The organism is Bradyrhizobium sp. C9 (assembly GCF_002532045.1).
Lineage (GTDB): Bacteria > Pseudomonadota > Alphaproteobacteria > Rhizobiales > Xanthobacteraceae > Bradyrhizobium.
In genome coordinates this window covers 1-54,567 of sequence record NZ_NWTG01000034.1, presented here as the reverse complement: position 1 = coordinate 54,567, position 54,567 = coordinate 1, and the positions used below count along the sequence as shown (strand labels likewise).

The following is a 54,567-nucleotide window of genomic DNA, read 5'->3' as shown; positions in this document are numbered from 1 at the left end:
CTATCCCCGTCATCCTGAGGCGCTCGCGGAACGCGAGCCTCGAAGGATGGACGGCCCCCGCTCGCGGGGCCGTCACCTTGTGCGCTAATCCTTACGCCGCCGCCTTGTGCCGCGCGATCTCGGCCTTGTAGAGCTCGAACTCTTCCGCGACCGCCTTCGCAACCGACGGCCGCGTGCGCAGGCGCTCGTAATAGGCCTTCAGCGCCGGCCATTTCGAAAGCTCGATCGGAGGCGTCGCCATGGTCCAGTTGATGACCGTGACGAGATAGGCGTCGGCGACGCTGAAATGATCGAGCAGGTACTCGCGGCCCTTCAGGTGATCCTCGACATAGTCGAGCCGCGACACGTATTTCTCCAACGCGTAGGTCTTGGCATCCGGCGGCGCCTTCTTGTCGAGCAGCGGCAGGAACAGTCCCTTGTGCAACTCGGTGCCGATGAAGCACAGCCATTGATGCAGCTTCGAACGCTCGGCGTTCGACGCGGTGCCGAGGCCGGCGCGCGGGAACTGGTCGGCGACATACTGCAGGATCGCGGCGTTCTCGGTAAGCACGACGCCGTCGTCGGTGCGCAGCGTCGGCACCAGGCCGAGCGGGTTGACCTTGTTGAAGTCGGTGCCGTCGTTGCGCACCTGTTTGGTCTTCGGATCGACCTCGAGGTAGTTGGCCGGCTGGCCCGCTTCGTAGAGCGCGACGCGGGTCGCCATCGAGCAGGCGAGCGGCGAGAAATAAAGGTCCATAGGTGCCTCCTTGGGGCGGTCTGGCGCGGATGTTCCGGCCGTTATTGATTTTTGTACTGTCTTGGATAATATTGAGGGCGTCAAGGAATTAAATGCGAAATGGTACAAAAAAGTAGGAAGCCGCCATCTGCTGCCAAAATCGAGGCGCCGGTCGCGCCGAAGCGGCGCGGGCGGCCGCGCGCCTATGAGCCTGACGTCGCGCTCGGCAAGGCGCTCGATCTGTTCCGCCGCGACGGCTTTGCCGCGACCTCGCTCGACGATCTCAGTGCTGCGACCGGCATGAACCGGCCGAGCCTCTATGGCGCGTTCGGCGACAAGCGCGAGCTCTACATCAAGAGCTACCAGCGCTATCGCGACGACGCGCGCGCGGCGATGGTCGACATCTTCCGTGCCGATGCGCCGCTGCGCGAGCGGCTGGAGCGCATCTATCGCATTGCGCTCGACATCTATCTCTCCGGCGAGTCCGGCCCGCGCGGCTGCTTCACGGTGATGACCGCGGCGTCGGAGGCGGTGTCGGATCCTGGTATCCGCAGCATGGTGGTGGAGGGACTGACCGAGCTCGACAAGGCGTTCGGCATCTGCTTCCGCGATGCCAAGGAGCGCGGCGAGTTGCCGGAGGGCGCCGATCCTGCAGCGCTGGCGCATCTTGCCTCAGCGACCATCCACACCATCGCGATCCGTGCCCGCGCCCGCGTGCCGCGCCGGGAACTCGAGGCGATCGTGAAGGGCGCCGTCGACGTGCTGTGCGCGGCCAAATAGAAGCGGCGAAATTTCTTCCGCAGCAAATGTCGGGCGCTGTTTTTCCCGCCCGTCTTCCGTAAGGTCTCTCAACCTACGGAAGCGGAATAGCATGGGAAAAGTCAGGACTTCAGCATTCTCGGTCTCGATCGATGGATTTGGCGCGGCACCGCGTCAGAGCCTCGAAAATCCATTCGGCGAAGGCGGCATGGTGTTGCCCGGCTGGTTCCTCCAGACGCGGACGTTCCGCCAGACCTTCGGCCAGGACGGCGGCAGCACCGGGCTCGACGACGAGGTCGCACGCAAGTCGATGGAGAATATCGGCGCCTGGATTCTGGGCCGTAACATGTTCGGCCCGATCCGCGGGCCGTGGCCGGATCATGCCTGGAAGGGCTGGTGGGGCGCCAATCCGCCGTATCACACGCCGACCTACGTGCTGACCCATCACGCACGGCCTGACATCGAAATGGAAGGCGGCACCACGTTTCATTTCGTGACCGACGGCATTCACGCTGCGCTCGAGCGGGCGCGCGCCGTTGCGGGGGACAAGGACATTCGGGTCGGCGGCGGCGTGTCGCTGGTGCGCCAATTCCTTCAGACACGCCTGCTCGACGAGGTGCAACTGGCGCTGTCGCCGGTGCTGCTCGGCGCCGGCGAAAATCTGTTCGCCGGCATTGATCTGCCCGCGCTCGGATATGCTGTCGTCTCGCATGTCGCGAGCCCGAATGCCACGCACGTCACTTTCGCGCGCAAATCGTAGATCGTTCACACCCGCGTCAGCGGCCAAAATCGGCCGTTGACGCGAGCGCCGTTCGGTCGTATTTAACCCGCAGGTTATTTAACCGATGAGCTAAGTAAATGCCGCTCGATCCCCTCAGTTCGACCTTCGCCGCGCTGGCCGATCCGACCCGGCGCGCGATCCTGGCGCGGCTCGCGCTCGGGGAGACCTCGGTGATGGAGCTGGCAAAGCCGTTCGACATGAGCCTGCCGGCGATTTCCAAGCATCTGAAGGTGCTGGAGCATGCCGGGTTGATCTCGCGCGGGCGCGAGGCGCAGTGGCGGCCGTGCCGCATCGCGCCCTCTTCGTTCAAGCAGGTCGACGGCTGGCTCGGGAATTTCCGCCGCTTCTGGGACGAGAGCTTCAACCGCCTCGACGGCCTGCTCGAGGAGATGAAGGCGGAGGAGGCCGCGAAGGCCCCGCCGCACACCACCCGTAAAGTCAGAGTAAAGAAGGAGAAGCAACGTGGACGCACGCGTGGATAAGACGCTGAGGATCACGACCCCGTCGGATTTCGAGTTCGCCATGACGCGCCAGTTCGACGCGCCGCGGCGCTTCGTGTTCGACGCAATGACGAAGCCGGAATATCTGGTGCGCTGGCTCGGCTGCGAGCAACTCGCGATGCCGGTCTGTGAAGTGGATCTCCGGGTCGGCGGCGCCTATCGGTTCGTGTTCCGCTCGTCCGAGGGTATCGAGCATGAATTGACCGGCACCTATCGCGAGGTGGTGCGCCCGGAGCGGCTGGCGTTCGGCGAAACCTTCTCGATGCCCGGCTTCACCAGCGACGAATATCTCGTCATCTCGACCTTCATCGAGGCCGGTGGCACCACGACGCTGACGACCACCATCCGCCATCCCACCAAGGAGGCGCGTGACGGCCATCTCAATTCCGGCATCGACAAGGGCGTCGAGCCCGCCTACGACCGGCTCGCGGAGGTGGTTGCCGAGATGGGCTGAAGCTGCGGCCGCTCCACTTGTCGTCCCGGCGAAAGCCGGGACCCATAACCACAGGACATCGTTGCTGTGCAGGGGGCCTCTCCGCGTGCTCCAATGAGGGGCCGCGGAGTATGGGTCCCGGCCTTCGCCGGGACGACACTCTGTGTGGTGTGACGGCTCAGCCTAATACCCTCGCTTGCGATCGACGAGATTTTCGAGCGCACCGCCTTGCTCAAAGCGCGCGATCTGCTGCGCGACGTATTTTGAGATCTCGTCGGCGTCGGTGTCGGCGGCGTTGTGCGGCGTCAGCACCACCTTCGGATGGCTCCAGAACGGGCTGTCTTGCGGCAGCGGCTCGGTCTCGAAGACGTCGAGCGAGGCGGCGCCCAGCGTGCCGTCGTCGAGCGCACGCAAAATGTCCGCTTCGTTCTGCAAGCCGCCGCGCCCGGCATTGATGATGACGGGCGCGCCGAGCGGGCTGTTGCGGTTCAGCTTTGCGAACGCGTCGCGGTTCAGCACGTGGCGGGTATCCGGCGTCAGCGGCAGCAGGCAGACCAGGATGTTGGCCTCGCGCAGGAACGCGTCCAGCCCCTCAGTGCCGTGATAGCAGGCGACGCCGTCGATCCGCTTCTCGCTGCGGCTCCAGCCGACGACGCGGAAGCCGAGCGCGCGGAGCGCGTGCGCCGAGGCCGCGCCGAGCGTGCCGAGCCCCATCACCCCGACGGTGATCGCGCTTGCCGCCCATTGATAGTCCGGCGCCCAGCGCCTCAATCGCTGCGACTCCCGCAGATAGAGCTCCTGGCGGTGATGCATCAGCACATGCAGCACGACATATTCGGTCATGCGATCGGTGAGATCGCCGACCGCGACCCGCACCAGCGGCACGTCGGGCAGCGAACGGTCGGCCATCAGCGCGTCGACGCCGGCGCCGAGGTTGAAGATGACGCGCAGGTTCTTGAACGCCGCGAGCTCGCCCGGCTTCGGCTTCCACACCGCGGCATAGTGCACCTCGGCGGGATCGAGCGCGCCGTCCGGCAGCAGCACCACGCGGCGGTCCGGGCAGACCGTGTCGAACCGCGCTTTCCAGCGCGCCGACGACCAGTTTTCCGAGCCGCCATTGATCAGCAGCGCCAGTGCGCCCTTACCCATCCGGATACCTCCAATTTCAGTGTGACCGATGTCACAGAGCGGGCCTGGCCCGCTCCCTAGTCTCCTGCCATCAACCGGGGAGAACTTCCATGCGCAAGCTGATCCTGATCGCGGCTTTCATCGCTGCCACCGCCACCACCGCTCACGCCGGCCAGAGCCGTGGCCTGGTGCTCGCAAACGCCGACGCACCCGCTCAGGCGCAACCGGCCGTTGCGCCCGCTCCGGCCGAAGCCCAGCCGGCCCCGTCGCAGGCCCAGCCGGCCAATGCCGCGCGGCCGCAGGCGTCGCGTCCGGTGAAGCGGAGCCAGGCCAGCCGCCGGGAGAGCGACGAGGCCAAGGCGCGCCGGATCGCCGCTCGTTACGGCGTCTATTGGTAGTCGCACCATGAACGTCGAGGCGATGGCATGACACGCCGTCGCCGCGTCCCAAGACATTGTCGGTCGCGGCGTGCCATGAACGCGTCGGCTCAATCCATCGCCTGCATCCGGAACCTAAATTTCTTTCGCGCCGCCTGTCGGCAGCGGGCATAATCGTTCGTTCTTGCAATGAACGGAGATGCCTTTTCGATGCTGTACGCCATCCTCTGCTATCATGACGAAGACATGGTCGGTTCCTGGAGTAAGGAGCACGACGCCTCGGTCATGCAGAAATTGTCGGCCGTGCAGGACAAGCTCGCCAAGCAGGGCCGGCTCGGCCCGGTGGCGCGGCTGCTGCCGACCACCGCGGCGACCACGCTGCGCAAGGAAAACCCGCCGCTGGTGCTCGACGGCCCGTTCGCCGAAACCAAGGAGCAGCTGCTCGGCTTCTACCTGGTCGAGGGCAAGAATCTCGACGAGGTGCTCGACATCGCGCGCGACCTCGGCGAGGCCAATCCCGGCGGCACCTATGAGATCCGCCCGGTCGGCTACTTCAATCAGGGGGGTACGAAGGCGTGAGCATGACCGATACCGCCTGGATCGATGCCGCGCTGACGTCGGCGCGTCCCCAGGCGGTTGGCGCGCTGCTGCGCTACTTCCGCAATCTCGATACCGCCGAGGAAGCCTTTCAGAACGCCTGCCTGCGGGCGCTGAAGAGCTGGCCGCAGAACGGCCCGCCGCGCGATCCCGCGGCGTGGCTGATCATGGTCGGCCGCAATGTCGCAATCGACGACATCCGACGTGGCAAGAAGCAGGAGGCGTTGCCCGACGACGACCAGGCGATCTCCGACCTCGGCGATGCCGAGGAAGAGCTCGCCGAGCGGCTCGACGGATCGCATTACCGCGACGACATCCTGCGGCTGCTGTTCATCTGCTGCCACAAGGACCTGCCGGCGACGCAGCAGATCGCGCTCGCGCTGCGCATCGTCTCCGGCCTGTCGGTGAAGCAGATCGCGCGCGCCTTCCTGGTCTCGGAAGCCGCGATGGAGCAGCGCATCACGCGGGCCAAGACGCGCGTCGCCGATGCCAATGTGCCGTTCGAGACGCCGGGCGCAGTCGAGCGCAGCGAGCGGCTCGTCTCGGTCGCGGCGATGATCTATCTGATCTTCAACGAGGGCTATTCGGCGAGCGGTGACACCGCTCAAATCCGCTCGCCGCTGTGCGAGGAGGCGATCAGGCTCGCCCGCCTGCTGCTGCGGCTGTTCCAGAGCGAGCCGGAGATCATGGGGCTGACTGCGCTGTTGCTGCTGCAGCATGCCCGCGCGGCCGCGCGGTTCGACGCCGATGGCGCGGTGATCCTGCTCGACGACCAGGACCGCAGCCTGTGGAACCAGAAGCTGATCGCAGAGGGCCTCGCGCTGATCGACAAGGCGATGCGCCATCGCCGCAGCGGGCCTTATCAGGTGCAGGCTGCGATCGCGGCACTCCACGCTCGCGCGGAAAAGCCCGAGGATACCGACTGGACCCAGATCGACCTGCTCTATGGCGCGCTCGAGATCATGCAGCCGTCGCCGGTGATCACGCTGAACCGCGCCGTTGCGGTCTCCAAGGTGAAGGGGCCGGCGGCCGCGCTCGAGATGATCGAGCCCTTGGCGCCGCGGCTTTCCAACTACTTCCATTATTTCGGCGTGCGCGGCGCCTTCCTGATGCAGCTCGGCCGCAACGAGGAGGCCCGCGTCACCTTCGACCGCGCCATCGCGCTCGCCAACACCACCGCCGAAGCCGCCCATATCCGCATGCATATCGACCGCCTGATGCGCGACAGCCAGCCGCGCAATGTGAAGGCGAAGTAGCGGCCAGGGCTTGCCTCGTTCAAAGGGCTTGCCTCGTTCAAGTTCAAGTCGAGAGACCTCCCGTGTGAACCCCTCTCCCTAACCCTCCCCCGCAAGGGGGGAGGGAACCCTTCCGCCGGTGCGTCCCTCACGTGAGAGCCCGAACATCGCCAGCCATTAGCGTGCGGTGAGCGCGCTGGTCGGACTCCCTCCCCCCTTGTGGGGGAGGGCTGGGGAGAGGGGTAAGCCCCGGGCGAGGCGATCAAGGTGCGCATCGCTCCCGCAACTCTTGTTGCGCTCCTCAAAAAAATCTTCACCCCCGGTGTCGACCTTGCGTCCTGCCGTTCGTCATGAAGGCAGAGCATCACCAAGCGTTACGGAGCCTGCCATGCAGACGATCGTCGACACCGAAATCTCGAAGCCCGCCCGCATCACCGGCCGCGTCGTCAGTGGCGTGGTCGTCCTTTTCCTGCTGTTCGATGGCGCCATCAAGCTGCTGCCATTGCCTGTCGTCACCGAGACCATGGACAAGATGGGCTTTGGTGCGAGCGATACGCTGGCGCGCAGCCTCGGCATCATCACCATCGTCTGCACGCTGCTGTACTCGGTGCCGCCGACCTCGATCCTCGGCGCCATCCTGCTCACCGGCTATCTCGGCGGCGCGATCGCGTCCCATGTGCGGATCGGCAGCCCGCTGTTCAGCCACACCCTGTTCGGGCTCTATCTCGGCCTGATGGTGTGGGGCGGGCTCTATCTGCGCGACGGCAATCTGCGCGCGCTGCTTCCGTTCCGCCGCTGAGCCATCATCTTAATTGATCTACCTGGAGACCATCATGTTCGAGACCATTGCCATCATCGCCGTCATCCTCGCGGTCGCCATTGCCGTCATCCTCGTCCTCGCGGCGACCAAGCCGAGCACATTCCGCGTCACGCGTGCGACCAGCATCAACGCGCCGGCCGAACGGATCTTTCCGCTGATCGACGACTTCCGGCAGTGGACGGTCTGGTCGCCCTACGAGAACCGGGATCCGGCCATGAAGCGCAGCTATGACGGCGCCGGGCGCGGGCAGGGGGCGGTCTACGCCTGGGACGGCAACAAGAATGTCGGCACCGGCCGCATGGAAATCCTGCAATCGTCCGCGCCGTCGAAGGTCGTCATCAAGCTCGACTTCCTCAAGCCGTTCGAAGGCCACAACACCGCCGAATTCACAATGCTGCCGCAGGGAGATGCGACCAGCGTCACATGGACCATGTATGGTCCAGCCGCCTTCATGTCGAAAGTGATGCAGGTGTTCATGAACCTGGATCACATGATCGGCAAGGATTTCGAGGTCGGTCTCGCCAATCTGAAGAAGCTGACTGAAAAATAGCGAAGCGTTTTCGAGCGAAGTGATTTTCGGTTCGCGCGAAGAAAACGCCTCAAAACGAGGATCCAACCCAGGGAGCATGTGATGCAGGTCAACCCCTATCTCTCCTACGACGGCAATTGCGGCGCCGCGCTGAACTTCTACCAGAAGGTTCTCGGTGCGCGGATCGAGGAAAGCTATCCCTACGGTGAGGGCAATCCGGAGATGCAGACGCCGCCCGGCTGGAAGGACAAGATCATGCACGCCAGGGTCTCGATCGACGGTGAGGTCATCATGGCCTCCGACGCCCCGCCCGGCCACTTCCAGAAGCCGCAGGGCTTTCACGTCTCGCTGCAGGTCGAGGATCCCGCGGAGGCTGAACGCCGCTTCAAGGCGCTGTCCGAAGGCGGCACCGTCACCATGCCGTTCGGCAAGACCTTCTTCTCCAACGGCTTCGGCATGTGCGTCGATCAGTTCGGCATCCCCTGGATGGTGAACTGCCCGCAAGGGATGTAACACCCGGGGCAACCCGATGGGCCGTCATCCTGAGGTGGCCGCTTCTTCAGCGGCTCTCGAAGGATCGACGGCCCGGCTGTTTCCCCGTACGGGCTGAGCCATCCGGGCCGTACATCCTTCGAGGCTCGCAAGGGCTCGCACCTCCAGCGACACAGGCGAAGCCTTTGCGCGGGGATGACGGGATCGATAGCTTGGGTCGTCGGGGCCGCGATGGTCGCAGCCTACCTGCACCGCGGATAGATCGCGGACAGCTCGCGGCCGCGCAGCAGCAGCAGGCGTGAGGTCAGGCCGCCGCGGCGCACGATCCAGCCGCGCACCGGCGCCGGATAGGCCTCCAGCACCGCCTCGGATGCTTCCGGCTCAGCATAGGTCCGGCCGCGCCGGTCGATCGAGCGCGCGGCGTGGAAGCCGAGCACGGCGCGCCGCGTCACGCAGATGCGGTCGCCCGGCACCATCGAGAGCACCAGCGTGCAGGCCGACAGGCATGGCCCGTCGATCACCACGCGCTCGCCTGACTCGCGCACCTTGTCGAACAGTTCGATGAATGGGCCGACCTGCCCGCCGGGGCTGGCGAGGATCCGGACGTCGGCTTTTGCGCAGCCGATCGTTGCGCAGAGGGCTGCCGCCGCGGCAAACATTTTCATCAGCGCAATCCCTGCCGACGATGCGGTCGAGGTCCCGCCGCATCCGATGCCGCAAGGCTCGCGCCGGAATGGGGCATCGTCAAGACCGATGCCCCGTCTCGATGACAGGCGGGCTCAGGCTGCCCGGTTCTTCAGCGCGCCCACGATCGCCGTGAGCACCGCGCCGGCAACGCCGCCGCCGGCGACCTGTCCGATGATGCTGCCGATGTCAGGCGTTGCGCCGGAATTGGCGAGCAGCGGAATCAGCATGCCCAGAAGCTGTCCGCCCGCGCCACCGCCGATCGCGCCTGCGATGGTGTTTCCGAGCGTGCCGAGGTCGATGTTCTTGGCCGCTCCGGCGGCGACATTGCCGCCGACGGCTCCGCTGATGATTTGAATGATCAGATTGATGAGGACTCCCGACATGACGCGATTTCTCCCCGGTATCTGGTTCAGCACGGCTGAGACGCCGGCGGCGCCCCACCGAGGCAAAGGTTAGGCCTCCGGCGCGCATGGGTCATGCTGCACACGCGAAGATTGTCGATCTGGGTGAACGATATGCACCGCCTTCTTGGGTGTTGTGCGGTCGTTCCGAGGCCTCAGCCCGCGCCGGAGACGCCGGCCTCGGCAAAGGTCGCCATGCCGCCATGACAGGCGAGCGCTGCGCGCAGCAGCAGGATCGCAATCCCTGCGCCGGAGGCTTCGCCGAGCCGCATCTCGAGATCGAGCAGGGGTGCAAGCTGCAGTTCGCGCAGCAGCTGGCGATGGCCGAGCTCGGCCGAGACATGCCCGGCGCGGCAATGCGCAAGGCCGTTGGGCGCAAGCCGCGCCAGCGGCAGCACCGCCGATGTCGCGACGAAGCCGTCGAGCAGCACCGGGATCGATCGTGCCCGTGCTGCCAGCACGGCGCCCGCGATCGCCGCGAGCTCGCGGCCGCCGAGCGCGACCGCGACCGCGAGCGGATCGTCGAGCAGGCTGCGATGCAGCTTCAGTGCCGTATCGATCACGGTGCGCTTGCGCAGCAGGCCGGCATCGTCGACGCCGGTGCCGCGGCCGGCCCAGCGCGCACCGCGTCCGCCCATCAGCGCCGCGCACAGCGTCGCGGCCACCGTGGTGTTGGCGATGCCCATCTCGCCGACCACGAGCAGATCGCATCGCTCCGGCACCGTGCGCCAGCCGGTGTCAAAGGCGACCAGGAAATCGGCGCCATCCATCGCCGGGGCCATCGTGAAATCGCGGGTCGGACGCGCGAGTTCGAGCGGCTCGACGCGTAATTCGGCCCCGGCAAGCCTGGCGATCTGGTTGATCGCGGCGCCCCCCGCGGCGAAATTCGCCACCATCTGCGCGGTGACTTCAGAGGGAAAGGCGGAGACGCCGCGCTCGGCGATGCCGTGATTGCCGGCGAACACGGCGATCGTGACCTGGTCGAGCCGGGGCATCTCGCGGCCTTGCCAGCGCGCCAGCCAGATCGCGACCTCTTCCAGCCGGCCGAGGCTGCCCGGCGGCTTGGTCAGGTTCTGCTGGCGCAGCGTGGCCGCCGCAGCGCTCGCCGCGTCGCCCTCGGGCAGCTCGCGACAAAAGCTGCGGATGTCGTCTAGAGTACTGAACTGCATGCGATTCCCTCGTCGAGCGGGCCGCAAACTAAAGCATGATCCGGAAAAGTGTGAAGCGGTTTTCCGACAAGATCATGCTCAAACGAAAAGCTAAAGCGCGATGAGATTCAGCCCGATCTCATCGCGCTTTAGTTCAATTTTCAGGCCTTCACCATGAATCAATGGCTCGACGATCTCAGGACCGCCACCGCCTTTCTGACCCGCCTGCCGATGCCGCATCCGGACGGCGCGCGGCCGGAGGGGTTTGCCCGGGCGCAGCGGCTGTTCCCGCTGGTCGGCGCGGGCATCGGGGCGGCGATCGGCCTGTTCTGCCTGCTGCTGCGATCGATCGGCGTGCCGGATCTCGCCGCGGCGGCGCTGGCGCTCGGCGGCGGGGCGCTGTTGACCGGCGCGCTGCATGAGGACGGGCTCGCTGATGTTGCCGACGGCTTCGGTGGCGGCCGCGATGTCGCGGCGAAGCTCGAGATCATGCGCGACAGCCGGCTCGGCACCTACGGCGCGCTGGCGCTGCTGGTGAGCTTTGCCACCAGGCTTGCGGCGCTTGCGGCGCTTCCCGACGGCATGATGGTGCAGAGCCTGATCGCGGCGCATGCGCTCGGCCGCGGCGTGTTGCCGTGGATCGCGATCAGCCTGCCTTACGCGCGCAAGGATGGGCTCGCCGCCAATGCCGGCCGGCCCGACGGCACGATCGCGGCGGTCGCAGCCGGCATCGCGCTGCTGATCGCAATCCTCGTCTTGCCGTTCGGCAGCGCGCTGCTGGCGGCGATCGCAGCAGGCTCCAGCGCGTTGATCATGGCTCTACTGGCAAGGCGGCAAATCGGCGGCCAGACCGGTGATGTGCTCGGCGGCGCCGAGCAGGTTGCGGAGACCGCGATCCTGGTGTTGCTTGCGGCGCGGCTCGGCTAGAGCATTTCGAGCGAAGCGGAGACCGGTTCGCGTGAAGCTGATGCGCCCCCATGTAACAGCGGGCGCGAAATTCGGCTATCGGCCAGAGCTGGAAGCCGCGCCGATCGAGGCGTCGTTGCGGGACGAGGCATCGATGAGCGTTGCATCGACCATCACCAGTCGTCGTAGAGCCACTCCCTGGGCATTGGCGGCCGCGCTCTTGCATACGGGGGCTGGGACGGCCGCTCGGGCTTGCGCACGCTTGGCGCCGGCGCCGGTGGCGTCGGAAGCGGTAACGGCTTCGGCTCGGAGACCTTCGCCAGCGTCCGTTTGATTTCTTCCTGGCTCGCCCTGAGGTCCTCGATGGCTTTGGAACTCGTGCGGGCCGTCTGTTGCTGGTCCGCCTTGAGCTGCTCGATACTTCGCTCCACGTTTTCGAGGTTGCGGGCGATCGTTTGCAGCAGCTCAGCCTGGTCGGGAAGCGCTGTATTGGCTGTCGGCGCGGTGACCTGCGGCGGTGCGGTCTGAACCGGGGGCGTCGCTTGGGGCGGCTCTCGGGGCGGAGCGGCGTCTGCCGCTGCGACCTGAACGGTGGGTGGAGCGGGCCGCGCCGCAACCGGCGGATGATCCGGGGGCAATGATGGAGTTGAAACGAGCTGAGGCACCCAACGGGCGACGACCTGCTTGGCGCCTCGACCATACGACGACTGCAAAGCCAGTGCAGCGACAACGATGCATGCTGCCAGCGACAAGGCGGCGAGAGCACGGAAGCCCGGCATTTGGCGCGGCGATCGCGAGCGAGGTCCGGAAGCGGCGGGGCCGGGCTCGGAAACGGCAGGGCTCGGTCCGACCGAAGGCGGGGCAGGTTGCGCCGGAGCCGGGGACGCCGCTTCGCGCTCCATTCTTGCAAGCTGTTCGCTCAAACGCGCGAGATCTTCGTTGGCGCGCGTGATCTGCTTGTGGGTTTCTGCGAGTCTTTCGTCGGCGCGCGTGGTGGGGCTATCGTTCGATTCGACTGGGTTCGGGGTGGGGGTGGAGTTCACTGCCGCTTCCCTTTCCATCCAATGTCACCCAAGAGCGCCGACTGGGTTATCCGTTAGGGTCGATCAGCCTCAGCACTCCCGCCAGTCTTGTCCAAAAAATGGCCGGATGATAGCGGGCTTGAGGTCTCGTGATAATGAGGGGGACCAGCTCGTGCAGTGCGCGTTGACGCATTTCCGCCTTGCCCGATAAATCAGGCATCAACTGTCTATGAGTACATGCCCGGATCAGAATGGAAGGGCTCCTGCCGCGATGGGCCGCGAAACGCATCTCTGGCTGATCCGCCACGCGCCGGTCGACGGTGCGCGCGGCGTGATCCATGCGCCGGATGCGCCCGCGGACCTCAGCGACGCCACGGCCTTCACGGCGCTGGAGGCGCGGCTGCCGGCTGATGCCTTCGTGGTGTGCAGTCCGGCCCTACGCACAAGCGAGACCGCAGCCAAACTCGGCCTCACGGCGACAGCGGATGATGCCTTTCGCGAGCAGGATTTCGGCGACTGGACCGGCCGGCGCCACAGCGAGATCGAGGCCGAGCTCGGCGCAGTGGCCTATCGCGCGTTCTGGAATGCACCGGGGACCAACCGGCCGCCGGGCGGCGAGAGTTTTGCCGATCAGATCGCACGGGCGCGGGCAGGATTGGCGCGCCTGCCGGCCGGCGATGTCGTGCTGGTCGTGCATTCCGGCACCATCCGCGCGATCCTCGCAATCGCGCTCGAGCTGGCGCCGGAGCTTGCGCTGCGCTTCGTCATCGATCCGCTGTCGTTGACGCGCATCGACCGGCTGGCTGGCGGTTGGCGCGTCGTTGCAGTGAATGGGCGGTAGGCCAACTGCGCCGCTGCCTGTCCCGTCACCCCCCCCGCGCAAAGGCTTCGCCTTTGTCATTGGAGGTGCGAGCGGAGCGAGCCTCGAAGGATGCACGGCCCCAGCCGGGGCCGTCGACCCTTCGAGGGCCGCTGAAGAAGCGGCCACCTCAGGGTGACGGTGATGGAGTGAGGTTGCTTCTACAAAAATGCCCTAGCCATTCTGCCGCTGGCCGCGCAGGGTCGGCAGGCCGATGCCGGCGGCGTCGAAGCCGCCGTCGACGGCGAGGATCTGGCCGGTGATGTAGCTGGCGCGATCCGAGCACAGGAAGAAGATCGCTTCCGCCAGCTCCTCTTCCAGGCCGTAGCGGTTGAGCGGGATCGCGTCGTGATAGTCGGCGCGGATCTCCGGCGTGTGCACGGCTTTGGCCATCGCGGTCTCGACCGGCCCGGGTGCGACGCCGTTGACGCGGATGCCGAGCGAGGCGAGTTCGACCGCGAGCTGCTTGGTGAGGTGCGCGAGCCCGGCCTTGCTGGTGCCGTAGGCCGAGCGCAAGGTCGATGCGCGCACCGCCGAGATCGAGGTGATGTTGACGATCGCGCCGCCGCCATGCTCGCGCATCACAGGCGCTGCCGCCTTGGTACACAGGAACGGGCCGGTGAGGTTGACCGCCATGATCCGGTTCCAGTCGGCGTCCGAGGTCTCCAGCACCGGCGTGAACACGGCGATGCCGGCGTTGTTGACCAGCGCGTCGAGCCGGCCGAAGCGGCTCATGATCGCAGCGATCGCGGCTGCCACACCATCGGCGTCCGATACGTCGCAGGTCAGCGCCAACGTTGTGTCGGGCTGCTTCAATGCCGCGACCGCGGCGCGCAGCAATTCGCCCTCGATGTCGAGCAGCGCGACGCGCCAGCCTTCAGCGAGAAAGCGTTTCGCTGCGGCAAGCCCGATGCCGCGCGCGGCGCCGGTCACGAGAGCGACTTTGGGGGAAGCGGAATTCATTGGATGGTCCATCGGTTCGGGCAGCAAGCCCCGACCGTCTGCGACCTTTACTCCGACGTGTCAACCCGACGGGGATTCTTCGTCATTCGGGCGCGTCTCGAAGGATGTACGGCCCCCAGCCCGGGCCGTCCATCCTTCGAGGATCGCACCGCTGCCTACGCCGCGAGCTCGGCGGAGGCGCGCTGCATGTTTGTCGACATGTCCTGCGTGACGATGCTCTGCTCCTCGACCGCGGCGGCGGTGGAGGTGATGTATTCGTTGACGCCGGCGATCGCCGCCTTGATCTCGGACAGCGAGGTCACCACTTCGGCGGCGATCGAATTCAGCGCATCGATCTCCGAAGAGATCGTATCGGTCGCCTGCTTGGCCTGGTTGGCGAGGCTCTTCACCTCCGAGGCGACCACTGCGAAGCCGCGGCCGGCTTCGCCCGCACGCGCCGATTCGATCGTGGCGTTGAGCGCGAGCAAGTTGATCTGCCCGGTGATGCTCGAGATCATCTCGACGATGCCGCTCATCGCCTGAGCTGCGGCGTTGAGCTTCTGTGCCTGACCGTCGGCAGCGTCGACGCGGCCCGTCGCGACCGCGGCGTTCTGCTTCGACTTGGTCATGGTCTCCGAAATCTCGCGGATCGAGGCGCTCATCTCCTCGCTGCCGGCGGCAACCGCCTCGATCAGGCCGCGCGCGCTGTCGGCCTTCTTGCGGCCGATCGCCTGCGCGGTGATGTCGGTGGCGTACTTCACCACCTTGTAGGGCTTGCCGTTGAGATCGATGATCGGATTGTAGGAAGCCTGGATCCAGATCTCGCGGCCGCCCTTGGCGATGCGCTTGTATTCGGCGGCCTGGAACTCACCGCGGTTCAGCGCTCCCCAGAACTCGCGGTAGCCCGCCGAGCTCGCCTCGACCGGCTCGACGAACATGCTGTGATGCTTGCCCTGAATCTCGGCGAGCAGATAGCCCATCGCGGCGAGGAAGTTCGGGTTCGCGGTGCGGATCGTGCCGTCCATGTTGAACTCGATCACGGCCTGCGACTTGCCGATGGCGTCGATCTGGCCGTCATTGTCGGCGGCCTTCAGCTTCTGCTGTGTGACGTCGGTCGCGAACTTGACGACCTTGAACGGTTTGCCGCGATCGTCGAGGATCGGGTTGTAGCTGGCCAGGATCCAGATCTCCCTGGCGCCCTTGGCGAGCCGCTTGAACTCGCCGGTCTCGAGCTCGCCGCGGTTCAGCCGTGCCCAGAAATCGCGATAGGCCGGGCTGTCGCGGTCGGCCGGCGGCATGAACATGCTGTGGTGCTTGCCCTGAATCTCGGCGAGCGAGTAACCCATCGCGCCGAGGAAGTTCTCGTTGGCATTGACGATAGTGCCGTCCATGTTGAACTCGATCACCGCCTGCGCGCGGCCGATCGCTGCGATCTTGCCGGCGTCTTCCATGCTGTGGATCTTCTGCGCGGTGATGTCGGTGGCGAACTTGATGACGCCGACCGGCTTGCCGTTCTTGTCCAGGATCGGGTTGTAGGAGGCCTGGATCCAGACCTCGCGGCCGCCCTTGGCGATGCGCTTGTACTGTGCGGCCTGGAATTCGCCACGGTTCAGGTTCGCCCAGAACGCGCGATAGTCGTGGCTGTCACGATACGCCGGCTCGACGAACATGCTGTGGTGCTTGCCCCTGATCTCGTCGAGCGAGTAGCCCATCGCGTTCAGGAAGTTCTCGTTGGCGGTGACGATGGTGCCATCGAGCTTGAACTCGATCGTCGCCTGCGACCTGCCGATCGCTGCGGCTTGCGCCAGCGCACTGTCGATGTTTGCCTTGTTGCTGAAACTGAACATCAGGGCTCCGTGAAGTTTCAAATGAAACGGGATGGGAAATAGGATCGACGCAACTCACGGAAAGGTTGCAGCGAGCCGTTTAGCATCGGTAAAGCCTGCGGGCTGGCACGGACTGCATAATGCAGCGCGGCGCGCACGCATCTATCTCAGATTGCGAAGTAATTTTCCGATCTGCACGCTATCATCCATAGTCGTGATGCGATGTTCACCGTAATCTTACGGGCGAAAATTGCCCGACAACTTTGGTCTGATGCGGATGATCGCAACGCGCCTACTTCATCGGCGCTGATAGACCTATTACGATCGTTGATATTGCTGACTGTTTCACGGATCGATTCAGCACCGCGATTCGCGTCCTCGACGAATGCGCGGCGCGTCGATGCCCGCTCTCAGCGTCGCGCGACGGGCAAAATAATTCCGCACGAGATGTCTGCTGAGCGGTCTCCGGTTCGTCGTCCGGATACTGGTCCATGATGGAGTTCTAATGTCGCTCACACTGCATTACCACCCGCTGTCGTCGTTCTGCTGGAAGGCGCTGGTCGGGCTTTACGAGAACGGCGCGCCGTTCACGCCGAACATGGTCAATCTCGGCGATCCCGCCGAGCGTGCGGCGCTGCTTGCACTGTGGCCGATCGGCCGCTTCCCCGTGCTTCGCGATGAGAAGCGCGGCGAGACGGTGCCTGAATCGAGCATCGTCATCGAATATCTCGACCGGCACTATCCCGGCACCGTCAAGTTGATTCCCGACGACCCGGAGCTTGCGTTGCAGACCCGGCTGCGTGATCGCTTCCTCGATCTCTACGTCCATCTGCCGTTGCAGAAGATCGTCGGCGACCGGCTGCGTCCAGCGGGCAGCAAGGATCCGCGGGGCGTCGCCGAGGCGCGGGCGCAGCTCCGCACCTCCTATGCAATCCTGGATCAGCAACTGATCCTGGATCAGCAACTCGCGCATGGCGGCTGGATGATGGGCGATCAGGTGTCGCTGGCCGACTGCGCCGCCGCGCCGGCGCTGTTCTATGGCAACAAGGTCGAGCCGATCGGCGAGGGCCACCCGCACCTCGGGGCCTATCTCGAGCGGTTGAAGGCACGGCCGTCCTTCGCGCGGGTTCTCAAGGAAGCCGAGCCTTATTTCGGCATGTTCCCCAAGGAAAACTGAAGAGAACACCTGAACGGGGAACCTGAGGTCCGGCCAGGACCCGAAAATAAATCGCGGCGCGGTGTCGCTTTCGCGCCGCTCCGTTCGTCTTCTCCCTGAAGCCCGGGTTCTGGAGCGCCGGTCGCGCCCCGGGGCTCGGGCGAGATCTGTGTGGAGACGACATGGCTGCAGCTGGCAACAGGGCGGAGATCATCCGCGGGCTCTTCGCCGCCTATCTCGCCAATGACCGCGCGAGCGTCGAGGCTGCGTTCGCGGAGGATTTCCGCTTCTCGACGCCCTATGGCGAGAACATCGACAAGCCGCGCTATTTCGCCGAGTGCTGGCGCGACCCTGGCTGGATCGGCCGCCACGAGATCGAGCGCATCATGGTCGACGGCGTTGAGGCCTTCGTCACCTATCGGTGCGTCGCCCGCGACGGCAAGAGCTTCCGCAACACCGAGTTCTTCGTGTTCGACGGCGACAAGGTGTCGCGCATCGATGTCTATTTCGGTCCGTCGCATCAGGATGGCGAACTCGTCAGGCTGGATCGATAAGGCAAGCTCGGTGATACCGCTCGCGCGATCGTCGCAGGCGAGCACGAATTCTGCGAAGGAAACCCGGAAAATGTCCATTGCGAGTGAAAGCAGCGGCCTGTCGCGGGCACGGCTCGGACGCATGCGCGAGGTGCTGGCGCGCCATGTCGATGGCGGCGACGTTCCAGGCCTCGTGGCGCTGGTCAGCCGTCGCGGTGAGATCCATGCCGATGTGATTGGCCGCATGGCGGTGGACGGGCCGCCGATGCAGCGCGACACCATCTTCCGCATCGCCTCGATGACCAAGCCGGTGACGGCGGTCGCCGCGATGATCCTGGTCGAGGAATGCCGGCTGAGGCTCGATGATCCCCTCGATCGCTGGCTGCCCGAGCTTGCCGATCGCCGCGTGTTGCGCCGCATCGAATCCGAGATCACCGACACGGTGCGGGCCAAGCGCGCGATCACGCTGCGCGATCTTCTCACCTTTCGTCTCGGGCTCGGCATGATCCCGGTGTTTCCGGCGCGCCATCAGATCCAGATGGCGATCGCGGATGCCGGCTTCGCGCCCGGGCCGGTGTTTCCGTCGTTTCCGCCGGACGAATTGCTGCGTCGCTACGGCACGCTGCCGCTGGCCTACCAACCCGGCGAAAGCTGGCTCTACGACACCGGGAGCCAGATCCTCGGCGTCCTGATCGCGCGTGTTGCCGGAACCTCGTTCGCCGGCTTCCTGCAGGAGCGGATCTTTGGACCGCTCAGCATGAACGATACGGCCTTCCACGTGCCGCAACACAAGCTGTCGCGGTTTGCGACTTGCTATGCGCGCGATCATGCGACCGGCACGTTGAAAGTGTTCGACGCACCTGCGACCGGCAAATACGCGGCGCCGCCGGTGTTCGAGAACGGCAGCGCCGGGTTGGTGTCGACCGCAGACGATTTCAACGCCTTCGCGCAGATGCTGCTCAATGGCGGGCGGCTCGGCACCGAGCGCATCCTGTCGCGTCCCTCGGTAGAGCTGATGACCTCGGACCAGCTCACGCCAGAACAAAGGGTGGGCTCCGAGCTGTTGCTCGGTGCGTCGCGCGGCTGGGGTTTCGGGCTGTCGGTCGTCACGACGCGCGACGATCTCTGTGATGTGCCGGGTCGTTACGGCTGGGTAGGCGGCTATGGCACCTCATGGTATTCCGACCCGCGCGAGGCGATGACCGGAATCCTGCTGACCCAGCGCGTGATGGATTCGCCGCAGCCGCCCGCGATGTTCGCCGATTTCTGGACGCTCGCCTATCAGGCGATCGATGACTAGCGCAGAGCCTGCGTCAATGACGTCGAAGATAATTTCAATGGTCGTGTCGGGAGCGCAAACCGTCCGTCGTCTTTCAACCGAGCGCCGGTGCTGAGATCGGCAGAGAGACAACGGAGCACGACGATGAAGTTCATGGTGATCGTGAAGGCGAACAGGGATACCGAGGCCGGCGTGATGCCGAGCACCGAGATGCTTGCCGCAATGGGCAAGTTCAACGAGGAGATGGTCAAGGCCGGCGTGATGCAGGCCGGGGAGGGGCTGCATCCGACCAGCAAGGGCGCGCGGGTCAGATATGCCGGCGGGCAGGGCACCGTGTCGCGCGGACCGTTCGGGCTGAGCAGCGATCTGGTTTGCGGCTTCTGGCTGATCGAGACCAAGTCGCTCGATGAGGCGATCGACTGGATGAAGCGCGCGCCGTTCGACAGCGGCTCCGAGATCGAGATCCGCCAGGTGTTTGCCGCCGAGGATTTCGGCGAGGCACTGACACCGGAGCTGCGCGGGCAGGAAGAGCGCTTGCGCGCGCAGGCAGGCAAGAAGTGACACCCGACGTCATCCCGCGATATCGCGCAGGCGGTGCGACCCGACTACACGACCTCCGTCGCAAGTCCTGGATTCCGGGTCTGTGTCTGGTGGCACATCGGGGAATGACAAGGGTGAAAATTGCGAGTGCTTCAACAGATAGGGAAATCCGACCAATGCGTTTCATGATGCTGATGATCCCGCTCGGCTACGAGTCCGCGCCGGCCAAGCTCGAGCTCGACCCCGAACGAGTCGCCGCGATGATGCGATACAATCAGGCGCTGAAGGACGCCGGCGTGCTGATCACGCTGGAAGGCCTGCATCCGCCGGCATCAGGCGCGCGCGTCAAGTTCGACACCGGCGAACCCATGGTGGTTGACGGCCCCTTCACCGAGGCCAAGGAAGTGATCGGCGGCTTCTGGATGATCGAGGTCGCCTCGCGCGCCGAAGCGATCGCATGGGCCAAGAAGTGCCCCGCCAGTGCCAACGAGATGATCGAGATCCGCCAGGTGCAGGAGATGGCGGATTTCTCCGAGGAAGTGCAGCAAGCGGCTTCGACCTTCGAGCATCCGCAGGGCGGCTGGGGCAAGGCGCTGCGCTGAATCTCAAACGAGATGCGATGCCGCGGCAAAGCGGCATCGTGTGACCGACCGATCGTCAAACCACCACAACGGAGAAGCACGATGAGCAATGACACCTTCCTCGCGGTCTATCTCGGCGGCGGCAAGACCGGCTCGCGCATGGCTGCCTGGAACGCGCTGCCGGAAGCCGAACGGCGCGCCAAGGAGCAGCAGGGCATGGCCGCCTGGGGCGCCTGGGTCGAGAAGCATCACGACGTGATCGTCGAGATGGGCGGACCGCTCGGCAAGACCAAGCATGTCGGGGCCGGCGGCACTGCCGACATCGCCAATCTGATGACCGGCTTCACCGTGGTGCGCGCGCCCTCGCATGAGGCGGCGGCGAAGCTGTTCGAGAACCACCCGCATTTCGCGATCTTCCCCGGCGAGGCCGTTGAGATCATGCCGGTGCTGCCGATCCCGGGACGCTAGGGCCTAGGTCGATAGGGGAGCGAAGTTCTCGAGGCACCGAACGGCAGGTTCGGTGCAACCTCTCCCGCTTGCGGGGGAGGTCGGCGCGCAGCGCCAGGTGGGGCTCGTTCCACGATGTGACTCGCGGAAAGAGCCCCCACCCCAGCCCTCCCCCGCAAGCGGGAGAGGGGGCGCACTTTCCCCGGAGGGCGCCCTCGATATCGCGACGGCACGCAGGCGGCAGCGGTCCGTTAATCTTGATGAACCCGTGATGGCCCCGCTAGTGACCTTTACCGCCGGCTCATGTAAAAGCCGTTCACATGAGCTGGCGCAAGGACCAAGGCCGCGCCGAGCGCGGCTATCATCACGGCAATCTCAAAGAGGCGTTGCTGCAGGCTGCCCTCGATTTGATCTCGAAGAAGGGGCCGGCCGGCTTCACCTTCGCCGATGCCGCGCGGATGGCCGGCGTCAGCCCCGCCGCGCCCTACCGGCACTTCCGCGACCGTGACGAGCTGATTGCCAGCATCGCGCAGCGCGGCTTCGAGCAGTTCGAGTCGCTTTTGACGCAGGCCTGGGACGACGGCCGCCCCGACACCGTCTCGGCGTTCGAGCGGGTCGGCAAGGCCTATCTCGCCTTCGCGCGCGAGGAGCCCGCGTTCTATTCCGCGATGTTCGAATCCGGCCTGCCGGTCGATTCCAATCCGACCTTGATGGCGGCAAGCGAACGCGCGTTCGCGATCATCCGCGCCGCCGCCGAGCGGCTCGCGGCACTGGCGCCACCAGGCACACCGCGCCCGCCGGCGATGATGATGGCGCTGCATATCTGGTCGATGTCGCATGGCGTCGCCTCGCTGTTCGGCCGCGGCGATGCCGCGCGGCGCAAGCTGCCGATGTCGCCGGAGGATCTGCTCGAGGCCGAAGTGCTGATCTATCTGCGTGGCCTTGGCTTCCTCACCGATCGCAAGCCGGGAGCCGCGGCAGCCGACGAAAAGCCTGCCGGTCCGTGGGGCAAGCCGAAATAAGGTTCAACGGCTGGCCCAAAAATAATCCGAGGGGTGCGTCATCCGCGCTGCTTGACTTTCCCGAGGGCTCGGCTATCTATGTAAATGTTATTTACATTCACAACGGCGTGATTGCCGTCATGGAGAAGGAAATGGCCTACACCGCTGATGTCAATCGCTGGCGCGGCCCCGTCGAAGAGCCCTACCGACCGCACTTCTACGCGACGCCCTGGCATCCCCTGAAGATCGCCGGGATCATCCTCGGCTTCATGATCTGGTGGCCGATCGGCCTCGCCCTTCTCTTTTTCACACTCGGGAGCAGAAAAATGGCCTGTTGGAGTCACTACGATCAGGATCGTTGGGCGAACAAGATGGAGCGCATGCAGGACAAGATGGAGCGGATGAAGAGCCGCATGGAGCGCCGCGGCTTCCCGTTCGGCGGCTTCGGCCCGCCCTCCAGCGGCAACCGCGCCTTCGACGAATACCGTCAGGACACGCTGCGCCGGCTCGAGGAGGAGCAGGTCGAGTTCAAGAACTTCCTCGATCGCCTGCGCCACGCCAAGGACAAGGAAGAGTTCGACGCCTTCATGGCGCAGCACAAGACGCGTCCGACCCCGCCGAACGATCAGCCGCCGCAGAGCTGATCCCGCGAGGCAAGCACTGAGCCTTCAGGCGATGTGCCCCCATAGCACCTGATGGCCCCGAGCCGCCCGTTTGCGACAAGCAAGCGGGCGGTTTGCATTTTGGTGGGGCCATGCCCACTCTATCGTCCTGACGCGGGGCGACGAGGTGATCATGGCGGTGCAGACGACGGCTGACGACCTCTGGATTGCGATCCGGCGCGAGGTGGAAGCTGCCGTTGTCGCCGATCGCTTTCTCGAGGCGTCGGCCGCCTTCATCCTCGATCAGGGCGATCTCGGCGGCGCGCTCGCTTTCCTGATCGGCCGGGCTATCTGCCGCTCGGAAGCGGATCGCGCGCAGTTCATGCGGACCGCCCGCGAGGCGTTCGCGGCCGAGCCCGCGCTGGTCGAGGCCGCGGCCATCGATCTCACAGCCATCGTGCGCCGCGACCCGGCGATCACGGGCTTGCTGATACCGCTGTTGAACTTCAAGGGCTACGTCGCGCTGCAGGCTTGGCGCGTGACGAACTGGCTGTGGCGCCACGATCGCCCCGACCTTGCGCTGTTGATGCACAGTGCCGCGGCGGACCAGTTGCAGATCAGCATTCACCCGTCGGCCCGGATCGGAACGGCTGTTTTCCTCGATCACGGCACCGGCATCATCATCGGCGCGCTGGCTTCGGTCGGTGACGAGGTCACGATCCTGCAGAACGTCACCATCGCGCGACATCAGGACGATCCGCGCCATGCCCCGACGATCGGCCGCGGCGTGCTGCTCAGCGCCGGCGCAACGCTGATCGGGCGTCTCTCTGTCGGCGATTTCGCCAAGGTCGGCGCCGGCGCGCTGGTGACGTCGGATGTGCCGGCAGGCTGCACTGCGGTCGGCGTGCCCGCGCGGCTGACAAATTGCGCGGAAGCCAGTGCGCCGGGAGCATGATCCCGGAAAAGTGTCGCTACACCGGGACGAGTATGTCGGCGAGTTGCGTAAAGCTGTCGGCGTGGAGGTCGATCCAGGTCTCCGGCGCGACGTCGACCTTCGCCGCAGGTCCGAACTCGAGCGGACGGGCGACGAACGCGGTGCGCATGCCGAACGCGCGGGCCGCCTTCAGGTCGTATTTGTGGCAGGCGACCATCAGGATCTTGTCGGCGGGATAGCCGAGGTAGTCGACGGCGAGCTGATACACCGCGGGTGACGGCTTATAGCTGCGTGCAAGCTCCGCGGTCAGCACGGCGTCGAATGGCAGCCTGGCGTGCTTGACCACCGCCACCACGGCGGCCATGCCGGCATTCGACAATGTCGAGGTTACGAACCGGCTGCGCAGGCGCGCCAGGCCTTCGACGCTGTCAGGCCATGCGTCGAGCTTGCTCCACACCGTATTCAATTCGTCGCGTTCGTCGCTGGAGAAGGCCTCCGAGAGGCCGTGGCGATCGAGCAGCACATCCAGCGCTTCGCGATAGATGCGGTCGACCCGAATCCACCCGCGCTTGCCGGCGATCACGTCGTCGAGCGCGGCACGATAAAGATCGCGCCACTCACTCGAGAGCCTGGCCCAGTCGAGCGCCAGCCCCTTCGCAGCGTTGACGGCTTGTCCCGCGCGCAGGATCGGCTGATAGAAATCGACGCATGTCCCCTGGACGTCGAACGCGATGGCGCGGATCTCATCGCGCCATGTCGCTGCGCCTGCCGGCTGCATCCCCGTCATCGCGGCCATGATCGATAGTCCTCCTGCGGTCATGAAGTGTCGTCTGTTCAGATCGGGTAGCACGGTTTGTTCCCCGGTTGCGGTATCGGAAGGGGCGCACGGAATCTCTCGTTAGGTGAGCACCCCGCTCAGGCTCCCTCTCCCCTTGTGGGAGAGGGTGGGGTGAGGGGCGGCCCCGGACGGGATGCGAGAGATAGGTGATCGTTGGTCAGCGTGTGGGGCGGGCGTCGCTAATCCTCTTGGTCAGCGGAGCGAGCGGCACCCCTCTCCCCAACCCTCCCCCACAAGGGGGGAGGGAGCCCCGCCGGTGTGCTCGCCTCACTGCATGATGAGAGAGCGACCCCAGCTAAACATTCGATCCATGGATCGCGTCGATCACTGCGTCGGTCACTTCCTTGGTCGTCGCCTTGCCGCCGACGTCGGGCGTCAGCACGCCGGCTGCGCACACCTTCTCGACCGCGGCCATCAGGCGCGCCGCGGCGTCCTTTTCGCCGAGATGCTCCAGCATCTGCGCCCCGGTCCAGAAGGTCGCGACCGGGTTGGCGATGCCCTTGCCGGTGATGTCGAACGCCGAGCCGTGGATCGGCTCGAACATCGAGGGGAAGCGGCGCTGCGGGTCGATATTGCCGGTCGGCGCGACGCCGAGGCTGCCAGCCAGCGCGCCGGCGAGATCCGACAGGATGTCGGCGTGCAGGTTGGTCGCCACGATGGTGTCGAGGCTCTTCGGATGCAGCGTCATCCGCACCGTCATGGCGTCGACCAGCATCTTGTCCCAGGTCACGTCGGGAAATTCCTTCGCCACTTCGGCGGCGATCTCGTCCCACATCACCATGCCGTGGCGCTGCGCGTTCGACTTGGTCACCACGGTGAGGAATTTGCGCGGCCGCGACTGCGCGAGCTGGAACGCGTAGCGCATGATCCGGGTCACGCCGACGCGCGTAAAGACAGCGACTTCGGTGCCGACCTCTTCCGGCAGGCCGCGGTGCGCACGTCCGCCCATCCCGGCATATTCGCCTTCGGAGTTCTCGCGCACGATCACCCAGTCGAGATCGCCGACGCCGACATTGCGCAGCGGCGAGGCGACGCCGGGCAGGATTTTTGTCGGCCGCACATTGGCGTATTGGTCGAAGCCTTGGCAGATCGGCAGGCGAAGGCCCCACAGCGTGATGTGGTCGGGCACATCAGGCGCGCCGACCGCGCCGAAATAGATCGCGTCGAAATTCTTCAGGTCCTTGAGCCCGTCGGCCGGCATCATCACGCCGTGCTTCTTGTAATAGTCCGAGCCCCAGTCGAAGGTCTTGACGTTGAAGCTGATGTCGCCGCTGCGCTTCGCCAACGCCTCCAGCACGCGGACACCCGCGGAGATCACTTCGGGGCCGATGCCGTCGGCGGGGATGGCGGCGATGGAATGGGTACGCATGGGTTCTCTCCGGATGGATGGTTAGCGGGTTCGCATGGGATTGGGTTGCGGTTCGGCCGGCACGGGCGCGCCTTGCGCGCGCGACAGCAGCAGTGTGAGCACGGCCGACAGCACCAGCAGGCCGGCGACGAAGTAGAGACCGCCGTCGAAACTGCCGGTGCGCTCCTTGATCCAGCCGATCATCGCCGGGCCGACGAAGCCGCCGAGATTGCCGATCGAGTTGATGGTGGCGATCCCGGCCGCGGCGGCCGAGCCTGACAGGAACATGGTCGGCATGCTCCACAGCGGCGGCTTCGACGAGGAGATGCCGATATTGACCAGGGTCAGCGCCGCGATCACGGCCGCGAGGCCGGTCCACAATCCGGCAAGTGCAAGTCCTGCGGCCGCGATCAGGCAGGCGATCACGACGTGCCAGGTGCGTTCGCCGGTGCGGTCGGAATGCCGCGCCCACAACACCATGGCGATGACAGCGACGGTCGCCGGCACCGCGTTGAGGAAGCCGACTTGCAGCGACGACAGGCCGAACGCCTTGATGATTTGCGGCGCCCACACGCCAAGTGTGTAGAGCCCGGCCGAGGTGCCGAAATAGACCAGCGCCAGCGCCAGCACGCGCGGGTCGGCAAGGCCGCGCCAGATGCTGTGGCTCGCGGTTGAGGCCTTGCCGTCGTTCTCGGCCTTCATGGTCTTGACCAGCCAGGCGCGCTCGTCGTCGGCGAGCCATCTGGCCTGCTCCGGCCGGTCGGTCAGGAAGCCGAGCACGACGAAGCCGAGCAGCACGGCGGGTATGGCTTCCAGCACGAACAGCCATTGCCAGCCCTTGAAGCCGAGCAGGCCGTCCATTTCCAAGAGTGCGCCCGACACCGGCGAGCCGAGCACGGTCGACAGCGGCGCTGCGGCCATGAACAGCGCGGTGACGGCGGCGCGCTGCCGCGCCGGGAACCAGTAGGACAGATAGAGGATGATGCCGGGGAAGAAGCCGGCCTCCGCGGCGCCGAGCAGGAAGCGCAGCACATAGAAGCTGGTCGCGCCCTGCACCAGCGCCATCGCTGCCGAGACCAGGCCCCAGGTGATCATGACGCGCGCGATCCAGATCCGCGCGCCGATCTTGTGCAGTATGATGTTGGAGGGCACTTCGAACAGGAAGTAGCCCCAGAAGAAGACACCGGCGCCGAAGCCGTAGACCGTCGGCGACAGGCCGATGTCCTTGTTCATGGTCAGCGAGGCGAAGCCGATATTGACGCGGTCGATGAAGGCCACGAAGTACAGCAGCATGATGAACGGCACGATGCGCAGTGAGATCTTGCGCAACACGCGCGTGCCAAGCTCGCTTTCCATGGGCTTCCTCAGGGTTCGTCTTGTTTATTGGGACGGCGCATTTCGCCGCGCCATTGGGAAGCTAGAGGCTTGCGCCCTTCCGATTCAATCCGCGCCGGTTTATACAAAAAAATGATATAATCGAGCGCGGGCCGTTACTCGTCATTGCTTCGCTTCGCTCGCAATGACGGCGAGCGGATGTGGAAGGAACCTAGCTTGGAACTGCACCAGCTTCGCTGCTTCGTCGCCGCTGCCGAGGAACTGCATTTCGGCCGCGCCGCGCAGCGCCTGCAGATGATGCCGTCGGCGCTCGGCCGCCACATCAAGCTGCTGGAGGAGGATCTCGGGGTGCGGCTGTTCGCGCGCACCACGCGCGCGGTGTCGCTGACCGAGGACGGCGCGGTGTTGCTGCGCGAGGGGCGGGCGCTGCTCGGCCGCGCCGAGGCGATCGAGAACGGTTTTCGCCGCCGGCTGCGCAAGCCGCAGGCGCGGCGCTTCCGGATCGGCGCGATCGACAGCGCCGCGGCCGGCCTGCTGCCGCCGCTGCTGCGCGACCTCCGCGCCGCCCATCCCGACGTTGCCGTACAGCTGCTCGAGGAGAAGACGATCCGGCTGCTGCCGAAGCTGTTGTCGGGCGCGCTCGATCTCGCCTTCGTGCGCCCGCCGGAGCGGCCCGACCGGCGCATCGAGTTCGTTCCGCTGCTGCAGGAGACCGCCGTGGTGGCGTTGTCGCACAAGCATGCGCTGGCGCGGCGCAAGCAGATCGTGCTGCCCGACATCGCCGATCAGCCCTTGATCGTGCCGGAGCGGCGCTCGCGGCCGCACAGCCACGATCTCACGACCAAGCTGTTCGACGAGGCCGGGCTGACGCCGCGCATCCAGGAGATCGCCGACGAGAAGCAGACCATCGTCAACATGGTCGCAGCGCGGCTCGGCGTCGCCATCGTGCCGCGCTGGACCGCGCGGATGGCGATCCCGGGCGTGCGCTTTGTGCCGCTGCGCCTAAAACGCGGCAGCAGCACCGGCCGCCTGCCGCTCGCCGCCGCCTGGCTGAAAGGCTCCCGCGATCCGGTCCGCGACCAGGTGATCGCCGTGCTCGAGGCGAGATTGAAGAGTTACGCAAGAGTGGCGTGACGGCGCCTGGTCGCCCTGGTCCGCTTCGCTGCACCAACGACCATCCTTTTGCGCAGGTGCGGCAGATGACGCGATGGGCTAAAAGGCGTGTCCGTCCTGCAGAGGACTTGCAAAGCAAGTGTCATATTGGCCTGCTAGCGCTTCCGTTGCGGCCTGCCCGCGCGCCCCCGCGCCGGATGTCGCCCGACGCTTCGCCGGCATTCTTTGACCGGAGGGATCATGCTCCGCATCGTCACGTGTCTGACGCTCTTGATTTCCCTTCAAGCGGCCGCGGCGCAAGACAGGGCGCCGGGCGTTTCTTCGCAGCCCTATTTGGGCGGCGCCACTTCGCCGCCGACCGATCTGCCGTCCGGGATCGGCAGTTATTGCATTTACGAAAACCTCATCTTCTCGATTGGCTCGCCCATGTGCGTTGGCAAGACGAGCTACGTATGTGCTCCCGCGACCAACGATGCGGAGCTCGGTCAGCGGGGGTATTGGTCAGCAAGACCAGCCGACCCGAAACTGACCGCGCCGGTGTGCCAGTAGACTGGCTACGGTCTCTCGCGTGAATTGAGAACCATCCGCGTCGTCGTCCCGGCGCAGGTCGGGACGACGACGGAAATTGAGACGCGCGAATGTGCCTCGCAACTTGCACCGCACATGCGGTGTCGTCCTGGCGAAAGCCAGGACCCATTACCCCGAATGCGTATTGCCGTGCGACGCCGGTGCCGCGGTCCCGTTCTTCATCGAATGCGGTGGTTATGGGTCCTGGCTTTCGCCGAGACGACGAACTTGAGACAGATCGCGCCGCGATTGCTCTTCGCCTAGCTCACATACACAAGACTATAAACATACGATTTCGCCCCCTTGCGGCTGACCCAGTCGCCTTCGGGCGGGTGATCGCCCTGGGCGGCCGGCGGCACGTTCCAGGGGCGGCCGGTAGATCCTGGTCCTGACGCTGGTAGCCGACGGTTCCATCGGGGCGCGCTTTGCGGACAAAGCTGTAGACGAGCGCGTCACTTTGGCGGCGTAGCTCGAATCTTTCCCGGTTTTGCGGAGCGGCCATGAGTTCCTCGTTGGTAGACTCGCGTTATGTTATAATATAACAGATGGTCCATGGCGCATACGCACTCCCACGACCACCACCATCACGGCCACGCCCATCCCCACGGGCACAGCCACGGCCCGCACGCCCATCCGGCCCAGGCCGCGCACTGGTCGATCCTGCGCATGCCCGTGCCCGCCCGGCTGGCCGCGGCGCTCGCGGTCTCCGCCTGCCTGTGGGGCGTCGTCTGGCTGGCGATGAGGTGACCATGGGCGCGCTTGTCAGCTTCCGCGACGTCACGCTCGGCTATGACCGGCACCCGGCGGTGCATCATCTCAATGGCGCGGTCGAGGCGGGCACGCTGCTGGCCGTGATCGGGCCGAACGGCGCCGGCAAATCGACGCTGCTGCGCGGCATCGCTGGCGTGCTGAAGCCGCTGTCGGGCGTGATCGATCTCGACGGGCTCGACCACCGCGACATCGCCTATCTGCCGCAATCCGCCGACATCGACCGTACGTTTCCGATCTCGGTGTTCGATTTTGTCGGCACCGGGCTGTGGCGCTCGACCGGCTTCTTCGGCGGCATCGGCCGGGCCGCGCGCGACAGGATTTTGGCGGCGCTCGCCGCCGTCGGCCTCAACGGCTTCGAGAACCGCCCGATCGGCACGCTGTCCGGCGGCCAGACCCAGCGCATGCTGTTCGCGCGCGTGCTGTTGCAGGACGCCCGCCTGATCGTGCTCGATGAACCCTTCAACGCCATCGATGCCAAGACCACCGCCGATCTCCTTACGCTGGTGAAACGCTGGAATGGCGAGGGGCGCACGGTGCTGGCGGCGCTGCACGACCTCGACATGGTGCGCAACAATTTCCCGGAAACGCTGCTCTTGGCGCGCGGGCCGGTGGAATGGGGACCGACCGCGGAGACGCTGACGGCGGACAATCTGACGGTCGCGATGCGGATGTGCGAAGCCTTCGACGATAGTGCCGCGGCCTGCGCCGCCGATCCGCGCTCACGGGCCGCCTGACGCCGATGCTGACTGACGCGCTGGTCACGCCCTTCACCGAATTCGAGTTCATGCGCCGCGCGCTCGCGGCCGTGATCGCGCTGTCGCTCGGCGGTGCGCCGATCGGCGTCTTCCTGATGCTGCGGCGGATGAGCCTGGTCGGCGACGCCATGGCGCATGCGATCCTGCCGGGCGCTGCGATCGGTTTCCTGCTGTCCGGGCTCAATCTGTTTGCGATGACGACCGGCGGCCTGATCGCGGGCTTTGCGGTGGCGCTGCTCGCCGGCCTCGTCGCCCGCACCACCGAGCTGAAGGAGGACGCTTCGCTTGCGACGTTCTATCTGGTCTCGCTCGCGCTCGGCGTCACCATCGTCTCCATCAAGGGCACCAATATCGACCTGCTGCATGTGCTGTTCGGCAACATCCTCGCGATGGACGACCAGACCCTGCTTGTGATCGCGTTCAACGCCACCATCACGCTGCTGGTGCTCGCGGTGATCTATCGGCCGCTGGTGATCGAATGCGTCGATCCGGTGTTCCTGCGCACGGTGAGCCGGGCCGGTGCACCGGCGCATCTAGCCTTCCTCGCGCTGGTCGTGGTCAACCTCGTCAATGGCTTCCACGCGCTCGGCACGCTGCTCGGCGTCGGGCTGATGATCCTGCCCGCCGGCATCGCACGGTTCTGGTCGCGCGACATCACCACCATGATCTGCATCGCGGTCGCGAGCGCGATTGTGTCGGGCTATGCCGGGCTGGTGCTGTCGTACCAGACCCGGATTCCCTCAGGCCCCGCGATCATCCTGGTCGCGGCGGGGCTCTATATCGTGTCGCTGCTGTTCGGCAATGTCAGCGGCCTGGTCCGGCAGCTGTTTCCCGGCCGCCATCTCGAGGCGTGAGGACGATGCGGCGGTTGTTCGGCTTGATTGGTCTGGTGCTGCTGCTGGCGAGCGGCGCGGCGCGCGCCGAGGAGCGCATCAAGGTCGTCGCGAGCTTCTCGATCGTCGCCGACATGGTACGCAATGTCGGCGGCAACAGCGTCGACGTGGCGGCGTTGGTCGGGCCCGACGGCGACGCGCATGTTTATGCGCCGACGCCGGCGGACGCCAAGAAGGTCGCGGACGCCAGGCTGCTGGTCATCAACGGCCTCGGCTTCGAGGGCTGGCTGCCGCGGCTGCTGCAAGCCTCCGGCAGCAAGGCGCCGGTCGCGGTGGCAACCAAGGGGATCATGCCGCGGAAGATGGGCGGCCATGACGATCCGCATGCCTGGCAATCCGTCGCCAATGCGAAGATCTATGTCGTCAACATTCGCGACGGGCTGATCGCCGCGGCGCCTGACCAGGCAGCCGCCTTCAAGGCCAATGCCGATGCCTACCTGGCCAAGCTCGAGGCGCTCGACCGCGAGGTGCATGAGGCGGTGACGAAAATACCGGACGCGCGGCGCAAGGTGATCTCGACCCATGACGCCTTCGGCTATTTCGCCGACGCCTACGGAATTACGTTTTTCTCGCCACTCAGCGTCTCCACCGATTCCGAGCCCAGCGCACGCGATATCGCCGCCATCATCGCCCAGATCAAGGTTGCGAAAATTCCGGCAGTTTTTCTGGAAAATATCAGCGATCCGCGGCTGATCGAGCGGATCGCGGCCGAGACCGGTGCCAGGGTCGGCGGGACCCTGTATTCGGACAGTTTGACGGGCGAAAAGGGCCAAGCACCCACTTACATTGATATGGTCAGGCACAATATAAAGGCCCTGACCAGCGCGCTCGCCAACTAGGGCAGGGGCCTCCCTGCCGGGATTGAGCGCGGACCAGCATGATGCGGAAAAGTGGGGTCCGGTTTTCCGATAAGATCATGCTCAAACCAAGAGTTCCTCGGAGTTGTTATGGCTGAAGCTTCGCAAAAAATTCCAGTGACCGTGCTGACGGGCTATCTCGGCGCCGGCAAGACCACGCTGTTGAACCGCATCCTGTCGGAAAACCACGGCAAGAAATACGCCGTCATCGTCAACGAATTTGGCGAGATCGGCATCGACAACGACCTCATCATCGGCGCCGATGAGGAAGTGTTCGAGATGAACAATGGCTGCGTCTGCTGCACGGTGCGCGGCGACCTCGTCCGCATCATGGACGGGTTGATGAAGCGCAAGGGCAAGTTCGACGCCATCATCGTCGAGACCACCGGCCTTGCCGATCCGGCGCCGGTCGCGCAGACCTTCTTCGTCGATGAGGACGTGCAGAAGAACGCCCGGCTCGATGCGGTCGTGACCGTCGCCGACGCCAAGTGGCTGAGCGACCGCCTCAAGGACGCGCCGGAAGCCAAGAACCAGATTGCGTTCGCCGACGTCATCGTGCTGAACAAGACCGACCTCGTCTCCAAGCCCGAGCTTGCCGAGGTCGAGGCCCGCATCCGCGGCATCAATCCGTACGCAAAGCTGCATCGCACCGAGCGTTGCCAGGTCGGGATATCAGACGTACTGGAGCGCGGCGCCTTCGACCTCGACCGCATCCTGGAGATCGAGCCGGATTTCCTCGAGGCCGGCGACGATCATGATCATGATCACCACCATCACGACCATGATCATCACCACCATCATAATCATGGCCACGGCCATGGCGGGCTGAAGCACTATCACGACGAGGACATGCAATCGTTGTCGCTGCGTTCGGAGAAGCCGCTCGATCCGACCAAGTTCATGCCCTGGCTGCAGAACCTCGTCGCCACCGAGGGCCAGAAGATCCTGCGCTCGAAGGGTATCCTCGCCTTCACCGGCGATGACGATCGCTACGTGTTCCAGGGCGTCCACATGATGCTGGAGGGCGACCACCAGCGGAAGTGGAAGGACGGCGAGAAGCGCGAAAGCCGCGTCGTGTTCATCGGTCGCGAATTGCCGGAACAGGCGATCCGCGACGGCTTCGAGCAGTGCATCACCACGTGATGAAAGAGTTCGATCCGGGCGAGGCCCCTTCTTCCATCGTGTCGATCACCGACCGCGTCAAGCCGCTTCCGCTTGGTGCTGCGGTCGGTTCAGTGCACTTTCTCGGCGACCGCGCATTCTTCGTCGGCACCGAGGAGAGTGTCGCGATCGCAACTATCGACGGCGAGCTCACGCGCACCGAGACGCATTTCGGCGCCATTCTGTGCGCGGCCTCCGACGGCAAGCGGCTCGTCACCGGCGGTGACGACGGCAAGCTGATCGCAATTGACGCCAAGGGCGAGACCTCTGTCATTGCGACCGACGCCAAGCGGCGCTGGATCGACAATGTCGCCCTGCACAGCGACGGCACCGTGGCGTGGTCGGCCGGCAAGACCGCCTTCGTGCGCAATCCCAAGGGCGAAGAGAAAACCTTCGAAGTGCCGTCGACCGTCGGCGGGCTGGCGTTCGCGCCGAAGGGCCTGCGGCTTGCGATCGCGCATTACAACGGCGTGACCTTGTGGTTTCCGAACATGGCCGCCAATCCGGAATTCCTGGAATGGGCCGGCTCGCATCTCGCGGTCTCTTTCAGCCCGGACAACAAATTCCTGGTCACCGCGATGCACGAGGCCGCGATGCATGGCTGGCGGCTCGCCGATAACCGGCACATGCGGATGAGCGGCTATCCCGGCCGCGTGCGCTCGATGTCATGGAGCGCCGGCGGCAAGGGGCTCGCGACCTCGGGCGCCGACACGGTGATCGTCTGGCCATTCACCAGCAAGGATGGCCCGATGGGCAAGGAGCCGGCGATGCTGGCCCCGATGCCGGCGCGGGTCGCGGTGGTCGCCTGCCATCCGAAGAACGATATCATGGCGGTCGGCTATGCCGACGGCACTGTGCTGATGGTCCGGCTCGAGGATGGTGCCGAGATCCTGGTGCGCCGGAATACCGGCGCGGCGGTGTCGGCGCTGGGATGGAATGCCAAGGGCACGCTGCTCGCCTTCGGCACGGAAGATGGTGACGCGGGCATCCTGGAAATGTAAGAGATCGCTGCATCGTTCTCGGGCGAGGAAGAATCGGCAGCGTCATGCGATTTCTCACCACATTCCAGCTCGCCGACTTCATCGACACGCTGGTCAGCCTGACGTCAGCTTTCGTGCTCGGCACGTTGATCGGGGCCGAGCGGCAGTACCGGCAGCGCACCGCGGGTTTGCGCACCAATGTGCTGGTCGCGGTCGGCGCGGCCGCCTTCGTCGATCTGGCGATGCATCTGGCGGGGGCCGACGGCGCGGTACGGGTGATCGCCTATGTGGTGTCGGGGATCGGCTTCCTCGGCGCTGGCGTCATCATGAAGCAGGGCATGGACGTGCGCGGCCTCAACACCGCGGCGACGCTGTGGGCCTCGGCCGCGGTCGGCTCCTGCGCCGGCGCCGACCTAGTGGCGCAGGCGGCGGCGCTGACCGTGTTCGTGATCGCCGGCAACACGTTGCTGCGCCCGCTGGTCAACGCCATCAACCGCATCCCGCTGAACGAGAAGGCGCTGGAGGCGACCTACTACTTCAAGCTCGCGGTCACCCCCGAGGCGCTGCCCGACATGCGCGACCGCCTGGTGGAGAAGCTTGAGGCCGCGAACTATCCGGTCGCCGATGTCAACGTGGTCGAGGCCGGTGACGACTTCCTCGAGATCGTGGCGGAGCTGGTCTCGACCGCGGTCGACCCCAACGAGCTGAACGCCGTGGTGGTCGACCTGCAGCATCAGCCCGGCGTGCGGCACGTCACCTGGGAAATCAGCACTACGGATTGAGGCGCGGTTCCTGCAAGTCCTGCTCAGGAACCATGCGGCAGCCGGATCGTTGACCTTGCCGACAATGCTCAGGTGAACGAGATGGCTGCGGATCGGACCAGGCTGCGGAACGACATGCTGATCGCCTCAACGCTGGTGGTGGCCGGCGTTGCGATCGCGGCGCTGTCGCTGCACGCGATCAACGCTGCCCCGCCGCAGGAAATGGCGCAGGCAACCCAGCCGCCACAGACAACGCCGCCCGCCGAGTCAAAACCCGGCGGCGAACGGCCGACCACGCCGGCGCCGGAGCCGGCGCGTCCCGACGCTGAGGCGCAGAAGGCCGGCGCCAAGCCGGCGCTGCCGCCGGCGCCCGCCGAGAAGATCGCGCCGCCGATCGAGAAGAAATAGCTGCGTTCGGCAGGCGCATTTGTGACGCGCATTTGACTGATGCTGCCGATTATACGGTCTCGCTTCCGCAGCCTGCGCCCGCCATAATCTGTCGTCTTGCCAACGACAGATGGGGCCTTTCATGAAGATCGAGGACGTCCGGCGCACCGCCTATTCGATGCCGCTCACCAACCCGTCGTTTCCGCCGGGACCGTATCGGTTCTTCGACCGCGAATATTTCATCATCACCTACAAGACCGACCCCGAGGCGCTCGCCGCCGTAGTGCCGGAGCCGCTCGAGGTCGCCGAGCCTGTCGTGAAGTACGAATTCATCCGCATGCCGGACTCGACCGGTTTCGGCGACTATACCGAGACCGGGCAGGTGATCCCGGTCCGCTTCAAGGGCGAACTCGGGGCCTATACCCACGCGATGTATCTCGATGACGAGGCCCCGATCGCCGGCGGCCGCGAGCTGTGGGGATTTCCGAAGAAGCTGGCGCGGCCGAAGATCGCAGTCGAAAGCGACGTGCTGGTCGGCTCGCTGCATTACGGCTCGGTGCTCTGCGCCTCCGCCACGATGGGCTACAAGTACCACAAGGTCGATCACGACACGGTCTTGAACGCGATGAAGGCGCCGAACTTCATCCTGAAGATCATCCCGCATGTCGACGGCACGCCGCGGATCTGCGAGCTGGTGCGCTTCCAGCTCGACGACATCACCTTGAAGGAGGCCTGGACAGGGCCCTCCGCGCTCGGCCTGTTTCCGCACGCATTGTGCGACGTCGCCCGCCTGCCGGTGCGCGAGGTGATCTCGGCGCTGCACTACAAGGCGGATTTGACGCTCGGCCTCGGCTCGGTGGCGTTCGACTACATGGCGCGGTGAGCGGCTGTCATTCCCCGGTGCGCAATTGCGCACCTGAGGGCCTGGCCCTTTGGGCCAGCCCGGAATGACGCGAGCCGGCCCATCGCCGGCTACTGTGCATGGGGTTGTTTTTGAGATTTTTGCCGGAGGGCCTCTCAGCGCACCAGGACGTTCTTGAACTGCCAGGGATCGCTGGTGTCGATGTCTTCCGGGAACAGTCCCGGACGATCCGTCAGCGGGGTCCAGTCGGTGTAGAAGCCCTTCACCGGGCCGAGATACGGCAGCTGGATTTCCAGCAGGCGGTCGAAATCCATCTCGTCGGCTTCGACGATCCCCTCGTTCGGGTTCTCCAGCGCCCACACCATGCCGCCGAGCACGGCGGAGGTCACCTGCAGGCCGGTCGCGTTCTGATAGGGCGCGAGCCTGCGGGTCTCTTCGATCGATAGCTGCGAGCCGTACCAATAGGCATTGTTGTCGTGGCCGAACAGCAGCACGCCGAGTTCGTCGATGCCGTCGATGATTTCGTTCTCATCGAGGATGTGATGCTTCTCCTGCATCTTCGCGGCGCGGCCGAACATTTCATGCAGCGAGAGCACCGCATCGTCGGCCGGATGATAGGCATAGTGGCAGGTCGGCCGGTAGATCGCCTTGCCCGATGCGTCATGCACCGTGAAGTAATCGGCGATCGAGATCGACTCGTTGTGGGTGACGAGGAAGCCGTACTGCGCGCCGCGGGTCGGGCACCAGGTCCGCACGCGCGTATTGGCGCCCGGCTGCATCAGATAGATGGCCGCGCCGCAGCCGGCTTCGTGGGTATGCGCATTCTCGGGCATCCATTTTTCATGGGTGCCCCAACCGAGTTCGGACGGCTGCACGCCTTCCGACAGGAAACCTTCCACCGACCAGGTGTTGACGAAGACATCCGGCTCCTTCGGCGACTTGGAGCGCTGGGTGTCGCGTTCGGCGATATGGATGCCCTTGATGCCGGCCTGCCGCATCAGGTCCGCCCACTCGGCCTTGGTCTTCGGCCTCGGGGCATTGAGCTTCAGATCGGCGGCGACGTTGAGCAGCGCCTGCTTGACGAAAAACGAGACCATGCCGGGATTGGCGCCACAGCAGGAGACGGCCGTGGTCGAGCCCGCCGGACGCGCCTTCTTGGCGGCCAGCGTCACTTCGCGCAGGGCGTAATTGGAACGCGCTTCCGGGCCCTTCGACGAATCGAAGTAGAAGCCGAGCCAAGGCTCGTTGACGGTGTCGATATAGAGAGCACCAACTTCGTTGCACAGCTCCATGATGTCGGTCGAGCCGGTGTCGACCGAGAGATTGACGCAGAAGCCCTGGCCGCCGCCTTCGGTGAGCAGCGGGGTCAGCAGGTCGCGATAATTGTCCTTGGTCACGGCCTGCTGGATGAATTTGACATTCTGCTTCTCGCAATGGGCCTTGCGGCCCTCATCCTTGGGATCGATCACGGTGATCCGCGACTTGTCGTAATCGAGATGCCGCTCGATCATCGGCAGCGTGCCTTTGCCGATCGAGCCGAAGCCGATCATGACAATGGGGCCGGTGATTTTCGCGTAGATCTGCGAGGAGGGGCTCATCATTTTCTCCAGGAGAGCGCCGAGCGGCGGGTAGGGTGGATCAGGGGGTGCGTCGCTTTGCGGTGACTTCGATCTCGACCTTCATCTCGGGCTTGTAGAGCCCCACGACGATCAGCAGCGTCGCGGCAGGCCGGATCTCGCCGAGCACCTCGCCGCAGACCGCGAAATGAGCATCCGCGTCACTGACGTCGGTGAGGTAGTAGGTCGCGCGGACGATGTCGGCCATCGCAAAGCCTCCCTCTTTCAGGGCAGCCTCGATGGTCTTGAAGCAGTTCCGTGACTGGCTCGTGACATCGGCCGGCATGGTCATGGTGGCGTAGTCGTAGCCGGTGGTTCCGGCGACGAAGGCGAAGTCGCCGTCGATCACGGCACGGCTGTAGCCCGCGGTCTTCTCGAACGGCGAGCCGGTGGAAATCAGGCGGCGGGACATGTCGGACCTCGGCTGAAAATGGCTTTGCGCGGGGTTTACGGGCATTTTCGGCGCCCGCGCAACCCCTCTCTTCTGGGCCTTGCGGCCGGCGCTACTGGGACTGCTGCGTGGTGTCCGGCGGCGACGGCGGCGTGCCGGTCCAGCGCCGGATCAGGATGTCCCTGACGATCATGACCGCGATCAGGACCAGCATGACCGTGGTGACGAGGCCGCGCCAACGCGGGCGCGCGCCATCGATTGCGGGAAGGTTCTCTGCCATGGCGCCCGCCTTACGCCGCGTGCGGCACGGCGAGCGGTGCCTTCCGGGTCCGGGACCTGGTCCGGGTTGCCTTGCTTTGGGGTAGCGCCGCGCCGGTCGGCGTGATCATGCCCCAGGCGCCGTCCAGCGCCCTCTCGACCAGTTCGAGGCCGAGCAGCCGCTCGCGCGCGAAGGCGCCCGGCAGCGACAGTTCGCCGGTCTTGGCGGCCGTGAAGCCGAAACGGGCGTAATAGGGCGCGTCGCCAAGCAGGATCACCGCGCCATGGCCGCGGGTCTTGGCGACAGCCAGCGCGCGCTGCATCAGCGCGGCGCCGACGCCGAGGCCGCGGCAGTCGTCGTCGACAGCCAGCGGCCCCAGCATCAGCGCGCTGCGGCCCCCCGCGCTGACGTGCCACAGCCGCACGGTTCCAACCAGCCGGCCGTCCTGGTGCACGGCCGCAAGGCTCAGGCCTTGGGCGGGCGCGCGTCCGTCGCGCAGGCGCTGGCAAATGCGGGCATGGCGGTTCTCGCCAAAGCAGGCATCCAGCAGCGCTTCGCGCGCGACGACGTCCGAAGCCCGCTCCGCACGGATCGCGAACGGGGCGGCTTTTCGGATGAAGGCAACGGGGTCGTTCCGTTTTGCAGTCATGGCACGTCAGTCCCCGCTTGCAACGGCATGGCGTACGCCGCGGCAAGCGTCGTTCAGAAAAATCAAAAATGATCGGGAAGGAGCCGGCTGGGCCGGCTCCCGGTTCATCAGGCCTCGGAACGGAGGCGGCTTAGATGTGGTATGTCTTCAGCGGCGGAATGCCGTTGAACGCCACCGACGAGTAGGTCGACGTATAGGCGCCGGTGCCTTCGATCAGCAGCTTGTCGCCGATCTCGAGCGTCACCGGGAGCGGATACGGCAGCTTCTCGTACAGCACGTCGGCGCTATCGCAGGTCGGGCCCGCGAGCACGCACGGCGTCATGTCCGCCCCGTCATGCGGGGTGCGGATGGCGTAGCGGATCGACTCGTCCATCGTCTCGGCGAGACCGCCGAACTTGCCGATGTCGAGATAGACCCAGCGCACCTCGTCCTCGTCGCTCTTCTTGGAGATCAGAACGACTTCGGTCTCGATGATGCCCGCATTGCCGACCATGCCGCGGCCCGGCTCGATGATCGTCTCCGGGATCTGGTTGCCGAAATGCTTGCGCAGCGCGCGGAAGATCGACCGGCCATACTGCAGGACCGGCGGAACGTCCTTGAGGTACTTGGTCGGGAAGCCACCACCCATGTTGACCATGGTGAGGTTGATGCCGCGCTCGGCGCAGTCACGGAACACGGTCGAGGCCATCGCGAGCGCGCGGTCCCAAGCCTTCACCTTGCGCTGCTGCGAGCCGACATGGAACGAGATGCCGCACGGCTCCAGACCAAGACGCTTGGCGAGGTCGAGCACGTCGACCGCCATCTCCGGGTCGCAGCCGAACTTGCGCGACAGCGGCCACTCGGCGCCGGCGCAATCATAGAGGATGCGGCAGAACACCTTCGCGCCGGGAGCGGCGCGGGAGATCTTCTCGACCTCGGCGGCGCAGTCGACCGCGAACAGGCGAATGCCGAGCGCGAAGGCACGCGCGATGTCGCGCTCCTTCTTGATCGTATTGCCATAGGAGATGCGGTCCGGAGTCGCACCGGCAGCCAGCGCCATCTCGATTTCCGCGACGGTCGCGGTGTCGAAGCAGGAGCCGAGCGAGGCCAGCAGCGCCAGCACTTCGGGCGCCGGGTTGGCCTTCACAGCGTAGAACACGCGGCTGTCCGGCAGCACCTTCGCGAAGGTCTGGTAGTTGTCGCGCACGACCTCGAGGTCGACGACGAGGCACGGCTCGGTGTCGAGACCTTCGCTGCGGCGGTGACGCAGGAATTCCTGGATACGTTCGGTCATGGCACTCTCCAACGGCCCCAGCGACGGGATCCGCATCAACGTGACGTCGGATAAGAGTGCTCTGGCCGCATTGCGCGATGGAGGCGCAACGAAAGCCAAAAGACTCAAACCAGACTGTGCTGCCGTGGATTGGTTGGGAGAGTTTCCCGCCCGCTCACCTGGCAATGAAGGACAAGCCTTTTCAGTAGCCCGCGCCGGCGTTGGACTGCCGGTAGAGACCAAAAAAGCCCGATCCGTCGTTGCTTTAAGTCGCGTCCCCCGTTGAGAGCGGGGTGCGCCGGTTCGCCTCCGGCTGCCAGTCACGGTTGCAAAGAGTGGTGAGACCTTCAACGGCATCCCTGGAGAGGGAGGCTGGCCGCCTCGTGTCCTGATGGACGTAAGCGACCCTCGGTTCTTCCACCCCTTGGCGGCTGTCCGGCCTCTTGTCCGGATACCTACCGACTGACACACGACCACAGGCACGTGCGAAATTGGGCAAGGCAGGAAATAAGTCTTTTGAATTCGCTTCGCAAGAATTTTTTTGCGATAGCGACAAATTTCCCTAACGCGTACTTGCGATGGCGCGCACAGCAGGCGCTGAAGATGAACGGCTGTTAAGAATGACTAACGAAGCGTGTGCGTTTAAGCCCTGTGCCGCAGCGCTTTCTTGAATCGCTTCGGCTCACGCGCGGCGCGTGAACGGCTCGATGCGTTGAGCTGCGCGGATGAAGGCGATCATGATCAGGACGCCGATGCCGAACAGCACGGCCTGCAGGATGTGTGCGCCGAAATCACCGAGCCCGAGCGCGATCGCGAGCGCCCAGCCGCCGGCGAAGGCCGCGCCGAACACTTCGGCGCCGATCAGGATGGCCGCCGAAATCACGGTGATGACGCTCGGCCAAAGGATCCGGCTGGTGCCTGCGGTGGAGGGCTGCATGGTCATGGAATAGGTCCTGTTCAGGGGGCGCAATCTCTCCGAAAAGTGCCCATCTATCAAGCGCAAAAGGCCCAAAAATGCCGTATCGCGTGATATAGATTGGGCCGCATTTTCAAGGCGAAAAACGGGATATTCGATGTCAGAAACCAGCGCAGACGCTCACGCCAACCCCCTCCTGCAGGCATGGCGGACGCCGCTCGAGACGCCGCCCTTTGCCGAGATCAAGCCGGAGCATTTCCTCCCGGCCTTCGAGCAGGCCTTCGCCGACCATTCGGCGGAAGTGGCTGCGATTACCCACGATCCGGCGCTGCCCGACTTCGACAACACCATCACGGCGCTGGAGCGCTCCGGCAAGCTGCTGTCGAAGGTCTCGGCGGTGTTCTACGACCTGGTCTCGGCGCATTCGAGCCCTGCGATCCTCGAGATCGACAAGGAAGTCTCGCCCCGGATGGCGCGGCACTGGAATCCGATCATGATGAACGCTGTGCTGTTTGGCCGCATCGCCATGCTGCACGAGAAGCGCGCCTCGCTCGGCCTGACCGGCGAGCAGATGCGGCTGCTGGAGCGCACCTACACCCGCTTCCACCGCTCCGGCGCCGGGCTCGACGACGCGGCCAAGGCCCGCATGGCGGCGATCAACGAGCGCCTCGCCCAGCTCGGCACCTCGTTCAGCCACCATCTGCTCGGCGACGAGCAGGAGTGGTCCATGGAGCTTGGCGAGGGCGACCGCGCCGGCCTCTCCGACACATTTGTGGCGGCCGCCAAGGCTGCGGCGGAAGAGCGCGGCAAGGGTGGCAAGGCGATCGTGACGTTGTCACGCTCCTCGGTCGAGCCGTTCCTGCAGAGCTCGTCGCGGCGCGACCTGCGCGAGAAGGTCTACAAGGCCTTCACGGCGCGCGGCGACAACGGCAACGCCAACGACAACAACGCGACCATCGTGGAGATCCTCTCGCTCCGCGAGGAGACGGCGAAGATCCTGGGCTTCCCGACCTACGCCGCCTACCGCCTCGAGGATTCCATGGCCAAGACGCCGGAGGCGGTGCGCGGCCTGCTGGAGCGGGTCTGGAAGCCGGCGCGGGCGCGGGCGCTCGCCGACCGCGATGCGCTGCAGGCGCTGATCACCGAAGAGGGCGGCAATTTCACGCTGGCGGCCTGGGACTGGCGCTACTACGCCGAGAAGCTGCGCCAGGCCAAAGCCAATTTCGACGATTCCGCGATCAAGCCCTATCTGGTGCTCGACCACATGATCGAGGCCGCGTTCGACTGCGCTACCCGCCTGTTCGGCGTCACCTTCGCCGAGCGCAAGGACGTGCCGGTCTGGCACCCGGATGTGCGGGTGTGGGAGGTCAAGGGCCGCGACGGCCAGCACAAGGCGCTGTTCTACGGCGATTACTTCGCGCGGCCTTCCAAGCGCTCCGGCGCCTGGATGACGTTGCTGCGCGACCAGCAGAAGCTCGACGGCGACGTCGCGCCGCTGGTCATCAATGTCTGCAACTTCGCCAAGGGCGCCGACGGCGCGCCGTCGCTGCTGTCGCCCGACGACGCGCGGACCCTGTTCCACGAGTTCGGCCACGGCCTGCACGGCATGCTCTCGGACGTGACCTATCCGTCGCTGTCGGGGACATCTGTGTTCACCGACTTCGTCGAGCTGCCCTCGCAGCTCTACGAGCACTGGCAGGAGCGGCCCGAGGTGCTGCAGCGCTTCGCTCGCCACTACCAGACCGGCGAGGCGCTGCCGGACGACCTGCTCAAGCGTTTCCTCGCCGCGCGCAAGTTCAACCAGGGCTTTGCCACCGTGGAGTTCGTCTCCTCGGCGCTGGTTGACCTCGAATTCCACACCCAGCCGGCGGCGGCGAGCCGCGACGTCCGCGCCTTCGAACAGAAGGAGCTGGAGAAGATCGGCATGCCCGCGGAGATCTCGCTGCGGCACCGACCGACCCAGTTTGGCCACATCTTCTCCGGCGACCATTATGCGTCGGGCTACTATAGCTACATGTGGTCGGAGGTGATGGACGCCGACGCGTTCGGGGCCTTCGAGGAGGCCGGCGACATTTTCGATCCGGCGACCGCCAAACGGCTGCATGACGACATCTATTCGTCGGGCGGCTCGCGCGATCCCGAGGAGGCCTATGTCGCGTTCCGTGGCCGCGAGCCCGAGCCGGACGCGCTGCTGCGCCGTCGCGGCCTGCTCGAGACGCCTGAGGCGGCCTGAAGGTGCGGCAGTCTCTGAAGTGCCTGATCGCCGGGCTCGCGCTTGCTGTGTCCGTCGTGCTCGGCACGGCGGCCGCCGGGGCTCATCCGCATGTCTGGATCGTGGCCAAGAGCGAACTGATCTATGCGCCTGACGGCACCATCACGGGGGTCCGCCACGCCTGGACCTTCGACGACATGTTCTCGACCTATGCGCTGCAGGGCATCGAGACCAAGGTGAAGGGCGCCTACAGCCGCGAGGAGCTGGCGCCGCTGGCGCAGACCAATGTCGAGTCGCTGAAGGAATACGCCTACTTCACCTTCGCCAAGGGCGACGGCAAGAAGCAGAAGTTCACCGAGCCGGTCGACTACTTCCTCGAATACAAGGACTCGGCGCTGACGCTGCACTTCACCCTGCCGGTGAAGACGCCGTTCAAGGCCCGGCAGCTCTCGCTCGAAGTGTTCGACCCGACCTACTTCATCGACTTCCAGTTTGCGGAGAAGGAGCCGATCAAGCTGGTCGGCGCCGCGGCCGACTGCAAGATGGCGTTCGAGCGGCCGAACGATGGCACCGCCGCCGCGCAGAAGCTCGGCGAGCAGAACTTCCTCGACGGCAATGCCGGCAATTTCGCGATGATGTTCGCCAACAAGATCACGGTGGATTGCCCATGACGCCGATCGTCTCCCGCGCGATGCGGGGCCTCGCCGTGTCCGCTGCCGTGCTGGCGGCATTGGCGGTGCTGGATGGCGCGGTTCATGCGCTGCTGGCGCAGAATCCGTTCGGCGCGCCGCGCACAGCGGAGCCGCAGGGCGGGATCGTCGGCTGGCTGTTGGCAAAACAGTCGGAGTTTTATCGCGAGATGTCGGCGACCATCCGCGCCGCGAAATCCGACGGCTCCGCGGTCTGGACGCTGCTTGCGATCTCCTTTGCTTACGGCATCTTCCATGCCGCGGGCCCCGGCCACGGCAAGGCGGTGATCTCGTCCTACATGGTCGCCAATCGCGAGACCGCGCGGCGCGGCATCGTGCTGTCGTTCGCCTCGGCGCTGATGCAGTCGCTGGTCGCGGTTGCCATCGTCGGCGTCTGCGCCTGGCTGCTCAATGCGACGGCGAAGACCATGTGCGGCGCGGAGAAGGCGATCGAGATCGCAAGCTACGCGCTGATCGCGGCGTTCGGCGCCCGGCTGGTCTGGGTCAAGGGCGGCAGCTTCCTCCGCGCGCTGCAGGCGCCGCGGCCGGCGTTGGCGATGGCCGGCGCGCATCAGCACGACCACCATGATCACGATCATCACGACCATGGCCATGGCCATGGTCACCATCATCGCCACGCGCATGACGATCACGGCCATCACCATGATCACGGCCACGATCACGGGCACGACCCGCACCATGTTCATGACGAGCATTGCGGCCATTCGCACGGGCCGACGCCGGCTGAACTCGCCGGTCCCGGCGGCTGGCGGCGCGGCTTCGGTGCGATCCTGACGGTCGGGATCCGGCCGTGCTCGGGCGCGATCCTGGTCTTGGTGTTCGCGCTGGCGCAGGGCTTGTTCTGGGCCGGCGTTGCCGCGACCTTCGTGATGGGGCTCGGCACCGCCATCACGGTGGCGGCGATCGCGCTGGTTGCGGTGTCGGCGGGCGGCGTGGCGGAGCGGCTGAGCGCTGCGCGCGACGGCGGCGGCATGGTGATCATGCGCGGCCTGGAATTCGCGGCTGCCGCGCTCGTGCTGTTGTTCGGGCTCGGGCTGCTCTTCGGCTATGTCGCGGCCGAGCGGGCGACGTGTTTGTAGGGTCGCAGCTCCCTGTAATCCGTCATCCTGAGGAGGCGCGTCAGCGCCGTCTCGACGGATCGACGGCCACCAGCCGGGCCGTGCATCCTTCGAGACGCCCGCAAGCGCGGGCTTCTCAGGATGACCGGGTAACAGGGCTCGGCGTGCCTAACTCGTCAGATATCCCCTGATCGCCGGCAGCAAGAAGATCGCGATGTTGATCGCAAAACCGATGCTCCACAGGATCGAGCGCAGCGTCGGGCGGTTGCCGATATAGGTGAAGACGTAGGCGATCCGAACAATCAGGAACAGCACGGCGAGCTCGTCGATCAGCCGCAGCGGACCGACGCGGAATTCGGCGAGCAGCACGGCGAAGGCGAAGAACGGGAAGGCCTCGATGCCGTTCTGGTGGGCGCCGAGCGCCCGCGAGCGGATTGGGTCGTCGTAGAAATCGGGATCGCGAGGCTTCGAATTGTCGAACCCGCGGATGCCGGCCCATTTCACCGATACGATCGTCAGCAGCGAGAGCAGCAGCGTCCCGAAGACGCACCATTCGGCGATCGTCATGGTTCCTCCCCATTCACGGACGGGAACGTAGCCAACCCGCACTCGGCTTGACAAGGTTGGAGCAACGCGCGAAGCCCAAAGACCCCAACGAAGGACTTAGGCGCAAGGCCATCATGAGCACGGTGATCCCCTTCGAGAGCGCGAAGCCCGCCGCGGCGCCGAAGCCGGAACGCGTCGGCGTGCTGCTGGTCAATCTCGGCACGCCGGATACGGCCGATGCCGCCGGGGTGCGGGTCTATCTCAGGGAATTCCTGTCCGATCCGCGGGTGATCGAGGACCAGGGCCTGCTCTGGAAGCTGATCCTCAACGGCATCATCCTGCGCGTCCGACCGGCCCGCAAGGCGCGCGACTATCTGAAGATCTGGAACACCGAGAAGAACGAGTCGCCGCTGAAGACCATCACACGCTCGCAGGCCGACAAGCTGGCCGAGGCGATCGCCGATCACGACCACGTCGTGGTCGATTGGGCGATGCGCTACGGCAACCCGTCGATCAAGGAGCGCATCGAGGCGCTGGCGGCGCAGGGCTGCAGCCGGCTGCTGCTGGTGCCGCTCTATCCGCAATATTCCGCGGCGACGTCGGCGACCGTCTGCGACGAGGCGTTTCGCGTGTTGGCCGGCATGCGCGCACAGCCGATCCTGCGGGTGACGCCGCCCTATTACGATGACCCAGATTATATCGACGCGCTCGCGGCCTCGATCAACGATCATCTCGCGACGCTGCCTTTCCAGCCCGAGATCATCCTTGCCTCGTTCCACGGCATGCCGAAGGCATACGTCGACAAGGGCGACCCCTATCAGGCGCAATGCATCGCCACGACCAACGCGCTGCGCAAGCGGCTCGGGCTCGATGTCGGCAGGCTGCTCCTCACCTTTCAGTCGCGCTTCGGCAATGCCGAGTGGCTGCAGCCCTATACCGACAAGACTGTCGAGAAGCTGGCCAGGGACGGCGTGCGGCGAATTGCCGTCGTCACGCCCGGCTTCTCCGCCGATTGCCTGGAGACGCTGGAGGAGATCGCGCAGGAGAATGCCGAGATCTTCCGGCACAATGGCGGCGAGCAGTTCGCCGCGATCCCCTGCCTCAACGACAGCGACGGCGGCATGGACGTGATCCGTCAGCTCGTGCTGCGCGAGCTTCAGGGCTGGATCTAGCAAGGCTTGATCCAAGCGGGCTGGATCTGATTGTTAACGATCCGTGACAGCGGACACCGTGCTTCGTTCAGGCTTGCTGCATCCGCCGTTCAGCTTGCGTGCATCTGGCAGTCCGACAACCGCTTCCTATGTGCTAGAGAGAACGACAGCCGGCTGAACCGGCGGAGCGGTCCTGCCGACCAATGCACGACCGTGCCTGGCGACGGTCTCGCGGGTCTCGCGGTGCCTTGGAGGACTTCATGACTGGCTTCGACATTTTCGCGATCGCGTTTGTTCTTCTCGTCATCGTCACGCTGTTCGCCGGGATCAAGACCGTCCCGCAGGGCTATGACTGGACCATCGAGCGGTTCGGCAAATACACCCGCACGCTGTCACCGGGTCTCAATCTGATCGTGCCGTATTTCGATCGGATCGGGCGCAAGATGAACATGATGGAGCAGGTGATCAACATCCCCGAGCAGGAGGTGATCACCAAGGACAACGCCACCGTCACGGTGGACGGCGTCGCGTTCTTCCAGGTGTTCGATGCCGCGAAGGCGAGCTACGAGGTCGCCAATCTCAACCAGGCGATCATCGTGCTGACCATGACCAACATCCGCTCGGTGATGGGCTCGATGGACCTCGACCAGGTGCTGTCGCACCGCGACGAGATCAACGAGCGGCTGCTGCGCGTGGTCGACGCCGCGGTCTCGCCCTGGGGCCTCAAGGTCAACCGCATCGAGATCAAGGACATCGTGCCGCCGGCCGACCTCGTCGAGGCGATGGGCCGACAGATGAAGGCCGAGCGCGTCAAGCGCGCCGACATTCTGCAGGCCGAAGGCCAGCGGCAGTCCGAAATCCTGCGCGCCGAAGGCGCCAAGCAAGGCCAGATCCTGCAAGCCGAAGGCCGCCGCGAAGCCGCTTTCCGCGACGCCGAGGCGCGCGAGCGTCTCGCCGAGGCCGAAGCCAAGGCGACCCAAATGGTATCGGAGTCCATCGCCAAGGGCGACGTCGCCGCGCTGAACTATTTCATCGCCGACAAGTACATCAAGGCGTTCGGGCAACTTGCGGAGTCGCCGAACCAGAAGATCCTGATGCTGCCGATCGAGGCAACGAGCGTGCTGGGCTCGCTCGCCGGTATCGGCGAGATCGCCCGCGCCACCTTTGGCGAGAGCGCGGCATCAGCCACGGCTGCCGCGCGGCGCGGCGGATCGGTGCCGTCGGCCGGTCCGACCCCGCCACCGCCGGTGCCGCCGCAGCGGTGAGGGCGTGACGGGCGATCGTGCGGCGTACTCATTTCACCTCCCCCCTTGTGGGAGAGGCAAAGGCCGCCTTTGGCGGCCGTACTTGAGAACGCCGAAGCGAAGCTTCGGCTGCGTCGCATCGCTAGATGCGATCCGGGTGAGGGGTCTCTCTCCGCGGAGAGACTGTTACCCCTCACCCCAACCCCTCTCCCACAAGGGGAGAGGGGCTTTTGACATTTGAGAGGTCACGTCATGGCCGAGATGTTTTCGACGTTGGGTACCTGGAACTGGCTGATCTTCGGCTTCATCCTGATGGCGCTGGAGCTCGCGGCGCCAGGCGTCTTCCTGTTCTGGCTCGGGCTCGCGGCGCTGCTGGTCGGGCTGTTGTCATTCGTCTTCACGCCGTCCTGGCAAATGCAGCTCCTGATGTTCGCGGTGTTCGCAGCGCTGGCGGTGCCGGCATGGCGGCATTTTGCCAAAGGCGCGACCGAGGCGAGCAAGACCAATCCGTTCCTCAACCGCCGCAACGAAGCCCTGGTCGGCCGCGAATTCACCCTGGAGAAGCCGATCGTCGACGGAGCAGGCACGGTGCGGATCGACGACACGGTCTGGCGCGTCGCCGGTCCCGATGCGCCGGCCGGCAGCCGGGTGAAGGTGGTCCGCGCCGACGGCGCGAGCCTGACGGTGGCGGCGGTTTAGCTGCGGTCCTGCTTGCTCCAGCGCTCGGCGAATCGCTGGAGCGGCGTGAAGGTCGCAAACAGCTCCCGGCCGAGCGCGGTGAGGCCGTAACCATCCTCCGTCAGCTCGACGAAGCCCGCCTCGCGCAGCTCGGTCAACCGCGTCTGCAGGATGGTCGGTGAGGCCTCGTCGCAGGCGGTGCGCAGCGCGCGCGATGTCAGCGCGCCGTCGCGCAGCTCCCACACGATCCGCAAGGTCCAGCGCCGTCCGAGCAGATCGAGCAGCGCCATGATCGGGCGGCCGGTCCGTGAGCCGCGGACGCCGGATTTTGTTGCTGGAACCTGCCTCGCCATCTCGCGACCCCCTTGAATCTGGCTTGCGCAAATCTCTCTTGCGTCGCTCGCTACAGATATTGTAGCGTTTCGCTACAGTAAATGTAGCAACGGGATCAACCCATGTCACGCATCGCACCGCTCGATCCGCCCTATGCGGCGGACGTTCAACAGCATTTCGACCGCATCATGCGTGGCAAGCCGCCGCTGGTGCTGTTCCGCATGATGGCGGGGCACCCGCGCGCCTGGGAGAAGTTTCGCGGCGGCAGCCTGCTCGACCGCGGACCGCTGCCGTTGCGAGAGCGCGAGATCGTGATCGACCGCACCTGCGCGCTTAATAAATGCGAATATGAATGGGGCGTGCATGTCACCGCGTTCGGCGCCGCCGCCGCGCTGTCGGAGCAGCAGATCCACGCCACCGCGCGCGGTGCGGCCGATGCCGACTGCTGGTCGCCGGCCGAACAGGCATTGATCGCTGCGGTCGACGCACTGCATGCCCGCGCGACGCTGGATGATGCGGAGTACGCAGCGCTGGCAGCGCATTATGATGAAGATCAGGTGCTGGAGATCATCCTGCTGTGCGGCTTCTACCGCACGGTCTCCTACCTCGCCAACGCGCTGGCGCTGCCGCTGGAGGCGACCGCGGCGCGGTTTCCGAGCTAGCCGTCATTGCGAGATTCGTAGGGTGGGTCAGCCGAAGGCGTAACCCACCACCATGTCCGAGCAAGAAGCGGTGGGTTACGCTTCGCTAACCCACCCTACGACTACGGACCGCGACTCTTACGCCACGCCGGCGCGCAGCAGATCGTGCAGATGGATGATGCCGACCGGCTTCTTCGCATCGGTCACGATCAGCGTCGTGATCTTCGAGGCGTTGAGCAGTTCCAGCGCTTCACCGGCCAGCGTGTCGCGGCCGATCGTCTTCGGGGTTTTGGTCATGACCTCGTCGACCGACAGCGTCAAAAGCTCGGGGCGCGTCAGCTGCCGGCGCAAATCGCCGTCGGTGACGATGCCGACGAGATGGCCGTGGCGGTCGACGATGCCGACGCAGCCAAAACCCTTCGAGGTCATCTCGACCAGCGCGTCCGACATCCTGGTGCCGAGCGGTTTCAGCGGCAGCGCCTCGCCGCTGTGCATCAGGTCGCGGGCATATTTCAGCAGCGCGCCGAGCTTGCCGCCCGGATGCAGCACGCTGAAATCGGTCGAGGTGAAGCCGCGGCCTTCGAGCAGCGCGATCGCCAGCGCATCGCCGAGCGCCAGCATCATCAGCGAGGACGTGGTCGGCGCCAGATTGTGCGGGCAGGCCTCGCGGGCCTTGGGCATGGTGAGCTGGACGTCGGCCGCCTTGCTCAGGGTCGAGTCCTTGTCGGCGGTCATCGCGATCAGCGGGATGCCGAAGCGTGCGGCATAGGCGATCAGGTTGCGCATCTCCGGCTGCTCGCCGGACCATGACAGCGCCAGGATCGCGTCGTCGGCCGTGATCATGCCGAGGTCGCCGTGGCTGGCTTCGGCAGTGTGCACGAAGAACGCCGGCGTACCGGTCGAGGCGAAGGTCGCGGCGATCTTGCGGCCGATGTGGCCCGACTTGCCGAGCCCGGTGACGATCAGCCGTCCCTTGGCCTTGCGGATCAGTTCGGCCGCCGCCGTGAACGCCGCACCGAGGTCGGACTTGAGTGCCGCAGACAGCGCAGCGACGCCGCTTGCTTCGGCATCGAGGGTGCGGAGCGCCGACTGAACGGCGCCGTCATCGGGGCCGGATGATTTGGTCATCAGCGGTTTCGGTTTGGCCATTTCGGATTCCAGGGGAGGGGTTTTGCACCCGGGCGTCTCCCTTAGCACGTTCGATTCCGCGATGCGACGCGCGCCGGCGGATCCTCAACGGCTCATTAACCATAATTGTTTTAACTCCATTAACGACGTTTTTCGCCGCCCGGCGAGATGCGTACGTCAAGTGCATGGATTCGTTGGGGTATTTCCATCGTGTGGCGGCGGCCAGCAAGCGGCCCAAATCGGCGCGGACGCTTCATTCGCGTGGTTTTGCCATGCCTTTTGCCGACTTTTTCGCTGACCGCGACGACCGGGCTCGCCAACGCCCAGACCGTGACACCGGACCTGTTCAGCCCGAACCGGCAGAGCCAGGTGATCACCCAGGACTCGCCGCTGCGCCGGACCACGGCCGATGCGACGGATCCGCTCAACGGCTTGAAGCTGCCCGACGCCGATCCTGCCCGGCGTGCCTCGTCTTCGTCGACATCAACCACGGACCGTGTCGGACAGGTCCCGACCTACGGTCTTCCTGCCGCCAATGGCGCGGCGACATCAGGCTATGACTCGCTCAACCGGAAGCGCCTGAAGCCGAAATATTATCCGGGCCAGGCCAAGCCGAAGCCGCCGCCGGGGCCTGGCTCGCCGGTGCCCACGGCGCCGCCATTGACCGCGGCCGGGCAGTTGCGGCTGTCGATCCCGCCGTCGGAGACCGCCAGCAAGCCGCCGCTGCCGCCCGCGATGGCCGGCACCATCGTCGGCCAGCCGCCGCGCCGGCGGCTCAAGCTCGACGACGATCCGTTCGGCGCGGTCGGCGATTACGCCGGCTCGTTCATGGTCAAGACCGCAGTCGAGGTGATGGCGGGCTACGATACCAATCCGGGCCGGTTGAATTCGCCGCAGGGCAAGGCGTTCTACATGGTCGCGCCGGAATTCGTCGCGATGTCGGACTGGGAGCGCCACGCCGTCGTCGCCGATCTGCGCGGCTCTTTCATCGGCTACGGCTCCCAGCTCACGCCGATCGACGGCACGCCGCTGTCGGCGCCGCTCGACGTCGACCGTCCGAGCTTCACCGGCCATATCGACGGCCGTCTCGATGTGTCGAGGGACACGCATCTGACGGCGCAGGCCCGCATGCTGGTTTCGACCGACAATCCGGGCAGCCCGAACGTGCAGGCCGGGCTCGCCAAATATCCGCTCTACTCGACGGTCGGCGGCACCTTCGGCATCGACCAGCATTTCAACCGCATGCAGGTCTCGCTCGGCGCCACCGTCGACCGCACCGACTATCAATGGTCGAAGCTGACCGACGGCACCTCGTCGTCGAACGACGACCGCAACTTCACGCAATATGGCGGTATTGGCCGCGTCAGCTATGAGCTCAACCCGGCGGTCAAGCCCTTCATCGAGGTGCAGGGCGACAGCCGCGTCCACGATCTCTTTCTCGACCGCGCCGGTTACGCGCGCGATTCATCGGGCGGCTACGCCAAGGCCGGCACCTCGTTCGAGTTCACGCGGCTGTTGTTCGGCGAGGTCTCGATCGGCTACGCGATGCGCGATTATGCCGATACGCGGCTCAACCGACTAGAAGGGTTGCTGACCACGGCTTCGCTGACCTGGACCGCGACGCCGCTCACTACGGCGAAATTCTATTCCGACACCCAGCTCGGCGAGACCACGCTGCCCGGCACCTCCGGCGTGCTGTCGCGCACCTACACCGTCGAGGTCGACCACGACTTCCGCCGCTGGCTGACCGCGATCGGCAAGTTCACCTACGGTACGTTCGAGTACAAGGGCGACAACCGCAACGACACGATCTACTCGGTGTCCGCCGACCTGATCTACAAGATGACCCGCAGTCTTTGGATCAAGGGCACCGTGCGCCGCGACTGGCTGGATTCGAACCTCGCCGGACAGAGCTCGTCGTCGACGGTGGTGATGCTGGGCGTGCGGGTGCAGAACTAAGGGTCCCTACGGAGAACGCACTGTTGGTGCGATGGTCTCAGTGTCCAAGGTTCGAACGAACCGGATAGAGTCCGTCGAAAACCGTTAGGCAGCAGTTTTCACAACTGGCGAAGCAGCTACGGCAGCTGAAGCAAGTGTCTGTAGGGTTTGCGTTCTTGCGAGGCGGGCATGCGCCTGTGCAAGACGATCTGCCGTCTCATTGAACGGGTCGCCCGCATGTCCCTTTACCCAAACAACCTTCACTCTTCGGGACTTCTTGAGTTCATTGAACTCTTTCCATAGGTCCGCATTTTGTTTAACTACCGTTCGCCCGTTGGCTGCGTCCGTCACGTATTGCGAGTCAGTTCGGATAATTACTGGGCGATTTGGATCGATGTACCTGATCGCTTCTATGACTGCCAGAAGCTCCATTTGATTATTGGTCGTAGAGGAGACCGACCCGCCAACCTCTTCATTGGTTTCGTGGACAACGAATGCCCAGCCACCCGGCCCCTGGTCCTTACCCCTTCGTCGGCCCATAGAGATGATTGAGCCGTCCGTTGAAATCGTGGCTGTGCTCGATGATCGAGCAAAGCGCTTTCCAGGTTCGACTGAAAAGGGGGCGTCATTCAGGTCTTTGGCGCGAATGTCAGTAAGCAGACAAACGCCACCCAGTCTTCTCCGGGTCTTCCAGTCTCCATCTGCGATCTGTCTCGCGAACCAATGCCTGAAGACATCAATCTTCTGATCTATCATACGATCAAGATGTTCCATCGTTACAGGCGAATTTCCGTAAGCGAACGCATCTCCCCAGCCTCGGATAACTTTGTCGAGTAGCGTCAGGGTCTGCGCATATCTCTGACGATTCTGCTCAAGATTGGATGTCTTTTTGACTTCAACAATGGATGAGCGGCCAATGGATATACATTCATCCACCTTCGTTAGAAGCTTTTCGCGAGCGCGGCGCGACGGCTGAAAGAGTCCAGGGCGCAAGTCGTAACCGAGAAAAACAAATCCGTCCTTCGCTCGGCCTACCCCAGCTTTGTCGCGGGATGAGGATGGCGAGAACGGATCATGACACGAGAGACCGAAGTTCTGCAAAGTTCGCTGTGCGTTGCGAAATGCCTTAGTGACGGCACCTTCTGTTTCGCCGAGTAGGACAAAATCATCAATGAAGCGAACGCAGGTAATTTTTCGGTCGTTCAACTGGATATCGAATTCGCGAAGTAGGATGTTTCCGAAAAGAGGAGATAGCGGCGAGCCTTGAGCGACGCCTTGCTCGTCAACGGGAAAGAGCCGCCTATCCTCACCGAGAATTTTTTCGTTCGACAGGACCACCGACGTAGCGCCGCGTAGCACTTGCATAAATTTGGGGTCGTCGATCTCGCCTTGCATTTTCGCAAGAACCGCGTCACGCGGTATCCCGTCAAAGAAGCCCGAGATATCCGATCTTGCGTAGAATGCCTTGCCATTGTCGAAGGCGTCGCGGATCAGCTTGAGGCCGTGCGGGACACTTCGGTTGGGGACACCGCCTACGCTGGTAGGTTGGTTGATGACGCTCCTTACGAACGCGGAATGGCTTTGCAGGCAATCTAACCATGCACGTTCCACAATCCGATTTTGAACCGACGCCATAACAATTCCACGGCTACCCCCATTCGCCTTCTTTTTTAGAACTCCCTTCTGTGGGTCGAATTCAAACGTTCCTGCTCGAATTCGCTTTTGAATCTTATGGATGTTTCTTTCGACATCCCGACCGAACATCTCGACGGCGACCCGAGTTTCGCTCGCGACCGAGTTGGCGCCGTTGCTCCTGATTCGATACCACGCGTTCCGCAGCGAGATACGCTCTGTCGCCTTGTCAAAAAGCCGGCCCATCGAACTCTCTCTGTTGGTGGGCGACATCGGTTGCCTCGCCCTACCTCTGAAGCTCACTGATGCTCAACAGGACCTCGGACGGCGTATTGATTTGCACCGTCTTCAGCAC

General features: G+C 65.1%; 62 protein-coding genes. 41 read left to right on the top strand and 21 right to left on the bottom strand.

Going from position 1 to position 54,567, the window contains the following annotated elements:
* Positions 1–91 precede the first annotated feature (91 nt).
* A complete protein-coding gene (locus CO675_RS36470; RefSeq protein ID WP_097676706.1) occupies positions 92–736 on the bottom strand; it encodes a glutathione binding-like protein in 645 nt (214 codons plus the stop codon).
* Positions 737–835: 99 nt separating this feature from the next.
* Between CO675_RS36470 and CO675_RS36465 the strand changes: the two genes are divergently transcribed.
* From CO675_RS36465 to CO675_RS36450, 4 genes are all read left to right on the top strand, one after another.
* Positions 836–1,495 (top strand): TetR/AcrR family transcriptional regulator, encoded by a 660-nt coding sequence (locus CO675_RS36465; protein WP_097676705.1) that lies wholly within the window; start codon positions 836–838, stop codon positions 1,493–1,495.
* A 91-nt stretch (positions 1,496–1,586) separates the two neighbouring features.
* Complete coding sequence (locus CO675_RS36460) at positions 1,587–2,234, top strand: dihydrofolate reductase family protein (protein ID WP_097676704.1); 648 nt, start codon at positions 1,587–1,589, stop codon at positions 2,232–2,234.
* A 98-nt stretch (positions 2,235–2,332) separates the two neighbouring features.
* Positions 2,333–2,737 (top strand): ArsR/SmtB family transcription factor, encoded by a 405-nt coding sequence (locus tag CO675_RS36455; protein ID WP_097676703.1) that lies wholly within the window; start codon positions 2,333–2,335, stop codon positions 2,735–2,737.
* Entirely contained in the window at positions 2,718–3,209 is a 492-nt protein-coding gene (locus CO675_RS36450) for an SRPBCC domain-containing protein (RefSeq protein ID WP_158231358.1), read from the top strand. Before CO675_RS36455 ends, CO675_RS36450 begins: the two co-directional genes overlap by 20 nt.
* A gap of 162 nt (positions 3,210–3,371) precedes the next feature.
* On the opposite strand, the gene CO675_RS36445 is transcribed toward CO675_RS36450, so the two are convergent.
* Positions 3,372–4,337: a 2-hydroxyacid dehydrogenase gene (locus CO675_RS36445; protein WP_097676701.1), complete on the bottom strand. Its 966-nt coding sequence runs from the start codon at positions 4,335–4,337 to the stop codon at positions 3,372–3,374.
* 89 nt (positions 4,338–4,426) lie between these two features.
* Here CO675_RS36445 and CO675_RS41215 point away from each other — a divergent pair, with 89 nt between their 5' ends.
* From CO675_RS41215 to CO675_RS36415, 6 genes are all read left to right on the top strand, one after another.
* Complete coding sequence (locus tag CO675_RS41215) at positions 4,427–4,714, top strand: hypothetical protein (protein WP_097676700.1); 288 nt, start codon at positions 4,427–4,429, stop codon at positions 4,712–4,714.
* Between the two features lie 189 nt (positions 4,715–4,903).
* Positions 4,904–5,272: a YciI family protein gene (locus tag CO675_RS36435; protein WP_097676728.1), complete on the top strand. Its 369-nt coding sequence runs from the start codon at positions 4,904–4,906 to the stop codon at positions 5,270–5,272.
* Complete coding sequence (locus tag CO675_RS36430; protein WP_097676699.1) at positions 5,269–6,546, top strand: RNA polymerase sigma factor; 1,278 nt, start codon at positions 5,269–5,271, stop codon at positions 6,544–6,546. The genes CO675_RS36435 and CO675_RS36430 overlap by 4 nt, the downstream gene beginning before the upstream one ends.
* Before the next feature lie 367 nt (positions 6,547–6,913).
* Positions 6,914–7,324, top strand: coding sequence for a DoxX family protein (locus CO675_RS36425; protein WP_097676698.1), 411 nt, complete (start codon positions 6,914–6,916; stop codon positions 7,322–7,324).
* 34 nt (positions 7,325–7,358) lie between these two features.
* Positions 7,359–7,895 carry an SRPBCC family protein gene (locus CO675_RS36420; RefSeq protein ID WP_198964874.1) on the top strand — a complete coding sequence of 179 codons (537 nt, stop codon included), beginning with the start codon at positions 7,359–7,361 and terminating at the stop codon, positions 7,893–7,895.
* 81 nt (positions 7,896–7,976) lie between these two features.
* Positions 7,977–8,387 carry a VOC family protein gene (locus CO675_RS36415; protein ID WP_097676697.1) on the top strand — a complete coding sequence of 137 codons (411 nt, stop codon included), beginning with the start codon at positions 7,977–7,979 and terminating at the stop codon, positions 8,385–8,387.
* A gap of 221 nt (positions 8,388–8,608) precedes the next feature.
* Here CO675_RS36415 and CO675_RS36410 read toward each other — a convergent pair whose 3' ends face one another.
* From CO675_RS36410 to cobT, 3 genes are all read right to left on the bottom strand, one after another.
* Positions 8,609–9,031 carry a S49 family peptidase domain-containing protein gene (locus CO675_RS36410; RefSeq protein ID WP_097676696.1) on the bottom strand — a complete coding sequence of 141 codons (423 nt, stop codon included), beginning with the start codon at positions 9,029–9,031 and terminating at the stop codon, positions 8,609–8,611.
* A 114-nt stretch (positions 9,032–9,145) separates the two neighbouring features.
* The gene (locus tag CO675_RS36405; RefSeq protein WP_097676695.1) at positions 9,146–9,436 is read right to left on the bottom strand and encodes a hypothetical protein; all 291 of its coding nucleotides are present in this window, start codon (positions 9,434–9,436) and stop codon (positions 9,146–9,148) included.
* 173 nt (positions 9,437–9,609) lie between these two features.
* Positions 9,610–10,623 carry a nicotinate-nucleotide--dimethylbenzimidazole phosphoribosyltransferase gene (cobT, locus tag CO675_RS36400; RefSeq protein WP_097676694.1) on the bottom strand — a complete coding sequence of 338 codons (1,014 nt, stop codon included), beginning with the start codon at positions 10,621–10,623 and terminating at the stop codon, positions 9,610–9,612.
* Between the two features lie 153 nt (positions 10,624–10,776).
* Here cobT and cobS point away from each other — a divergent pair, with 153 nt between their 5' ends.
* Positions 10,777–11,529: an adenosylcobinamide-GDP ribazoletransferase gene (gene cobS, locus CO675_RS36395; protein WP_097676693.1), complete on the top strand. Its 753-nt coding sequence runs from the start codon at positions 10,777–10,779 to the stop codon at positions 11,527–11,529.
* A 152-nt stretch (positions 11,530–11,681) separates the two neighbouring features.
* On the opposite strand, the gene CO675_RS36390 is transcribed toward cobS, so the two are convergent.
* Positions 11,682–12,551, bottom strand: coding sequence for a hypothetical protein (locus CO675_RS36390; protein ID WP_143279204.1), 870 nt, complete (start codon positions 12,549–12,551; stop codon positions 11,682–11,684).
* A gap of 250 nt (positions 12,552–12,801) precedes the next feature.
* Here CO675_RS36390 and CO675_RS36385 point away from each other — a divergent pair, with 250 nt between their 5' ends.
* Entirely contained in the window at positions 12,802–13,371 is a 570-nt protein-coding gene (locus CO675_RS36385) for a histidine phosphatase family protein (protein ID WP_097676691.1), read from the top strand.
* 192 nt (positions 13,372–13,563) lie between these two features.
* On the opposite strand, the gene CO675_RS36380 is transcribed toward CO675_RS36385, so the two are convergent.
* On the bottom strand, positions 13,564–14,352 hold the full coding sequence (locus CO675_RS36380) for an SDR family NAD(P)-dependent oxidoreductase (protein ID WP_097676726.1): 789 nt from the start codon (positions 14,350–14,352) through the stop codon (positions 13,564–13,566).
* Positions 14,353–14,507: 155 nt separating this feature from the next.
* Entirely contained in the window at positions 14,508–16,178 is a 1,671-nt protein-coding gene (locus CO675_RS36375; protein ID WP_097676690.1) for a methyl-accepting chemotaxis protein, read from the bottom strand.
* 484 nt (positions 16,179–16,662) lie between these two features.
* Here CO675_RS36375 and CO675_RS36370 point away from each other — a divergent pair, with 484 nt between their 5' ends.
* The 9 genes from CO675_RS36370 (at position 16,663) to CO675_RS36330 (ending at position 23,251) form a co-directional block, all read left to right on the top strand.
* Positions 16,663–17,334 carry a glutathione S-transferase family protein gene (locus CO675_RS36370; protein ID WP_097676689.1) on the top strand — a complete coding sequence of 224 codons (672 nt, stop codon included), beginning with the start codon at positions 16,663–16,665 and terminating at the stop codon, positions 17,332–17,334.
* Positions 17,335–17,495: 161 nt separating this feature from the next.
* The gene (locus tag CO675_RS36365; RefSeq protein ID WP_097676688.1) at positions 17,496–17,867 is read left to right on the top strand and encodes a nuclear transport factor 2 family protein; all 372 of its coding nucleotides are present in this window, start codon (positions 17,496–17,498) and stop codon (positions 17,865–17,867) included.
* Positions 17,868–17,937: 70 nt separating this feature from the next.
* Positions 17,938–19,146, top strand: a complete 1,209-nt coding sequence (locus CO675_RS36360; RefSeq protein ID WP_097676725.1) for a serine hydrolase domain-containing protein — start codon at positions 17,938–17,940, stop codon at positions 19,144–19,146.
* A gap of 123 nt (positions 19,147–19,269) precedes the next feature.
* Positions 19,270–19,686, top strand: a complete 417-nt coding sequence (locus CO675_RS36355) for a YciI family protein (protein ID WP_097676687.1) — start codon at positions 19,270–19,272, stop codon at positions 19,684–19,686.
* 155 nt (positions 19,687–19,841) lie between these two features.
* Positions 19,842–20,267: a YciI family protein gene (locus tag CO675_RS36350; RefSeq protein WP_097676686.1), complete on the top strand. Its 426-nt coding sequence runs from the start codon at positions 19,842–19,844 to the stop codon at positions 20,265–20,267.
* 81 nt (positions 20,268–20,348) lie between these two features.
* Positions 20,349–20,714: a YciI family protein gene (locus tag CO675_RS36345; RefSeq protein WP_050405772.1), complete on the top strand. Its 366-nt coding sequence runs from the start codon at positions 20,349–20,351 to the stop codon at positions 20,712–20,714.
* A gap of 299 nt (positions 20,715–21,013) precedes the next feature.
* Positions 21,014–21,715 (top strand): TetR/AcrR family transcriptional regulator, encoded by a 702-nt coding sequence (locus tag CO675_RS36340; RefSeq protein WP_097676685.1) that lies wholly within the window; start codon positions 21,014–21,016, stop codon positions 21,713–21,715.
* Between the two features lie 131 nt (positions 21,716–21,846).
* Complete coding sequence (locus CO675_RS36335) at positions 21,847–22,338, top strand: DUF2852 domain-containing protein (RefSeq protein ID WP_097676724.1); 492 nt, start codon at positions 21,847–21,849, stop codon at positions 22,336–22,338.
* Positions 22,339–22,489: 151 nt separating this feature from the next.
* On the top strand, positions 22,490–23,251 hold the full coding sequence (locus tag CO675_RS36330) for a serine acetyltransferase domain-containing protein (protein ID WP_097676684.1): 762 nt from the start codon (positions 22,490–22,492) through the stop codon (positions 23,249–23,251).
* A gap of 16 nt (positions 23,252–23,267) precedes the next feature.
* Here the strand turns inward: CO675_RS36330 and CO675_RS36325 are convergent, their stop codons facing one another.
* The 3 genes from CO675_RS36325 to CO675_RS36315 all read right to left on the bottom strand — a co-directional run bounded on the left by CO675_RS36325 (position 23,268) and on the right by CO675_RS36315 (position 26,772).
* Positions 23,268–24,026 (bottom strand): haloacid dehalogenase type II, encoded by a 759-nt coding sequence (locus CO675_RS36325; RefSeq protein WP_245453069.1) that lies wholly within the window; start codon positions 24,024–24,026, stop codon positions 23,268–23,270.
* A 337-nt stretch (positions 24,027–24,363) separates the two neighbouring features.
* Positions 24,364–25,437, bottom strand: coding sequence for a tartrate dehydrogenase (locus CO675_RS36320; protein WP_097676683.1), 1,074 nt, complete (start codon positions 25,435–25,437; stop codon positions 24,364–24,366).
* Positions 25,438–25,458: 21 nt separating this feature from the next.
* Positions 25,459–26,772, bottom strand: coding sequence for an MFS transporter (locus CO675_RS36315; protein WP_097676682.1), 1,314 nt, complete (start codon positions 26,770–26,772; stop codon positions 25,459–25,461).
* A 195-nt stretch (positions 26,773–26,967) separates the two neighbouring features.
* On the opposite strand from CO675_RS36315, the gene CO675_RS36310 reads away from it, so the two are divergent.
* The 11 genes from CO675_RS36310 (at position 26,968) to CO675_RS36255 (ending at position 35,879) form a co-directional block, all read left to right on the top strand.
* On the top strand, positions 26,968–27,885 hold the full coding sequence (locus tag CO675_RS36310) for a LysR family transcriptional regulator (RefSeq protein ID WP_097676681.1): 918 nt from the start codon (positions 26,968–26,970) through the stop codon (positions 27,883–27,885).
* A gap of 219 nt (positions 27,886–28,104) precedes the next feature.
* A complete protein-coding gene (locus CO675_RS36305) occupies positions 28,105–28,413 on the top strand; it encodes a hypothetical protein (protein ID WP_097676680.1) in 309 nt (102 codons plus the stop codon).
* Between the two features lie 570 nt (positions 28,414–28,983).
* Positions 28,984–29,178 carry a hypothetical protein gene (locus tag CO675_RS36295; protein WP_097676679.1) on the top strand — a complete coding sequence of 65 codons (195 nt, stop codon included), beginning with the start codon at positions 28,984–28,986 and terminating at the stop codon, positions 29,176–29,178.
* 2 nt (positions 29,179–29,180) lie between these two features.
* A complete protein-coding gene (locus CO675_RS36290) occupies positions 29,181–29,936 on the top strand; it encodes a metal ABC transporter ATP-binding protein (protein ID WP_198964873.1) in 756 nt (251 codons plus the stop codon).
* 5 nt (positions 29,937–29,941) lie between these two features.
* Entirely contained in the window at positions 29,942–30,811 is an 870-nt protein-coding gene (locus CO675_RS36285; RefSeq protein ID WP_097676677.1) for a metal ABC transporter permease, read from the top strand.
* A gap of 5 nt (positions 30,812–30,816) precedes the next feature.
* Positions 30,817–31,689 carry a metal ABC transporter solute-binding protein, Zn/Mn family gene (locus CO675_RS36280; RefSeq protein ID WP_097676676.1) on the top strand — a complete coding sequence of 291 codons (873 nt, stop codon included), beginning with the start codon at positions 30,817–30,819 and terminating at the stop codon, positions 31,687–31,689.
* Between the two features lie 108 nt (positions 31,690–31,797).
* Positions 31,798–32,850 (top strand): CobW family GTP-binding protein, encoded by a 1,053-nt coding sequence (locus CO675_RS36275; RefSeq protein WP_097676675.1) that lies wholly within the window; start codon positions 31,798–31,800, stop codon positions 32,848–32,850.
* On the top strand, positions 32,850–33,869 hold the full coding sequence (locus tag CO675_RS36270) for a WD40 repeat domain-containing protein (RefSeq protein ID WP_198964872.1): 1,020 nt from the start codon (positions 32,850–32,852) through the stop codon (positions 33,867–33,869). The genes CO675_RS36275 and CO675_RS36270 overlap by 1 nt, the downstream gene beginning before the upstream one ends.
* A gap of 44 nt (positions 33,870–33,913) precedes the next feature.
* Positions 33,914–34,630, top strand: coding sequence for an MgtC/SapB family protein (locus tag CO675_RS36265; RefSeq protein WP_050405783.1), 717 nt, complete (start codon positions 33,914–33,916; stop codon positions 34,628–34,630).
* Between the two features lie 81 nt (positions 34,631–34,711).
* Positions 34,712–35,017 carry a hypothetical protein gene (locus CO675_RS36260; RefSeq protein ID WP_097676674.1) on the top strand — a complete coding sequence of 102 codons (306 nt, stop codon included), beginning with the start codon at positions 34,712–34,714 and terminating at the stop codon, positions 35,015–35,017.
* Between the two features lie 121 nt (positions 35,018–35,138).
* Positions 35,139–35,879 carry an acetoacetate decarboxylase gene (locus tag CO675_RS36255; RefSeq protein ID WP_198964871.1) on the top strand — a complete coding sequence of 247 codons (741 nt, stop codon included), beginning with the start codon at positions 35,139–35,141 and terminating at the stop codon, positions 35,877–35,879.
* Positions 35,880–36,013: 134 nt separating this feature from the next.
* Here the strand turns inward: CO675_RS36255 and CO675_RS36250 are convergent, their stop codons facing one another.
* From CO675_RS36250 to CO675_RS36235, 5 genes are all read right to left on the bottom strand, one after another.
* Positions 36,014–37,456 (bottom strand): homospermidine synthase, encoded by a 1,443-nt coding sequence (locus CO675_RS36250; protein ID WP_097676721.1) that lies wholly within the window; start codon positions 37,454–37,456, stop codon positions 36,014–36,016.
* Positions 37,457–37,496: 40 nt separating this feature from the next.
* Positions 37,497–37,886, bottom strand: coding sequence for a RidA family protein (locus CO675_RS36245; protein ID WP_097676672.1), 390 nt, complete (start codon positions 37,884–37,886; stop codon positions 37,497–37,499).
* 91 nt (positions 37,887–37,977) lie between these two features.
* Positions 37,978–38,145, bottom strand: coding sequence for a hypothetical protein (locus CO675_RS41210; RefSeq protein ID WP_198964870.1), 168 nt, complete (start codon positions 38,143–38,145; stop codon positions 37,978–37,980).
* 10 nt (positions 38,146–38,155) lie between these two features.
* The gene (locus CO675_RS36240; protein WP_097676671.1) at positions 38,156–38,773 is read right to left on the bottom strand and encodes a GNAT family N-acetyltransferase; all 618 of its coding nucleotides are present in this window, start codon (positions 38,771–38,773) and stop codon (positions 38,156–38,158) included.
* 130 nt (positions 38,774–38,903) lie between these two features.
* Entirely contained in the window at positions 38,904–40,046 is a 1,143-nt protein-coding gene (locus CO675_RS36235) for a type III PLP-dependent enzyme (RefSeq protein ID WP_097676670.1), read from the bottom strand.
* Between CO675_RS36235 and CO675_RS36230 the strand changes: the two genes are divergently transcribed.
* Positions 40,045–40,311: a hypothetical protein gene (locus CO675_RS36230; RefSeq protein ID WP_198964869.1), complete on the top strand. Its 267-nt coding sequence runs from the start codon at positions 40,045–40,047 to the stop codon at positions 40,309–40,311. The two genes, CO675_RS36235 and CO675_RS36230, sit on opposite strands and share 2 nt — an antisense overlap.
* Positions 40,312–40,707: 396 nt before the next feature.
* Here CO675_RS36230 and CO675_RS36225 read toward each other — a convergent pair whose 3' ends face one another.
* Positions 40,708–40,968 (bottom strand): hypothetical protein, encoded by a 261-nt coding sequence (locus tag CO675_RS36225; protein ID WP_502693440.1) that lies wholly within the window; start codon positions 40,966–40,968, stop codon positions 40,708–40,710.
* A gap of 130 nt (positions 40,969–41,098) precedes the next feature.
* Here CO675_RS36225 and CO675_RS36220 point away from each other — a divergent pair, with 130 nt between their 5' ends.
* From CO675_RS36220 to CO675_RS36210, 3 genes are read left to right on the top strand one after another with little or no spacing between them, the layout of a single operon-like run.
* Entirely contained in the window at positions 41,099–43,174 is a 2,076-nt protein-coding gene (locus tag CO675_RS36220) for a M3 family metallopeptidase (RefSeq protein WP_097676669.1), read from the top strand.
* A 2-nt stretch (positions 43,175–43,176) separates the two neighbouring features.
* On the top strand, positions 43,177–43,824 hold the full coding sequence (locus CO675_RS36215; RefSeq protein WP_245453068.1) for a DUF1007 family protein: 648 nt from the start codon (positions 43,177–43,179) through the stop codon (positions 43,822–43,824).
* On the top strand, positions 43,821–44,942 hold the full coding sequence (locus tag CO675_RS36210) for a nickel/cobalt transporter (protein WP_198964868.1): 1,122 nt from the start codon (positions 43,821–43,823) through the stop codon (positions 44,940–44,942). Before CO675_RS36215 ends, CO675_RS36210 begins: the two co-directional genes overlap by 4 nt.
* 147 nt (positions 44,943–45,089) lie before the next feature.
* Here CO675_RS36210 and CO675_RS36205 read toward each other — a convergent pair whose 3' ends face one another.
* Positions 45,090–45,488, bottom strand: a complete 399-nt coding sequence (locus tag CO675_RS36205; protein WP_097676667.1) for an MAPEG family protein — start codon at positions 45,486–45,488, stop codon at positions 45,090–45,092.
* 113 nt (positions 45,489–45,601) lie between these two features.
* Here CO675_RS36205 and hemH point away from each other — a divergent pair, with 113 nt between their 5' ends.
* The 3 genes from hemH (at position 45,602) to CO675_RS36190 (ending at position 48,561) form a co-directional block, all read left to right on the top strand.
* Complete coding sequence (hemH, locus tag CO675_RS36200) at positions 45,602–46,639, top strand: ferrochelatase (RefSeq protein ID WP_097676666.1); 1,038 nt, start codon at positions 45,602–45,604, stop codon at positions 46,637–46,639.
* A 239-nt stretch (positions 46,640–46,878) separates the two neighbouring features.
* Positions 46,879–47,883 carry an SPFH domain-containing protein gene (locus tag CO675_RS36195; RefSeq protein WP_097676718.1) on the top strand — a complete coding sequence of 335 codons (1,005 nt, stop codon included), beginning with the start codon at positions 46,879–46,881 and terminating at the stop codon, positions 47,881–47,883.
* A gap of 231 nt (positions 47,884–48,114) precedes the next feature.
* On the top strand, positions 48,115–48,561 hold the full coding sequence (locus CO675_RS36190; RefSeq protein ID WP_097676665.1) for an NfeD family protein: 447 nt from the start codon (positions 48,115–48,117) through the stop codon (positions 48,559–48,561).
* On the opposite strand, the gene CO675_RS36185 is transcribed toward CO675_RS36190, so the two are convergent.
* Positions 48,558–48,893, bottom strand: coding sequence for a winged helix-turn-helix transcriptional regulator (locus CO675_RS36185; protein ID WP_097676664.1), 336 nt, complete (start codon positions 48,891–48,893; stop codon positions 48,558–48,560). The genes CO675_RS36190 and CO675_RS36185 overlap by 4 nt on opposite strands.
* 102 nt (positions 48,894–48,995) lie before the next feature.
* Here CO675_RS36185 and CO675_RS36180 point away from each other — a divergent pair, with 102 nt between their 5' ends.
* Positions 48,996–49,535, top strand: a complete 540-nt coding sequence (locus tag CO675_RS36180; protein ID WP_097676663.1) for a carboxymuconolactone decarboxylase family protein — start codon at positions 48,996–48,998, stop codon at positions 49,533–49,535.
* Between the two features lie 117 nt (positions 49,536–49,652).
* Here CO675_RS36180 and CO675_RS36175 read toward each other — a convergent pair whose 3' ends face one another.
* Positions 49,653–50,663 (bottom strand): KpsF/GutQ family sugar-phosphate isomerase, encoded by a 1,011-nt coding sequence (locus tag CO675_RS36175; protein WP_097676662.1) that lies wholly within the window; start codon positions 50,661–50,663, stop codon positions 49,653–49,655.
* 147 nt (positions 50,664–50,810) lie between these two features.
* Here CO675_RS36175 and CO675_RS36170 point away from each other — a divergent pair, with 147 nt between their 5' ends.
* Entirely contained in the window at positions 50,811–52,601 is a 1,791-nt protein-coding gene (locus tag CO675_RS36170) for an outer membrane beta-barrel protein (RefSeq protein WP_198964867.1), read from the top strand.
* A gap of 84 nt (positions 52,602–52,685) precedes the next feature.
* Here CO675_RS36170 and CO675_RS36165 read toward each other — a convergent pair whose 3' ends face one another.
* Complete coding sequence (locus tag CO675_RS36165) at positions 52,686–54,485, bottom strand: RNase H family protein (protein WP_198964866.1); 1,800 nt, start codon at positions 54,483–54,485, stop codon at positions 52,686–52,688.
* Positions 54,486–54,567: the final 82 nt, after the last annotated feature.

Coding starts and splice junctions, on each gene's coding strand:
- CO675_RS36470 (WP_097676706.1), bottom strand. CDS start 736: ATGGACCTTTATTTCTCGCCGCTCGCCTGCTCGATGGCGACCCGCGTC.
- CO675_RS36465 (WP_097676705.1), top strand. CDS start 836: ATGGTACAAAAAAGTAGGAAGCCGCCATCTGCTGCCAAAATCGAGGCG.
- CO675_RS36460 (WP_097676704.1), top strand. CDS start 1,587: ATGGGAAAAGTCAGGACTTCAGCATTCTCGGTCTCGATCGATGGATTT.
- CO675_RS36455 (WP_097676703.1), top strand. CDS start 2,333: ATGCCGCTCGATCCCCTCAGTTCGACCTTCGCCGCGCTGGCCGATCCG.
- CO675_RS36445 (WP_097676701.1), bottom strand. CDS start 4,337: ATGGGTAAGGGCGCACTGGCGCTGCTGATCAATGGCGGCTCGGAAAAC.
- CO675_RS41215 (WP_097676700.1), top strand. CDS start 4,427: ATGCGCAAGCTGATCCTGATCGCGGCTTTCATCGCTGCCACCGCCACC.
- CO675_RS36435 (WP_097676728.1), top strand. CDS start 4,904: ATGCTGTACGCCATCCTCTGCTATCATGACGAAGACATGGTCGGTTCC.
- CO675_RS36425 (WP_097676698.1), top strand. CDS start 6,914: ATGCAGACGATCGTCGACACCGAAATCTCGAAGCCCGCCCGCATCACC.
- CO675_RS36420 (WP_198964874.1), top strand. CDS start 7,359: ATGTTCGAGACCATTGCCATCATCGCCGTCATCCTCGCGGTCGCCATT.
- CO675_RS36415 (WP_097676697.1), top strand. CDS start 7,977: ATGCAGGTCAACCCCTATCTCTCCTACGACGGCAATTGCGGCGCCGCG.
- CO675_RS36410 (WP_097676696.1), bottom strand. CDS start 9,031: ATGAAAATGTTTGCCGCGGCGGCAGCCCTCTGCGCAACGATCGGCTGC.
- CO675_RS36405 (WP_097676695.1), bottom strand. CDS start 9,436: ATGTCGGGAGTCCTCATCAATCTGATCATTCAAATCATCAGCGGAGCC.
- cobT (WP_097676694.1), bottom strand. CDS start 10,623: ATGCAGTTCAGTACTCTAGACGACATCCGCAGCTTTTGTCGCGAGCTG.
- cobS (WP_097676693.1), top strand. CDS start 10,777: ATGAATCAATGGCTCGACGATCTCAGGACCGCCACCGCCTTTCTGACC.
- CO675_RS36385 (WP_097676691.1), top strand. CDS start 12,802: ATGGGCCGCGAAACGCATCTCTGGCTGATCCGCCACGCGCCGGTCGAC.
- CO675_RS36380 (WP_097676726.1), bottom strand. CDS start 14,352: ATGAATTCCGCTTCCCCCAAAGTCGCTCTCGTGACCGGCGCCGCGCGC.
- CO675_RS36375 (WP_097676690.1), bottom strand. CDS start 16,178: ATGTTCAGTTTCAGCAACAAGGCAAACATCGACAGTGCGCTGGCGCAA.
- CO675_RS36370 (WP_097676689.1), top strand. CDS start 16,663: ATGTCGCTCACACTGCATTACCACCCGCTGTCGTCGTTCTGCTGGAAG.
- CO675_RS36365 (WP_097676688.1), top strand. CDS start 17,496: ATGGCTGCAGCTGGCAACAGGGCGGAGATCATCCGCGGGCTCTTCGCC.
- CO675_RS36360 (WP_097676725.1), top strand. CDS start 17,938: ATGTCCATTGCGAGTGAAAGCAGCGGCCTGTCGCGGGCACGGCTCGGA.
- CO675_RS36355 (WP_097676687.1), top strand. CDS start 19,270: ATGAAGTTCATGGTGATCGTGAAGGCGAACAGGGATACCGAGGCCGGC.
- CO675_RS36350 (WP_097676686.1), top strand. CDS start 19,842: ATGCGTTTCATGATGCTGATGATCCCGCTCGGCTACGAGTCCGCGCCG.
- CO675_RS36345 (WP_050405772.1), top strand. CDS start 20,349: ATGAGCAATGACACCTTCCTCGCGGTCTATCTCGGCGGCGGCAAGACC.
- CO675_RS36340 (WP_097676685.1), top strand. CDS start 21,014: ATGAGCTGGCGCAAGGACCAAGGCCGCGCCGAGCGCGGCTATCATCAC.
- CO675_RS36335 (WP_097676724.1), top strand. CDS start 21,847: ATGGCCTACACCGCTGATGTCAATCGCTGGCGCGGCCCCGTCGAAGAG.
- CO675_RS36330 (WP_097676684.1), top strand. CDS start 22,490: ATGGCGGTGCAGACGACGGCTGACGACCTCTGGATTGCGATCCGGCGC.
- CO675_RS36325 (WP_245453069.1), bottom strand. CDS start 24,026: ATGGCCGCGATGACGGGGATGCAGCCGGCAGGCGCAGCGACATGGCGC.
- CO675_RS36320 (WP_097676683.1), bottom strand. CDS start 25,437: ATGCGTACCCATTCCATCGCCGCCATCCCCGCCGACGGCATCGGCCCC.
- CO675_RS36315 (WP_097676682.1), bottom strand. CDS start 26,772: ATGGAAAGCGAGCTTGGCACGCGCGTGTTGCGCAAGATCTCACTGCGC.
- CO675_RS36305 (WP_097676680.1), top strand. CDS start 28,105: ATGCTCCGCATCGTCACGTGTCTGACGCTCTTGATTTCCCTTCAAGCG.
- CO675_RS36295 (WP_097676679.1), top strand. CDS start 28,984: ATGGCGCATACGCACTCCCACGACCACCACCATCACGGCCACGCCCAT.
- CO675_RS36290 (WP_198964873.1), top strand. CDS start 29,181: ATGGGCGCGCTTGTCAGCTTCCGCGACGTCACGCTCGGCTATGACCGG.
- CO675_RS36285 (WP_097676677.1), top strand. CDS start 29,942: ATGCTGACTGACGCGCTGGTCACGCCCTTCACCGAATTCGAGTTCATG.
- CO675_RS36280 (WP_097676676.1), top strand. CDS start 30,817: ATGCGGCGGTTGTTCGGCTTGATTGGTCTGGTGCTGCTGCTGGCGAGC.
- CO675_RS36275 (WP_097676675.1), top strand. CDS start 31,798: ATGGCTGAAGCTTCGCAAAAAATTCCAGTGACCGTGCTGACGGGCTAT.
- CO675_RS36270 (WP_198964872.1), top strand. CDS start 32,850: ATGAAAGAGTTCGATCCGGGCGAGGCCCCTTCTTCCATCGTGTCGATC.
- CO675_RS36265 (WP_050405783.1), top strand. CDS start 33,914: ATGCGATTTCTCACCACATTCCAGCTCGCCGACTTCATCGACACGCTG.
- CO675_RS36260 (WP_097676674.1), top strand. CDS start 34,712: ATGGCTGCGGATCGGACCAGGCTGCGGAACGACATGCTGATCGCCTCA.
- CO675_RS36255 (WP_198964871.1), top strand. CDS start 35,139: ATGAAGATCGAGGACGTCCGGCGCACCGCCTATTCGATGCCGCTCACC.
- CO675_RS36250 (WP_097676721.1), bottom strand. CDS start 37,456: ATGAGCCCCTCCTCGCAGATCTACGCGAAAATCACCGGCCCCATTGTC.
- CO675_RS36245 (WP_097676672.1), bottom strand. CDS start 37,886: ATGTCCCGCCGCCTGATTTCCACCGGCTCGCCGTTCGAGAAGACCGCG.
- CO675_RS41210 (WP_198964870.1), bottom strand. CDS start 38,145: ATGGCAGAGAACCTTCCCGCAATCGATGGCGCGCGCCCGCGTTGGCGC.
- CO675_RS36240 (WP_097676671.1), bottom strand. CDS start 38,773: ATGACTGCAAAACGGAACGACCCCGTTGCCTTCATCCGAAAAGCCGCC.
- CO675_RS36230 (WP_198964869.1), top strand. CDS start 40,045: ATGGCACTCTCCAACGGCCCCAGCGACGGGATCCGCATCAACGTGACG.
- CO675_RS36235 (WP_097676670.1), bottom strand. CDS start 40,046: ATGACCGAACGTATCCAGGAATTCCTGCGTCACCGCCGCAGCGAAGGT.
- CO675_RS36225 (WP_502693440.1), bottom strand. CDS start 40,968: ATGACCATGCAGCCCTCCACCGCAGGCACCAGCCGGATCCTTTGGCCG.
- CO675_RS36220 (WP_097676669.1), top strand. CDS start 41,099: ATGTCAGAAACCAGCGCAGACGCTCACGCCAACCCCCTCCTGCAGGCA.
- CO675_RS36210 (WP_198964868.1), top strand. CDS start 43,821: ATGACGCCGATCGTCTCCCGCGCGATGCGGGGCCTCGCCGTGTCCGCT.
- CO675_RS36205 (WP_097676667.1), bottom strand. CDS start 45,488: ATGACGATCGCCGAATGGTGCGTCTTCGGGACGCTGCTGCTCTCGCTG.
- hemH (WP_097676666.1), top strand. CDS start 45,602: ATGAGCACGGTGATCCCCTTCGAGAGCGCGAAGCCCGCCGCGGCGCCG.
- CO675_RS36195 (WP_097676718.1), top strand. CDS start 46,879: ATGACTGGCTTCGACATTTTCGCGATCGCGTTTGTTCTTCTCGTCATC.
- CO675_RS36190 (WP_097676665.1), top strand. CDS start 48,115: ATGGCCGAGATGTTTTCGACGTTGGGTACCTGGAACTGGCTGATCTTC.
- CO675_RS36185 (WP_097676664.1), bottom strand. CDS start 48,893: ATGGCGAGGCAGGTTCCAGCAACAAAATCCGGCGTCCGCGGCTCACGG.
- CO675_RS36180 (WP_097676663.1), top strand. CDS start 48,996: ATGTCACGCATCGCACCGCTCGATCCGCCCTATGCGGCGGACGTTCAA.
- CO675_RS36175 (WP_097676662.1), bottom strand. CDS start 50,663: ATGGCCAAACCGAAACCGCTGATGACCAAATCATCCGGCCCCGATGAC.
- CO675_RS36170 (WP_198964867.1), top strand. CDS start 50,811: ATGCGTACGTCAAGTGCATGGATTCGTTGGGGTATTTCCATCGTGTGG.
- CO675_RS36165 (WP_198964866.1), bottom strand. CDS start 54,485: ATGTCGCCCACCAACAGAGAGAGTTCGATGGGCCGGCTTTTTGACAAG.